Below are 54,282 nucleotides of genomic sequence, written 5' to 3'. Positions count from 1 at the left end.
GCTGGTGCGGACACCGAACCGTTACGGCGCCGGCACGCGCACCTGCAGGGCGCCGGGGTCGGCGCTGAGCGCCACGATGCGCACTCGGCCGAATTCGTCGCCGTCGAGCTCGAACTGCTGCGCATGCTCGACCACGATGCGAATATCGGCCCCGCGCAACGTCGTCATGACGCGTTCGTTCGTGGAGGCCGTGCGTTCGATCAGGCGGCGGCCCACCGCCGAACGCCGCAGCACCCCGTTTTCCCAGGTGACCCGTCGCCAGATCGCGAGCCAGCCCAGCACGCCCTTGGGTTGCAGCACCGCGATGTCGAGCACGCCGTCATCGAGGCGGGCATCGGGCAGGAACTGGATGTTTCCCGGCAGCAGGCCGCAATTGGCCACCAGAATGCCACTCACGTGCGCCGGGCGATCGGTGCGGCCGCCGAGGCTGTAGCGGATGCGAAACGGTTTGCTCTGCGGAATGGCCCGCACGCCCGCGTCCACATAGGCCAACCAGCCCACCTGCTTCTTGAGGTCCGCGCGGGTGTGCGCGATCATCTCCGCGTCAATTCCGAGCCCCGCCATCACGAGGAACACGTGCTCACTCGTGTCTCCGTTTTCGCGTTTGATCGAGGCGACGCCCACGTCAATGGCCCGGTCCACCCCGCCGAACGCGATGGCGGTGGCGTGATCGAGGTTGCCGATCGGCAGCTGCATGTTGCGCGCGAGCAGGTTGCCGGTCCCGAGGGGCACAATCGCGAGGCCCACGCCGGAATCCCTCAGCGCCTCGGCCACGGCCCGCACCGTGCCGTCGCCTCCGGCCACGAGCACGAGCGTGGCGCCGGCGTCCAGGGCGTGCGCCGTGGCCTGCTGGCCGGCATCCGTTTCGCTGGTCTCAAACCACTCCGTGTCGGTCCAGCCGTGCGTGGTGGCGGCCGCATCGACGCTGTGGCGCAGCCTCGTGATGTCGACCTTCGTGGGGTTGTACACCACGGCGGCATGCGGAGAAGTGGGGGGAGGGCCGGAGGCAGTCACGATGCCTAGGGTAGCGGGTCGCGTTGCGAGGCGCTTGTAGACTGAGGCGTGTGATTGATCCGGTGCTGTTACGCGAAAACCCCGACCTCTTCAAGCGTTCGCAGGAGGCTCGTGGCGACTCCGTCGAGGCCGTCGACGCGGCGCTCGTGGCGGATGCCGATCGGCGCGCCTCCATCACGGCGTTCGAAGACCTGCGGGCGACGCAGAACCTCTTCGGAAAAACCGTGGCTCAGGCCCCGTCCGAGCAGAAGAAGGCCCTCGTGGCCGAGGCTCGGGGGCTGGCCGCCGAGGTGAAGGCCGCCGGTGTTGTGGCCGCCGAGGCCGAGGACCGCTTCATGAAGATCGCGAAGAGCATCGCGAACCCCATCATCGACGGCGTTCCAGCCGGCGACGAGGCGAACTTCGCGACGCTGCGCACGCACGGCGACACGCCCGCCTTCGACTTCGAGCCGCGTGATCACCTCGAGCTGGGCGAGCTGCTCGGCGCGATCGACATGGCCCGCGGCGCCAAGGTGTCCGGCACCCGGTTCTACTTCCTCAAGGGCATCGGCGCCCGCCTCGAGATCGCTCTGATGAACATGGCCCTTGACCGTGCCCTCGAGGCCGGCTTCATCCCGCTCATCACCCCCACGCTCGTGCGCCCCGAAATCATGGACGGCACCGGGTTTCTCGGCGAGCACAACGACGAGGTCTACTACCTGCCGGGCGACGACCTGTACCTCACCGGTACGAGCGAGGTCGCGCTGGCCGGGTATCACAAGGACGAGATCCTCGAGCTGAGCGAGGAGCCACTCCGCTACGCCGGCTGGTCGACGTGCTATCGCCGTGAGGCCGGTTCCGGCGGCAAAGACACCCGCGGCATCATCCGCGTGCACCAGTTTCAGAAGCTCGAAATGTTCACTTACGTGCTGCCCGAAAACGCCGAGGCCGAGCACGACCGCCTCGTGGCGCTGCAGGAGAGCATGCTGCAGTCGCTCGGCCTCAGTTACCGCGTCATCGACGTAGCTGCCGGCGACCTCGGCTCGAGTGCCGCCCGCAAGTTCGACATCGAGGCCTGGGTGCCCACCCAGGGCGCGTACCGTGAGCTCACCAGCACCAGCAACTGCACGACCTACCAGGCCAGGCGCCTGGACATCCGCTACCGCACGGAGACCGGCAAGACCAGCCCGGTCGCCACACTCAACGGCACCCTCGCGACCACCCGGTGGATTGTGGCGATCCTCGAAACGCATCAGCAGGCGGATGGTTCGGTGCGCGTTCCCGAGGCGCTGCGCCCCTACCTCGGTGGCCTCGAGCTGCTGGAACCGCTCTCGCCGAAGGGCCAGGCGAAATGAGCCTGACGGTGGAGCCCTGGCTCGTGGCCCTCGACATCGACGGCACAACGATGCACGAAGACGGCACGATCAGCGACGCGATTGTCGAACAGGTCCGACGCCTGGAGGAGGCCGGTCACGCCATCATGCTCGCGACCGGGCGTTCGGCCGCGGCCGCACTGCCGGTGCTGGATCGCCTGTCGATTTCGCCGCGCTACGTGGTGTGCTCCAATGGCGCCATCACCATGCACCGCGATGCAAGCGCGCCGCTGGGCTACCGCCGGGAATGGGTGGAGACCTTCGACCCGAGCGACGTGCTCAACTCGGTCCGCCCGCACCTGATGAATGCCCGATTCGCGGTGGAAGACGAGCACGGTTTCTACCGCTACACCGAACCGATTCCGGATGCCACGATCGGCATGGACAGCGAGCGCGTCGACTTCGACGAGCTGCTGCGGCACCGGGCCACCCGTGTCGTCGTGATCTCGCCGGACCACGACATGGAGGATTTCCTCGCCGTGGTCGAGCGCATGGGGCTCAACCGTGTGAGCTACGCCATCGGCTGGACGGCCTGGCTCGACATCGCACCGGACGGAGTGAACAAGGCCACCGCGATGGAACGGGTGCGCATGGAGCTGGGCATACCGCGCGAGCGCGTGATGGCCGTCGGTGATGGACGCAATGACATCGACATGCTCAGCTGGGCGGCCCTGCACGGACGCGGCGTGGCGATGGGGGAGTCTCCCGACGACGTTCTCGCTGCAGCAAACGAGGTCACGGCCACGGTCGTCGGCGACGGTCTCGCTGTCGTGCTGGCCACACTGTAGGGGCCTTCAGCACCTGCTCAGGTGCTTCTGTCACTCTGGGAACCCTCCCGTCCGTGTAGAATCGGGCGGTGTTCATCTTCGGACGAACCGGGAGGGCTGTCCGAGCGGCCGATGGAGCCAGTCTTGAAAACTGGTGGGCAGAAATGTCTCGTGGGTTCGAATCCCACGCCCTCCGCAGCGTTTTTTCTACATGTGTGACAGTGTCATGGCCGGCACGCCGATGAAAGGACTTGAGTGAGCGACCAACTCCGCCCCCGTTCGGACGGCTCGAAGAACCTCTCGACGGTGGCGCGCCATGGCCGGTTGAAGCGTTCGAGCGCCTTCAAGACGGTGGCCCGGTTCGTCGCGGCGGGTTTGGCCGTGGTTTTGGTCAGCGGAGTTTCGGTTGCCGCGATCGCCACGTTCGACGTGGCGTCGAGCGTGCAGCCCGAAGTGCACCTCGACAACGAGACCAAGGGTCCGGTTCCGCAGATCGGTGCCATCGAGGGCGGTGTCAACCTGCTCGTCGTCGGCAGTGACAGTCGTAAGGGCCAGGATGCGGTTTTCGGCCCGGAGGACTCCACCGGGGACCTCAATGATGTGACCATGTTGCTGCACATTTCCGAGGATCACAGCAACGCATCCGTCATCAGCTTCCCCCGCGACATGTTCGTGCCGATTCCGTCCTGCAACAAGGTGGACGGCGAAGGTTCCTACAGCGCGATGAGTCGTCAGAAGATCAACACCACGCTGACCTACGGCGGGCTTGCCTGTACGGTGGCGACGGTGGAGAAGCTCACCGGCCTCGACATCCCGTTTGCCGCAGAGGTGCAGTTCAGTGGCGTGATGGCCATGTCCACCGCGGTCGGCGGCGTTCCGGTGTGTGTCGCCGAGCCCATCGAAGACGAGTACACGGGCACGTTCCTCGATGCCGGCGAGCACACCCTTCAGGGCTTTGAGGCGCTGCAGTTCCTGCGCACGCGCCACGGTGTGGGCGACGGCAGCGACCTGACCCGCATCAACAACCAGCAGCTGTTCATGTCGTCGCTCGTGCGCACCATCAAGAGCGCCGACACCCTCTCGGACCCCACCAAGGTGTACTCGCTGGCTAAGGCCGTCACCGGCAACATGCAGCTCTCCGCAAGCCTCAATAGTGTGCCGGTCCTTGCCTCGATCGCGGTGGCCCTGAAAGACATCGACCTGAGCAAGGTCGTCTTCGCCCAGGTGCCGACCGGCAACGTCGAGGGTGGCGTGGTTCCGTCGCAGCCGGCCTTCAACGAGATGTTCGAAGCCGTCGCCGCCGACCGGTCGGTGCAGCTGAGCGGAACGACCGGATCGGGGACCGTGGCCGACCCGAACGCTCCGGTCGAGGCCCCGGTGGATCCGGCCGCACCCGTGGACCCGGCAGTGACCCCCGCTCCAGAGGCTGTCGACCCCTCCGTTTCCGTGCTTGACGAGTCCGTGACCGGACAAACGGCTGCCGATTACACCTGCACGGCCGGGCGTACGCTCAAGGATCAGTAGCCACTGCCGCGGAACGCGGGGCGCTCGTCACGAACCCGGCTCATGGTCGGGTAGGATAGGCAGGTATGTTTGTCTACGCAGGCATCAAGGAGACGTCGCATAGTTCGGCTTAGTGCACCACCCTGCTAAGGTGGAGTACCCTTTACGGGGTACCGTGGGTTCAAATCCCACCGTCTCCGCAGTCATACAAACCCCTGAATCCCGTGTGAACACCGGGCCTCAGGGGTTTTCCTGTACCTCCATGAGCCTGTGGGGGGTTGGCTCGCCACCGCCACCGTGGCCGTGTCTGGGGTTGGTGATGATGGTGCAGATGTCGGCCTCGCCGCATTCGGCGGGGTCCTGCACCTGACTGGCTCCGATGAGTGTCTGGAGTTCCGCGGCCAACGCGGCGAGCTCCCGTTGGCGGGGTCGGACGTCTTCCAGCTTACGAGCCGGCAGTAGTGAGGCGTGGGAGCAGGGGGCCTGGCCCGCGTCTCGCAGGGACAGAACACTGGTGATCTCCGTGAGGGTGAGCCCGGCCGCGTGGCCGCTTTGAATGAAGTTCAACCTGCTGATCACGGCGGTGTCATAGTCGCGGTACCCCCCTGATGCAACGCCATGCCGTCGCGCAAGAATTTTCACGCGGGGAGGTGCACTTTGTGCGTCGTTGCACGTAGTGTAATTACGTGACAGCTCAGAGCACCGCCCCCGACCGACGCGCGGGGCTCAAAGCGCGGCACCGGCAAGCGATTCTGGATGCGGCGGATTCTCTCATTCGCGAGCGGGGCAAGCCGCATTTCAGCGTGGACGAGCTCGCCGAGCGTGCCGACGTCTCGCGCCGCACCGTCTTCAACCACTTCTCGTCGCTTGACGACGTGATCATGACGACCTGCACGCGCGTGCTCAGCGCCGTCGTCGACGAATTCCGCGCGGCGACGGCAGCGACGCCGGCCGGAGACGGCAGCCGGGAGACCCTGTTCGCCGACATCACGGCGGCGGTGCGGGACATCGATCTGCCCACCGCCGTGGCCTACCTGGCGGGGGTGCTCAACGCCGACGGAGGCGATGATCGTTCCCAACGCGCTCTCGGCGACGTGTTCACGCGCACCACCGACCAGCTCTCGATCGAGATCGCTGATCGCAGCAGCGAAATCGACAAATTCGAGGTCGCCGTGCTCGTCAGCTCGTTGATGAACGGCGTCGCCGTCGTCTCCGAGTACTGGATTGCGCGCACGGGCGCGAGCCTCGACGCGGACTCCCGAAAAGTGTGGGACGAACTGCTCGACCGCCTCATCGCCACCATCCGCTCCGGATACACCACTCCGAGCACCACGCCGAGCTGACCCGCTCCGCGCCCTTCTTCCGCCTAGCTTCTCCTCACGAAAGAATCAGATCAACATGGCATCCCTCCTCTACCGACTCGGTCGGTTCTCCGCACGCCGAGCCTGGCTGGTTATCGTGGCCTGGCTCGCGATCCTCGCCCTCGCCGGCGGTGCGTTCGCGCTCTTCGGCGGCGCGCTCAGTTCTGCGGTGAGCATTCCGGGCACGCCCACCCAAACGGTGAGCGACGAGCTCGCGGAGAAGTTCCCGGCCGCCAGCGGTGGCCGCGGAACCGTAGTGTTCACCACGACCGACGACTCGGCGTTCAACGACACCCAGAAGACGGCGATCGAGGGCCTGCTCGCCGACACCGTCGACCTCGAGGACGTCAAGGCGACCACGAATCCCTTCGACACCCAGGCGCAGATCGACGGCCAGGCCGCGGCGGTCACCGACGGTCGCCGGCAGATCGCCGATGCGGCCGCGCAACTGGATGCCGGCCAGGCGCAGATTGACGCCGCCACGGCCGAGCTCGCCGCCGGCCAGTCACAGCTCGATGCGGCCAGGGCTCAGGCCGAAGCGGCGGGCCAACTTGCTGCCGCCCAGCCCCAGTTCGACGCCCAGCAGGCGCAGCTCGATGCAGGCACCGCCCACATCGCCGCCCAGCAGGACACCCTCGATCAGGGACAGGCTGAGCTCGCCACGCAGGGCACGACCCTTGAGCAGGGTGCAGATCTACTTGACCTCGCGGCGGAAATCCGGCTGGTTTCGACGGACGAGACCACGGCGGTCGCCAGCATCCAGTTCGACAAATCGCTCAACCTCGTATCCGCCGAGGCAAAAGAAGCACTCGTCGACGCCATGAACAACGCCAAGATCGACGGCGTCGAGGTTCAGGTGTCCAACGATATCGCGTCCAGCATCCCGGAGGTTCTCGGCCCGGGTGAGATCGGCGGTGTGATCTTTGCCGCAATCGTGTTGTTCGTCATGCTGGGCACGCTCATCGGCGCGAGCCTGCCCCTGGTCAACGCCATCATCGGTGTCGGTGTCGGCGTTCTCGCCTCCCTCGCGTTGTCGGGTACCGTCACCATGCTGTCCGTCACGCCGGTGCTCGGCGTCATGCTGGGCCTCGCGGTCGGAATTGACTACTCCCTCTTCATCCTCAACCGGCACCGCGTGCAATTGCGCAGCGGCGTTCCCCTGGAGGAGTCAATCGGCCTCGCCAACGGCACGTCGGGCAACGCCGTCGTGTTCGCCGGTTCCACAGTGCTGATCGCGCTGCTCGCCCTCAATCTCACGGGCGTCCCGTTCCTCGGACTCATGGGCACGGTCGCCGCGGTCTGCGTGCTCATGGCGATCCTCATCGCCGTCACGCTGGCGCCGGCCCTGCTGCACCTCGTTGGCGCCCGGATTCTGACCAAGAAGGCGCGTAGCCGCATCGGACACGCGCACAGCGTGTCTCGCCTGCCGAAGAAGCCGATGAACACCGTGCGCGCCGTCGTCACGGTCATCGCCGGCATTGCCGTGCTGCTGGTCGTCGCGCTCCCGGCGCTGACGATGCGGCTTGGATTGCCGGCAGGGTCCTCTGAACCGGTCAGCTCGAGCGCCTACAAGGCCTACAAGCTCACCGACGACAAGTTCGGCGCGGGTGTCAACGGCCCGCTGATCGTCGTCGCCGACCTGGAGGAGGCCGTCTCTGCCGACGACCTCATCGCCGAACAGGTGCGCATCGGCACCCTGCTGAAGGCCGAGAACAACGTCGCTGCCGTCGCTCCGATCGGCGCGTCCGACGACGACCTGCTCCTCGCCTTCCAGGTGGTGCCCACCGACGGCCCCACGAGCGAGACGACCGAGCAGCTGGTGCTCGATCTGCGCGGGCTCGAGATCACCGGGGTCACGTCTCTGGGCGTCGCCGGAAACGCGTCGGGAAACATCGATGTCAGCGAGAAACTCGCAGCGGCCCTGCCGCTCTACCTGCTTGTCGTCGTAGGGCTGTCCCTGCTCATCCTGATCTTCGTGTTCCGTTCGATTCTCGTGCCCGTCACCGCCACGCTCGGGTTCGTGCTGTCGCTGTTCGCGTCATTCGGCGCCATTACGGCGGTGTTTCAGTGGGGCTGGCTCGGCCCGGTGTTCGGTATCCACGATCCGGGGCCGATCCTGAGCTTCCTGCCCATCCTTGTTGTCGGCATCCTCTTCGGGCTGGCGATGGACTACCAGCTGTTCCTCGTGACCGGGATGCGTGAGGCGTACGTGCATGGAACCCCCGCCCGTCTCGCCGTGCAACGGGGGCTGCATGCGGGCCGTGCGGTCGTCATCGCCGCCGCGCTCATCATGATGTCCGTCTTCACCGGCTTCGTTTTCTCGAACTCGGTGATGATCCAGTCGATCGGATTCGGGCTCGCGGTCGGCGTGCTCCTCGATGCCTTCGTCGTGCGGCTTCTCATCATCCCCTCCGTCATGCACCTGCTGGGTGACGCGGCCTGGTGGATGCCGAAGTGGCTCGACCGCATCCTGCCCGACGTTGACGTGGAGGGCGCCTCGCTCGAACGCTCACACCCCGGTGCCGTTGACGAGCCCCAGCCCGAGCTCGTCCCTGCCGGGGGGGCCTAGCCCGCCCGGCCAACCTGAGCGCAGTGTCAGGTACGGCCGGGGCATGACGCGCTAGCCTGAGAGGAACCACACATGGTCCGTCGCAAGCGATCGTTCCGGCATATTGAAGTGTCCCGGAACGGTGCCAGACGGCAGGAACGGGAGCGAAAATGCAGATCATCGTGAACACCGCCAGCAGTGTTGCCGCAACGGGTGAGGTGCCGGACGGCTTGGAAACCGTCGTCGCGGACGCCCTCTCTCGTTTCAGTGCCCGTCTCACCCGCGTGGAAGTGCACCTGTCAGATGAGAGCTCCGGTCACAGCACCGGGGACCACATCAAATGCCTCCTGGAGGCTCGCCCGGAGGGCGGCAACCCGGTCGTTGTCACGGAACATTCCGGCTCGCCCGAGAGCGCCCTGACCGGGGCTCTGCACAAGATGCAGAGCCTGCTCCACAGCGCCTTCGGCAAACTGGATGACCGCAAGGGCAACACTGCCATGGGCGACATCGTCGCCGAGTAGCGCGGCCGCGGCGAGGCGCTCAGGGCACCTCGCCATCGTCGAAGCCGTGAGTTCTCACCCTCAGCGGGGCTCGGAGAGCGCGCGGTGTGACTGATATTCACGCCAGGTGAGCCAGGCGATGAAAAGATCGAAGACCGTGAGCAGCGCCAGCCAGATCGAGAATGACAGGGCGATTTGATAAAGCTGGTAGGTCACGAAGGCCAGCAGAAACGCAATCATCCAGGGGTAGGCCCACATCGAGTTCCGGAGAACTGCCCACACCAGGACGATTTTCACGACGCCGTGCACGAGAAGGTACAGCGCAGCGAAGAGCGACGCCGACACGGTCAGGCTCTCGGCAAGCCGCACCAGGCTCGTCGCCATCACGTCGTGGGGATCCTCACCCAACTCGTGCAGGGTGAGAAGGCGCGCAGCAGAACTGATCTGACTCGGAGACACGACAAACAGCAGTACGCCGCCGACGAGTTCCAGAACTCCGTCCGCGGCTTTCAGGCCCAGGCCGATTCGAAAGATCCTGTTCAGGGCTGTCACTGACCAACCTTTCGGACGGCAGGGAGCCGACTCGGCCACACCGCCGGGCGTCGACGTTTCCGAGAGTGTGCCGGGCTAGTCGTCGGCGGACTCCGCATGCGAGCTGTATTCCCGGACGGCGGGCTTGTCGGCTCCAGCCCGTGTGCCGTCGGGCGCGTCGGCCGCCGGCTCGTGGTGCAGCTCGTCGTAAAGGTCGGCAGCGGCCTCGCCCTTCAACCGCTCCCACGTTGACTCCGATACATGTTTCATAGAAATGTGCTCCGTTCATCGCCCTGGTGGGACCGCGTGTAGGAGAATTCTAGGGGCAAGGCTGAATCGCGCTGGGCGGATGCGCGCAATTTCTCAGCACGTGACGGCGGCGGGCGGAGCGCATTCCGCCCTGTAAAATCAGACGTACACAGGGAGGTGGTGTGGCCATGCGCCGAGGACGTTCGCGCCGTCGCGCCGTCGCCCCACCCGAGGAACCGACCGCCGAGCCGCCCTCCGTCGATCGGATGGTCGACGAGGGTTTTCTCATCGCCCTCTCGGCCGTGCGCATGGCGGTCAAGAACGACATCATCATCGGTGCCCTGCGGGAGCACGTCGACTACGACCCGGCGCGCTATGCCGCGACCGCGCGCGAAGAGCTGAGCCTGCTCGCCCGCCAGAACGAGGAGTACGCGGAACGCGTCAGTCGCCTGAGGAAAGACGTCGGCAAGCACCGGTGGGGACTCGATCTCACCGAAGATCAACGCGGGGACCTGACCCAGTTCGCGTTGCGCCTGCAGGTGCACAAGAGACTCACCCTGGCCCTGGATGCCGAGGCCGCCGCCGAGGATCACGTTGCCCTGCTCGTGGAACGCGCCCAGCGGGAGGCGAGCGAGGAGATTCGCGACGCCGTGTCAACCCGCCTGATCTCGCTCGCGATCGATCCCACAGCAGCCGAGTATGCCGAGCACCGGGCGGATCGCCTGGACATGTTCCTGCTCGTCAACCTCGCCCTGCTCAAGGCCTCGCACGCCGAGTCCCATCCCGGCGAGGGCGACTACTAGCCCGGGCCCGGTCTGCCCGGAGCCAGCCTGCACACGGGCGGATGCCGCCGGAACCACACCCGGCGGCATCCGCCCGATAACGCGGGCGAGCGTCAGGACAGCATCTCCGTGATGCAGATGAAGTTGCCCTCCGTGTCCCTGAACCAGGCGGATTTCATCTCGTCCGTCTCGGCGACGCCGTTGACGGTCTTCATGCCCGGGACCTCGAAGTCCTCGAACACGACACCGCGTGCGCGCAGCCGGGCCATCTCGCCATCGAGATCGTCGGTGATGAAACTCATCTGGGTGTTCTTGGCGGTACCCGCGTTTTCTGTCTCGTAGATCTCAAAACCGGACCCCGGCCCCGAGTACACGAGCATGCCCTCAAGCACCTCGACGGGATCCAGGTCGAGCGCATCGTGGTAAAACGTGCGGACGCGGCTGAGATCTGCGGCCGGTAGAACTGGATGTAATTCTTTCAGCATTGCAAACGCCTCCTCTGGCGTGTATTCGATTGGTATCGAAAACACCGACCAGCAGACCGCGAGTGCTGAACGCGAACGTGGCCGACATTCCCGTAAGCGAAGCCTCGCCTGACGTGCTTCCGCCGCAGCGCGCAGGCACTGACTATCGCATTTCGCTCCCAATATACAGCGACGGATGCCGATCCGCCATGGCAACATTCGCCGGAAGATCAGCGCGACCTGATGATGGATCCCATCCGTTTCGCCTGAGTCCACGCGTCACAAAACCGCACGTGCGCCCAATATTTCGGGCGCACGTGCGGTTTTGTGACGCGTGAGCGCAAGACTCCCGAGTGCGGTTCGGGAGACGGCATCGGCCTCGTTTTCGTGCGCCGGTGCGGCGAATTCGCGTCGGACAGGCCAGAATTGAGGCAACGAAGGTTGCAGAAAATGAAAAAGCACAAGAGTTGGCTCGTCGCGCTCATCCTCATCCCGCTGACCCTGGCCGGTTGCACCGCCGCCCCCGGCGACACGACGACCGCGGCATCGGCTGATGAGGCCGTCATCGCGATGGTCACGCACGGCACCCCGGGCGACTCCTTCTGGGACGTCGTGAAGAGTGGCGCGGAACAGGCGGGTACCGACCTGGGCGCCACGGTCACGTACCAGGGCGATGGCGACCCGGTGAAGCAGAGTCAGCTCATCGATGCGGCGATCGCGTCGAAGCCCGACGGCCTGATCGTGTCGCTGGCCAATCCCGCCGGTGTCAAAGACGCGGTGGAGCGCGCCGTTGCGGCTGGAATCCCGGTGATCACCATCAACTCCGGCCTCGAGGAATCGAAGGCATTCGGTGCGCAGACCCACGTGGGTCAGAGCGAGTTCATTGCGGGTCAGGGCGCGGGGGAGCAGCTCGCCAAGGCCGGCGTGACAAATGTGATCTGCGTGATCCATGAGGCCGGGAACTCCGGGCTTGAAGATCGCTGCAAGGGAGCCGCCGACACCCTCGGCGGCACCCTGTCCAACGTGCAGGTCGATATTGCCAACATCGCGGATGCCCAGAACACGGTCAAGAGCAAGCTCCTGGCCGACCCGTCGATCGATGGCGTGCTCACGCTCCAACCGGCCGTGGGTGTCGCCGCGGCGCAGGCGATCGCCGAAGCATCAAGCACCGCCACGCTCGCGACCTTCGACGTGTCCGCCGACGTGACCACACTCATCGAAGACGGCAAAATTCTCTTCGCCGTGGACCAGCAGCCCTACTCTCAGGGATACCTGCCGGTCGTGTTCCTCACGCTGCAGAAGCGCAACGGCGACACGGTCGGTGGCGGCCGGCCGGTGTATTCAGGGCCCGGCTTCGTCACGAGCGACAACGTGGCCGAGGTCGCCCGGTTCGCCGCCAACGGTACGCGGTGACGCGCACCGCTTTCGCGCCGGCCCATGAACGGACCACGACCGCACGTCGCACCGTGACGTTGTTGCGTCGGCCCGAAATCGGGGCAGCGGTCGCGGCACTGGCCGTCTTCACGTTCTTCTCGCTGATGGCACCCGTGTTTCTCACCCCTGCGGGCGTCTCGACCTGGCTCTATTCGGCGTCACTGTTCGGGATCATGGCCGTCGCCGTCGCCCTGCTGATGATCGGCGGGGAGTTCGATCTGTCCGCCGGTGCGATGACCGGAACCACGGGCCTCATCGTGGGTGTGATGACGACCCAGTGGGGGCTCGCCATCTGGCTCGCCATGTTGATCGCGCTCGCCGCGGCGCTGCTGATCGGGGCCGGAAACGCGGTCATCGTGATGCGAACCGGCCTGCCGAGCTTCATAGTGACGCTGGCCACCTTCTTCATCCTGCAGGGCATGAACCTGGCCGTGACGAAGCTGATCACCGGGTCCGTGGCCATCCAGGGCATGGGGGCCGTTCCCGGTTTCGACGCGGTCAAGGTGTACTTCGGGTCGTCGTTCCCGTTCCTGGGCGCGAACATCAAAACGGCGGTCGTCTGGTGGATCGCGGTGACCGCCGTGGCCACATGGATCCTGCTGCGCACCCGTGCGGGCAACTGGATCTTCGCGGTGGGCGGGCAGCCTGCGAGCGCCCGGCAGCTCGGCGTGCCGGTCATGAGGGTGAAGGCCGGCCTGTTCATGACCACCGCGGGCGCCGGCTGGCTCGTGGGTATGCTCCAACTCTTCGACGTGTCGACCGTCCAGGCGACGACGGGTATCGGTCAGGAATTCATCTACATCATCTGCGCCGTGGTGGGCGGATGCCTGCTCACCGGCGGCTACGGATCCGCGATAGGCGCCGCCCTCGGTGCCCTGATCTACGGCATGACCCTGCAGGGCATCGTCTTCGCACAGTGGGACAACAACTGGCTGAAGGCGTTTCTGGGCGGCATGCTGCTGATAGCGGTGCTGGTCAACCTGTACGTGCGACGCCAGGCGGGGGAGCGATCGTGAGCGCGGCGGCATCCGGGGTCACGCCCCTGCTCGAGGTTCGCGGCATCGGCAAGACATACGGGTCGATCGTGGCGCTGCGTGGCGTATCGGCGTCCGTCGGGGCGGGGGAGGTGCTCTGCGTGCTCGGCGACAACGGCGCGGGCAAGTCGACGCTGATCAAGATCCTGGCGGGGGCACACGCGGCGTCCGAGGGGGTGCTGCTCTGGAACGGCGAACCCCGCCGCTTCGGGAGCCCGCGCGACGCTCTCGCGCTCGGCATCGCCACGGTGTACCAGGACCTCGCCGTTGTGTCGCTGATGCCCGTGTGGCGCAATTTCTTTCTCGGCTCCGAACTGACACGCGGGCGCGGGCCCTTCCGCCGCCTCGACGTGAAACGGATGAGACGCACCACGCTGACCGAGCTGGCCCGGATGGGCATCGAGCTGCGCGACGTCGACCAGCCGATCGGCACTCTGTCCGGAGGTGAGCGGCAGTCTGTCGCCATCGCCCGTGCGGTGTACTTCGGGGCGAAGGCGATCATCCTTGACGAACCGACCGCCGCGCTCGGCGTGAAACAGGCCGCCGTGGTGCTCAAATACATCGCGCAGGCTCGGGATCTCGGGCTCGGCGTGGTCTTCATCACGCACAATCCGCACCACGCCTACCCCGTTGGCGATCGCTTCCTGCTGCTGCGCCGCGGAACGAGCCTCGGGTTGTTTGCCCGGAGCGAGATTTCGCTCGACGAGATGACCCGGCTGATGGCCGGAGGCGCGGAGCTCGACGCCCTCGCCGAAGAGCTCAGGAGGCCCCCGACGGCCTAGCGGCTACTTCTCGACGAGGGTGACCTCGAAGGAATACAGATCGGGGCGGTAGCAGTGATGGCCGAACTCGACGGCGCGGCCGGAGTCGTCGAAAGCGGTACGGTCCATCGTGAGCAGGGCCGCGTTCTTCTCCACGTCGAGCAGCTCGGATTCTTCGTGCGTCGACTTGCGGGCGCCGATGCGTTGGCGAGCCACGCGCATCGTGACACCGCGCGAGCGCAGCACCTGGTACAGCCCGTAGGTCACGAGGTCCTCGGGCTCCATTGTGAGGAACTCCTCGGGCAGCCAGTTCTCCATCACGGCCACGGGAACGTCGTCGGCGAGGCGCACGCGACGGATATGCAGGATGGGGGTTCCCACGTCGCACGCGAGCTTCTCCGCCACTGGGGCATCCGCCGGCACGCTCTCGAACGTGAGCAGGTGGGTGGACGGGACCTTGTGTGTGTTGGTGAGGTCGTCATAGAGGCTGGTGAGCTCAACCTTGCGCGTGACCTGGCCGTGCACGACCTGGGTGCCGATCCCGCGGCGGCGAACCAGCAGGCCCTTGTCGACGATGTCCTGGATGGCTCGGCGCACGGTCGGGCGGCTCAGCCCGAGGCGCTCAGCCAGACCGACCTCGTTCTCGAGGCGTGCGCCGACGGGCAGCTCGCCGCTCAGGATCGCCTTCTCAATACGCTGCGACACCTGGAAGTACAGGGGGATCGGCCCCGACCGTTCGAGGTCCATGAAGAGGCCCATGGGAAGCACGTTCTCTTCGTTCGTCGCGCTCATGCCGGCCCCTTACATTGTGTTCTGTTTGGCAAGTTGTAATGACATTATCATGACTAGCCTGGCGTGTCACGGACTGCTTGGCCCTTTCCGGGTGGGTTGCACGGCAATGCCGGTGAAGGGGAGTACGGTCAGCTGTACGTCGGTCGATAGCTCGCCCGACAGACCGGAAAGTAACTTGAGAGAGGTACTACAGATGTCTGACACACCGCGCCCCAAGCCCCACGACCCTCGGCCCCACGCGCCCGAGTCGCCAGCTCCCGACGCTCCCGACACGTCCGCGGCTCAGCACTAGGGCCCCGCTCTGGCTTCGCTCCGCGGAGGTGGATGCCGTACCGACCGTGAGGCCGATACGGCTAAACACCTTCGCGACGGCGGAGCCCGCGCCCGGGGCTGGGCTAAACGTCGGGCAGAAACCGTTGCCAGGCCTCCCGACGGTGGCCGCGCGGGTCGGATTCCACCCGATCGATCGCGTCGATGATCAGAGTTCGGCGATCGTTTTCGGTGTACGCCGGCCACGAGTGCTCGACGACACCCGTACATGCGAAGTGCACCCAATGCCGGCGCATCCGCTCGCCCGCGTTGATGAACGCCCGTCGTCCGCCGAGAGACGTCGCCGTACGGGCAAACACCGTGTCGACGTCATTGAACAGGGCGAAGAGTTCGATGCCGTGCGTGGCGCCGAGGCCGATCACGTGCATCAAGCGAGGCGCAAGATCAAAGCGATAAAAGTGCACGGGGGCCACTCGGGAGTGCAGCGATCCCACGGTCACGCTCGGAAACCAGAAGGCGAAGTCGCCGCCGAAATCCGATGACATGCGCCTGGTGTGCAATCCCGGATAGGCCTCGCGCATGGCGTCACGCACGTTCTCCGGCGCCCGCTCGAAGAGCGCCCGGATGCGGGCTCGTGACGTCGGAAGAATACTCACCCGCCCTCTGAAGGCCGACCCTTCCCGATCATTCGTCCCGATGATCAACGGCACGCGGTGCGCCCGACCATGCCGGAACGCGTCGACCGGTCGTTCGGGGAGAAAATCCCCGTCCACCACGGGAGCGAGCGGGAAAGTCCCGGGCTGCGCATCGGGCGTATGCATCTGGAGGGTGAGGGCGGCGGTCAGCAAGTGGCCGACATCCGCGTGTTCCAGCAGCTCGGCGGGCCCGCGCTCGTCGTCGGCCGTCAGCCGCCGCAGCTCGTGCAGGAACTCGTCGGCCCACGCGGCGGCCAATTCGGGGGCGTACGCAGCCCCGGGCGGCGGGCTCTGGGCGATGACCCGAGAGAAGAGACCGCGGGCCGACGGCGTGGCCATGAGAGTGATGGCTGCGTTGCCTCCGGCCGATTCGCCGAACAGGGTGATGTTGTTCGGGTTGCCGCCGAAAGAACGAATATTCTCGTGCACCCATTTCAGGGCGGCCGCCTGGTCACGCAGCCCGAGATTGCTCTCGAACGGCCGTGCCGGCGTCGAATACCGGCTGAAATCCAGATAGCCGAGGGCGCCGAGCCGGTAGTTGAAGTTCACGTACACGACCCGGCCCGTGCGCACGAACGCCTCGCCCTGGTCCGGAAAATCCTGTGATGAGCCGACGCTGTACCCGCCGCCGTGAATGAATACCATCACGGGGAGGCTCAGCCGTGTGCGCCGTCCCACCGCGGGTGCGAGCACGTTGATGGTGAGGCAGTCCTCGCTCGCCTGCGTGCGCGCGGACTTCACGCGCAGCGGGCTTCGGGGAATCTGGCAGGCCACGTCCCCGAAACGACGAGCGTCCCGGATGCCACGCCACGGCACCACCGGCTGGGGAGCGCGAAAGCGCAACCGGCCGATCGGTGGTGCCGCGTAGGGAATTCCGCGCCACGCCACGACGGGACCCTCGCGAACCCCCCGCACAACGCCTCCCGTCACGGACACGTCACATGCGGTGCGCGCCGACGGAGCTGCCGTGTCGGGGACGGCAGGAGCGCCGTGATCGTGCGTGGCTGCGCTGCTCTGCGTGAGGGTGCCGGCAGCGTTTATCAGCGACGCGGGGCGTCGATGAGGCAGGGATGGCGGCGCGCTGCCTGTGCTGCGTACGACGGAGGTGCTGGAGGTGCTGGAGGTGCTGATGACTGGTGATGCGTGCGTGCCCATGTGCCGCGCCCCTTCCTGCCGACGCCCGTTCCCGTTCCCGTGCCTGTTCCGATGCCTGTTCCGATGTCCGATGTCCGATGTCCGGTGCTGAGTGCTGAGTGCTGGTTTCGCGTGGTTTCGACTATCCCGGTTGGGGCGCGAACCCGAATCGCTCGCCGTGGTCCCAACTCTTACGCAGGTTGCCCCATGCGGGAATGCCGCCGTTGGCCTGCAGCATCGCCGCCAGGTGCATGAGGTTCCAACTCATGAATGTGGTGTTTCGATTCGTGAAGTCATTCTCCGGGCCGCCGGACCCCGGATCGAGATACCCGGGGCCGGGGCCGATTTCGCCGATCCACCCCGCATCCGCTCCGGGTGGGATGGCGTAGCCGATGTGCTGCAGGCTGTACAGCAGGTTGGAGCTGCAGTGCTTCACCCCGTCTTCGTTGCCGGTGATGAGGGCTCCGCCGACCTTGCCGTAGTAGATGTATTGGCCCTTGGCGTTGAACTGCCCCGACATGGCGTAGAGGCGTTCGACGATGCGCCTGGTGACGGATCCGTTGTCCCCGAGCCAAATGGGGCCGGCCAGCACGAGGATGTCCGCGCTGAGCACCGTTTCGAACAGGGCGGGCCAGGCATCGTTCGCCCAACCGTGCTCGGTCATGTCGGGGTAGACGCCGGTGGCGATGTCGTGGTCGATCGCTCGGACCACGTCGACGTGTACGCCCTGGCCTCGCATGACGTGCGCGCTCAGATCGATGATCCCCTGCGTGTTGCTGGTTTCGGGACTTCGTTTGAGCGTGCAATTGATGAACAGGGCTCTGAGGGACGAGTAGTCGAATGACGTTTCAACAGCAGTCGGGGAAGCCATGCGGCCAGTAAACCACCGGCCGGTGGCACGGGCTAGGGGGCCGTCGTTGAGGCACTTCTTTCGGCGCGAGAGGGGCGATGGGCAAGACGAGTCGCAAAAGGCTGGTATAGTTTTCAAGTTGCCTCCGAGCGGTTCAGTCGGAAGTAATTAGGCGCCCGTAGCTCAGCGGATAGAGCAATTGACTACGGATCAATAGGTCGGGGGTTCAAATCCCTCCGGGCGCACCAGCAAAAAGCCCCGCAATCCCAGTGGTTGCGGGGCTTTTGTGGTTTAAGCGAGAGACTACGGGACGCCTACTGTGGCCGGCGCCGTTCCTGGCGACGCGACAGGAAGTACGCTCCGCCACCCAGGAACAGCAAGGCAATTCCGGTGAAGAGCGCCCAGCGGAACCACGCTCCGTCGGAGTCCGTCGTCATCACGATCGAGAGCGGGCCGCGCGGGCCATCGTAGGTGAGGGTCAGCTCCACCCCCGCAATGCCTCTCTCTCCCGAGTCCTGAGTGCCACTGCGGTTCGAGTCATCGAACACGATACCGGACAGGCTCGACGTGCCCCGAGCGCGCCGTCCGGGCCCGCCCAGGTGAGCGTCACCGTCGCCTCGGGGATCCCGGCCGCACCGGAGTTCTGACACCGTCGCCGTTCGCATCGAGCCAGACGGTGTTGCCGATGGTGCCCACAGGTTGTAGCCCGGTGTCGCGCCGCTGTTCGACGCGTTCAGGGACACGGCGACGGAATCGCCGTAGAGCGTGTCGGAATCAACGGTTCTGGACAGGGCGAAATCGAGGGTGCCAGCGGCCTGCGCGGCGATGGGCGTTTCTCTTCGTCGCGGTCGCCAAGGAATCAAAAAAAGGTGCCGGGACAACAACGCCCACCGGGGTGCTGTGACCCGGCCTGCTTATCCTAGGCGAGCTCCGTGGCCCTCGAAAGGGGCGGCTTGCCCGAGGGGGCCGTTGGGGTCGTGAACAAAAGGGCCACTATCGCCCAACATCGCCGTCTGCGGTGCCAATGGGGGCCACGCGCCCGCTCAGGCGTGCCCCCCAATGTCGTCGGATCGGTCAAATGGGGGCAGACTCAGCTACCATGTGCGGTAGGTGAGATATTCTTAATTTCCCTACGGCGACAGTGCAGTTGCCCGGGGTCGAAGTGTTCTCGCCGGACCTTGTTCGGATGTCCGGTGAGGAAGGCATTCCTGGGAAGGACTGCCTCGGTGGGGTGCGGGGTAGGGCCCTCGCCCCACCGCCATTGCCGCGTCTGGTCAGCTGGCCCCGCGCGTGCGCAGTCGATTGCACAAATCGGTGAGTTCGAGCAGTTCGTCCGTGTTCAGGGTGTCGCTGATCCGATCGACGATGGTGTCCATGTGGGCCACGGCAACGCGCCTGAACAGGGCCAGCCCCTCCGGCGTGAGCTGCACGATCGCGCCGCGTCCGTCGTCCGGGTCGATGAGTTTGCAGACGTAGCCTCGCGCGACGAGGCGGTCCACGAGGCGACTCACGCTCGGCTGCGTGAGCAGTACGTGGCTGTTCAGATCCCGCAACCGGATGCGGCGATCAGGCTGCCTGGACAGGTTGAACATCACGTCGTACTCGTTGAGGGAGATGTCTCGCGATGGAAAATCAGCGGCGAGGCTGCGCATGATGGCCACCTGGGCCCGGAAGAGCGACTCCCATGCCGTCACGGCCACGTCCCGATCAACCACTCCGGCTCCTCGCCATTGCCATCGCTCCTCACGGACTGAGGCCACGATCCCTCTAAGGATAGGGACTCATGCAGGACGGTCGCGCATCGAGACGGCTCGGAGGGAATTTACAGGAGAATAACGGCCGCACGGGTGGCATTCGTTATTCATTCGTTATATATTCGTAGTGCGTCAACCGTTTGCTGTGGCGGACGACGTGAATGTGATTGCAGGACACTCTTGGTGCAAGGGACGAGGGCCGGCCGTAGCCTCTACGACCGGCCCTCAATCATGTCCCCGTCGCCCATGTCCCTGAGCGCCGTTAGAAGCGGTCGGGGCTCGGCGTGGTCGCCTGCCGGATCGAGACGTCGGCGTGGCGGTCGAAGCGGTAACCGACACCGCGCACCGTGCGAACGATGTCCTCATAGCGTCCGAGCTTGGCGCGGAGGCGGCGCACATGCACGTCGATGGTGCGCTCGTTCGGCGTGTCCTCGTCGTCGTTGGCGTCCCACAGTGAGGAGATGATCTCGGCACGGTCGATCGTCCGGCCCTCGCGCAGTACGAGGTACTGCAGCAGCTCGAATTCCTTGTAGGTGAGGCTGGCCGTCTCATTGTCGAGGATGACGCGCTTGCGGGAAATGTCGACGACGACTCCGCTGCGTGCGCGATCGAGCTCTTCGACCTCGGTGCGGTGGTCGGCGAGGGCGGACGGGTCCTGGAGCGCCAGGCGAACCACGTCGACATCGCGGCCGCCGGAATTCTCCGGGGCGAGGGCGACGGCCGCGTAGGTCTCCGCGGACGGGGCGATATCGCCCGTGAGCGCTTTGAGCGCCTCAACGATACGGTGCAGGCTCGTACCGGCGGCGGCCGCCTTGGCCTCGTCGATTCCGACGTAGAGAACGAAGCCGCGGGCCTCGGTTCCGCTGGGTACGGCACGAATGCGCGGTGCCGGCTGGTCAACGATCTTGAGGGCGGGGCGGCTGGAGTGGATCTGGGCGAGCGACATGAGAGAACTCCTTGCATGAAAAGCGGGGCGAACCCGGCGTACGGCGCTCTGGGTTCGGGTGTGAGGCACGAGTGCCGGGTGTCGAAGGCGTCCGGAGGGAAGCGTTCGGGAGTTCGGCTATCCGGTCACCGCTTTTTTACTGCGCAGGTGAAGATGAATAGGCTGGGAACTCAGCGAGGGGGCCGCGCGTTGGTTAGCGGCACATTCGACAACAGGCGACGGCGGGGGAACCGGCCATCATCATGCCGGCATTCCCGGGGGCCTCGAGGGAGGTCAGGGGGGTTGCGGTTGTTGTCATAACTGCGAGTCAAGCGGAATGTGACGTGGTGTGTCAATTCGGTTACGAGGGGTTACGCCGCGTGACGCGCACCACGTTCATCCGCTCGAACGCGAGTAGGCGAATCCGTCACAAAAGGGCCTTTGACGAAGGAATCTGTGACGGAGCGGTCTTTCATCAAACTTCATTGAACTTGGCGCCCTCCGGCGCGCCGTGGACCGCAGAAGCTGCGGCGACGCGCCGGGGACGGGGGTACCGACCGGGGTTAGACGAGACCGTACAGGCGGTCACCGGCGTCGCCGAGACCCGGCACGATGTAGCCGTTCTCATCGAGACGCTCATCGACCGCACCGAGCACGATCGTGACCTCGCGCCCCTCCAGGGCCTTCTCCACGGCCGCGAGACCTTCGGGTGCGGCGAGGATACAGATGGCGGTGACGTCGGTGGCGCCGCGTGCGAAAAGAAAATTGATGGCCGCGATCAGCGAGCCGCCGGTGGCGAGCATCGGGTCGAGCACGAAACACTGCCGATCGGACAGGTCATCGGGCAGGCGCTCGGCGTACGTGGTCGGCTCAAGCGTCTCTTCGTTGCGCGCCATTCCGAGAAAGCCCACCTCGGCTGTCGGCAGCATCTTCACCATGCCCTCGAGCATTCCGAGGCCGGCGCGCAGAATGGGCACGACGAGGGGCTTCGGGTCGCTGATGCGCACGCCCTGGGCGGCCGATACCGGGGTCTGCACCGTGACCGCTTCGACCCGCACGCCGCGGGTGCCCTCGTACGCGAGGAGTGTCATGAGCTCTTCCACCAGCGAACGAAAGAGGGGGGAGGGAGTGGTCGTGTCACGCAGCACCGTGAGCTTATGGGTGATGAGCGGGTGGTCGGCTACATGGACTCGCATAGGCTCGATTCTACTGCTCCGCTTTGTGAGCATGCCGCGCGACGACAAGGACGGTGTCAACCATGAACGCATACGCAGCGCTCATGCGGCTGGCCCTTGACGAGGCGCGCGCCGCCCTGGCCACCGGAGACGTCCCGGTTGGAGCCGTGGTGGTGAATGCGACCGGCGACGTCATCGGCCGCGGACGCAACGAACGCGAGTTGCACCAGGACCCGACCCTGCACGCCGAGATCGTCGCCATTCGCGCGGCAGCCCTGGCCGCGGGCGACTGGCACCTCACCGGATGCACCCTCGTGGTAACCCTGGAGCCGTGCGTCATGTGCGCCGGGGCGATCCTCGCCGCCCGCCTGCCCGTCGTGGTGTTCGGTGCATGGGACGAGAAGGCGGGAGCCTCAGGCTCGGTCTACGACGTGCTCCGCGATCGGCGGCTCAACCACCGGGTCGAGGTGTTCAGTGCGGTGGCCGAGCAGGAATGCGGCGACCTCCTGCGGGCCTTCTTCGACGACCCGGCCCGCCGGGGTGCCCGGGCCGGTGGTGCTACTCCAGCCCTTTGATCACAAAGGTGTCGGTGGGCGGGCTGGCGTCCGTGGGGTCGATCCAGACATCCGGCTCAATGTAGATTACCCGGGCGACCGGTACGGCGGCACGAACGCGTTGTTCGATGGCGTTGATGTCGGCCGCCACGACGAAGAAGCGCTTGTTCGAGTCGACGGCGACCTTTGCCCCGACGAGCATTTCGTCGGGGCCGAGGTAAAGCGTCTTCAGGTGAACGATGCGGGCCGTCTCTGGGCCCGCAAGGATGGCCGCTTCGATCGCGCTCCGGTCCGTCGTGTTCGCCCCCTCGCCCACCAGCAGGCTCTTGGTCTCGATGCCGAGCACGACAGCGACGATCACCAGGAGCACACCGATACAGATGGTGCCGACGGCGTCCCAGACCGGATCGCCCGTGATGATCGTGATTCCCACGCCGAGGAACGCCAGTATGAGTCCGGTGAGCGCCGCAACGTCCTCAAGCAGCACCACGGGCAGCTCGGGAGCCTTCGCGTGGCGTACGAACTCCACCCAGCTCTGCTCACCGCGCACATGATTCGATTCCCGCACGGCGGTGCGCAGCGAGAAACCTTCGAGAACCATGGCGACCAGGAGCACGACGATGGGGATCCACGCCATCTCGAGCGGATGCGGATCCTGCAGCTTGTTCACGCCTTCATACAGGGAGAAAACGCCACCGATCGAGAACAGGATGATCGACACCACAAAGGCGTACACGTAGCGTTCGCGTCCATAACCGAACGGATGCTCCCGGTCGGCTTGCTGCTTCGCCTTGCGGCCGCCGAGCAGCAGAAGCAGCTGGTTGCCCGAATCCGCGAGGGAGTGCACACCCTCGGCGAGCATGGAGGAGGAGCCGGAGAAACCCCACGCGACGAATTTCGTCACCGCGATTCCGAGATTGGCGCCGAAAGCCGCCACGATTGCCTTGTTGCCGCCGGATGCACTCATTCGCCCATCCTAGAACGCTCCGTGTTTCAGTCCCACCACGCGTCGGCAGGGGACGCGAAAGTAGACTGAACGGATGACTTCTACCGAAACCGTAACCCTGCCCACAATCGCGTTCCTCGGAGCCGGCTCCATGGCCCGGGCCGTCTTGGCTGGACTGCTCAAGCCCGGTGTGGAGGTCGATGGCGGTATTCGCACGACCAACCGCACGGCCGAGAAGGCGGCCGAGCTCGCCGGAACGGCCGGCGTCACGGCCTTCGCCACCGAGAACGACCCCGAGGCCAACCTCAAGGCCATCACCGGAGCCCAGATCGTTGTTGTGGCGGTCAAGCCCTACATGGTGCCCGACCTGCTCACCGAGATCGCCGATCACCTGGAGCCCGGCGCCCTCGTGATCAGCGTCTGCGCCGGCGTCACCGTCGCCACCTTCGAATCGCTGCTGCCCGATTCCGCCCACGTGATCCGGTCGATGCCCAACACCCCCGCCGTCGTCGGCATGGCCGTCACCGGCTTGAGCGCCGGATCGCGCTCCAGCGCCGAAGACCTCGCACTGGCTCAGGCCCTGTTCGCCACCGTCGGCGACGTGCTCGTCGTGCCCGAGGAACAGCTCGATGCCCTCGGCACCGTGTCGGGATCCGGTCCGGCCTACGTCTTCTACCTGATCGAGCAGCTGACCGCCACGGCCGTGGCGAAGGGCTTCACCCCTGAACAGGCCGCCGTCATGGTCAACGGCACCTTCCTCGGCGCGAGTGCGCTGCTCGCCGTCTCCGACAAGTCGGCCACGGAGCTGCGCCGTCAGGTGACGAGCCCCGGCGGCACGACGGAGCGTGCCGTGGCCGAATTGCAAAAGGGCGGACTGCGCGAGCTGTTCGACACCGCGACGGATGCCGCGCTCGCGCGCTCCCGGGAACTCGCCGCGTCCTGATCCGCGCCTGACAAGCCGGCAGGGCCCGCCCTTTCGGTTCCTGGTTCAGGAGATCCCGCTCCCGCGCATCCGCCGGGCCGCACGTTCATGCGGCCGGCGGATGCGCCGGGCCGTCGGATCCTGAAGTAACAACCGGAGGCCATCGCGCGGCGGCCGGGCGTGTGCCGCTAGAGGCCTTCGGCGATCGCGGCCGTGGCCTGCAACCACGCGGCACGCGTGTTCGGCGCGAGCGTGTCCACGTTCAGCGGCCCGCCGCCCACGAGCGACGGGTCGTGCGGCACGTCGAGCACGGTGCGGGTGAGTTGGCCGAAGTGGTCGTGCAGGCGGGCCGAGAGCTGCTGGTCGACGGTTTTGGACGGTGAGGCGAGGATGGTGACCGCCTGGGCCACCTTGTCGGCGTGTCCCTTGCGACGCAGGCCGTCAAGCAGTGACGCCGCGCCGTAGCCGGTGTCTTCCCGAATCGTCGACACGACCACGAGCTGATCGGCCGTGTCGACGGCCGCTTCCCAGTTGCTGGCCCGCATGTTGTTTCCCGTGTCGATCACGAGCACCCGGTAGAACCGGCTGAGCGTGGCGTGGAGCTTGCGAAACGCCACAGCGTCGATGCTCGCCGCTCCGGCCGGGTCCAGGTCAGAGGCCAGCGCGTCGAACTGCGCGTCGCCCTGATTGCGCACATAGTTGTCGAGGTCGCCGACGCGTGCCGAGCGCACATCGGAGAAACGATCAAGGTCACGCAGCAGGTCGACGGCCGTGTTCGTGTGCCGGGCCGCCTGCGCTCGCACCCCGAGGGTGCCCATGGTCTCGTTGTTGTCCCACGCGAGCGTGTAGCCGCCGCGGTAGATGCCGAACGTAGCGGCGATGAGCAGGGTGGCGGTGGTTTTGTGCGCCCCGCCCTTGGGGTTGAGCACCACGATGGTGCGCGGGCCGCTCAGGCTGCGCTGCACGGCGGAGACGGCGTTGCGGTGGGCCAGTTCGCTCGCGCTCGCGCCGACCGAAATCAGCCCCCCGGTGAGTCGACGGATGGCGCCCTGCCAGCCCTGCAACGCAGGTCCGGCCGGCGGCGCCGGCCGGGAACTGAGAAAATCGGCGAGGTTGGGCGGACCGCTCCGGCGTGTTGCCGGGGTGACGATCGAGCGGTCGGAGCGTGCGGTCGGCTGCGCATCCTCGGCCTGGGTTCCGCCGCCCGCGGTGGCGGGCCCCGAGGTGTGCAGCAGCGAGTCGATGAAGGAGACACCGAAGGTGTCGGCCGGCTCCACACCGTCCGCCGGCAGTGCGGCGGAGCGCGGCGTGAATGCCGGTGAATACTCGGATGCCGCGTCGAACTGCGTCACGTTGGACGCGTCAAAGCCCACGGAACGGCCGCTCGTGCGGGTGTCGGTGTCGGCGGGCGCGGAACGATCCACGGGACGCGCGAAGGGGGCAGGGCGAAGCAACTGGGCAAACGACAGGTCGGTGACCGGCTCGAGGTCGACGTCGTCTGACCGCTCCATGTCCGCGGAGCGGTCTGTCTCGACCGCCGAACCGGTGTCGGCCGTATCGGTCTTCGGAGAGGCGAGCTGCGCGTTTTCGACGGTGTGCGTGCCCAGCGGACCGGTCGTGGGGACGACGTCTCCGGAGGATTCGACCCGGCCGCCCGGGTAGATGATGAGCGGCCACACACCCTGCTCGTCTTCGACCTCAAGGCGTACGGGGGAGTCGAGGTCGCGGGCGACTCCGGTGGCGACCGACACGATCTCCTCACGAACGCCGGCGTCGTCGACCGCGACCACGATCTGGCTGGTGCCGTCGATGATCACCTGCCCGGTGGCATCCGCGCGAACCAGCGCACTGATCCGGGGGAGTCCGGCATTATCTTGAGTCATCTTGGCCACCTTTTGAGCAAACGGGTTCTTACCCCCAATGAAAGGCTAACCGCAGACCGCGCTTTCGGCTCATCGAGTTCGATGGTGCCGCTCAGGAACCGAGGGCCGCGAAACGCTCAATGTCACCCTCGGTGCCGGACACGATGATCAAATCGTGGTCGGACACCACGGTGTCGGCGGTCGCGTAGGTGAACGGCTTGCCGGGACTCTTGACGCCCACCACGGTGACCTTGTGCTTGGCTCGCACGCCGGATTCGATCAGGTTCAGTCCGCGAATCGGTTTCGGTGGGTACATTTTGACGAGGGCGAAGTCGTCGTCGAACTCGATGAAGTCGAGCATGCGCCCCGACAGGAGGTGCGCGGCGCGTTCGCCGGCTTCCGCCTCCGGGTAGATCACGTGGTGGGCGCCGATGCGCTCGAGAATCTTGCCGTGGGACTTGGAGATCGCCTTGGCCCAGATCTGCGGCACCTTGAGGTCCACGAGGTTGGCCACGATGAGCACGCTCGCTTCAACGGATGACCCCACCGCGCACACGGCGATGGAAAAATCCTCTGCGCCGATCTGCTTCAGGGCCTCCAGCGAGCGGGAGTCCGCCTGAACGGCGTGTGTGACGCGCTCCGACCACTTCTGCACGAGGGCTTCGCTGATGTCGACGACGAGCACCTCCCGGCCGAGGCGATCGAGCTGGCCTGCTGTGGCCGCGCCGAAGCGACCGAGTCCGATGACGAGCACGGGGGCGTCGTGCTTGAGGCGGTCAACCAACGATGGGCCTTTCTTCGGGGCGCTTGAACAGCTGCCTGCTGTGGCTTGCAGCCAGTGCGGCGGCGAGAGTTACTGTACCAACCCGTCCCATGAACATGGTGGCCGAAAGTACGTACACCCCCGACGGCGGCAGGTCGCCGGTGAGCCCCGTGGACAGGCCGCAGGTGGCGAAAGCGCTGATCACGTCAAAGAGAACATGTTCAAGGGGGGCCTTGGAGATGTGCAGAATCAGGATCGTCGACACGGCCACCGTCGTCGCCCCCCAGAGCACGACGCTGACGGAGAGCCGGAGGATATCGCTCGGGATCCGGCGTCCGAAGGCTTCCATCTGGGCCTTTCCGCGGGCCTCGGCGAATGCCGCGAGAAAGAGGATCGCGAGGGTGGTCACCTTGATGCCGCCGGCGGTAGACGCGGAGCCTCCGCCGATGAACATGAGCATGTCCGTGACGAGCAGGCTCGATCCGTGCAGGTCACTGATCTCGATCGTGGCGAATCCGCCGGAGCGCGACATCACCGACAGGAAAAGCGATTGAAAGATGGTGTGGCCGGCATCCAGCGACCCGAAGGTCTTCGGGTTGTCGAACTCGAGGATGATGTAGATGACCATGCCGGCGAACATGAGCGCAATCGTCGTCACCAGGGTCAGCTTGACGTGCAGCGACCAGACGCGACGTTTGCGCCACCCGCGGGCGAAGGCATAGATCACCGGGAAGCCGAGACTGCCCAGGAAGACGCCGACCATGAGGGCGCCGAGAAACCAGAGATCCTCGTTGAATCGCCCGATTCCGAGCTCGTTGGGGGTGAAGCCCGTGTTCGTGAAGGCCATCGCCGCGTAGTAGAAGCTGTGCCACACGGCCTGGACGGCATCGACGCCGGCCGTGAGCATCCGCGGGAACAGGAGCGCCGCCACACCGATCTCGATCACCAGGGCGCTGACGGCGACCGTGAGCAGCAGGCTTCCGACCTCACCCAGCCGGATGGCCTGGCCCTCATTGACCGGGCCCGCATGGATCCGGGACGGGTTGCTGTCGCTTGCCGCCATGAGCTTGCTGCGCAGGCCGAGGCGGCGCGAGATCACGAGCCCCATGATCGACGCGAGGGTGAGCACGCCGATTCCGCCGACGTTCACCCCGATGAATACGAGGATGTTGCCGAAGGCCGACCAGTGCGTGGCCATGTCCACGGTGGTGAGACCCGTGACGCAAATCACCGACACCGCGGTGAAGAGAGCGTCGTGCAGCGGGGTGATCGTGCGATCGGCCGACGCGATCGGCAACGAGAACAGGACCGTGAACAGCAGGATCAGGGCCGTGAAAATCAGGATGGCGAACCGGCTGGGGGAGGAGCGCACGAGCCCGTCTACGGCGTCACGAATGCCGCCGAACCAGCTGCCCTTGTGATGATTAAACCGCGTGGTCGAGGCCTTCGATAACACCTGCAACCCCCAAAACCTCCGACCCGCGCCAAGTTGACATGGTACTACCTCTGCGGAGTGACTAACCTAAGGTAATGGCAGACATCTTCGACGTTGTGGCGGATTCAACCCGACGGGACATCCTTCGGATCCTTCTCGACCGGCACAACCAGGGCGGCGAGGCTCGGGGCGAGCTCAGCGTCTCCGACATCGTGGGCAACCTGGGTCTGAGCCAGCCCACCGTCTCGAAGCATCTGAAGGTGCTGCGGGAAAGCGGGCTCGTGAGCGTGCGCGAAGAGGGGCAACACCGCTACTACCACCTGGACTATTCGCCGCTCGAAGCGATCGAAGACTGGTTGATTCCCTTTCTGAGCGTCGACTTCGACACGGATGAAGAAGCCCAGGCCGCCGAGGAAGCCGGCCTCCGGCAGGAGCAGCGCGCGTTCGCCTCCGCAATCGGAAAGGCCTTCGCCGACACCTCGTACCAGATGAGCCACGCCGTGAAAGATGCCACCGCGAAGAAATGGCGCAAGAACCTCTAGACGAGGCGGTTGGCGACCTCTAGAGTTGCCCACAACGCAGCCGTTTGGTGTGCGTTGTCCCGAGCGTGAGGGTTCACCGTGGAGCAGAATCTGGCGAATATGCGGTTTCTGACCGTGGCAGAGGTGGCCGACATGATGCGAGTCTCCAAGATGACGGTTTACCGCATGGTGCACTCCGGGGAGCTTCCGGCCATCCGCTTCGGACGGTCATTTCGAGTGCCGGAATCGGCCGTTGAGATGGCCATTCAGAGGCCAATCGCCGACTCTGCGTAGTACCTGACGAATTTCTCAGTTAGAATGGGGTTTTCGTGTCTGTCGCGAGTCCCGCGGCGAATCAACTCTTTGTGAGGTCCTGTGGGTTCTGTAATCAAGAAGCGACGCAAGCGCATGGCAAAGAAGAAGCACCGCAAGCTGCTTCGTAAGACCCGCCACCAGCGTCGCAATAAGAAGTAGCAACTAAGAACTGAATAGCAACAAAACAAGCGTGAGCGCTAGGCCCCTGGGTCTGGCGCTTTTTGCTTGCCCGTTTTCGCGTCAACTAAGGTGGCAGGATGGCGAACATTCACCTCACCCTCATCGGCAAACCCGGCTGTCACCTGTGCGACGACGCACGTGAACTGGTCACGACCGTGATGCAGAAAGTCGTCGACGAGCGCCCGGCGCCCGGCATCACCCTCGAAGAGCGGTCCATCCTCGATGACGCCGAGCTGCACTCCCTGTACGTCGAAGACATCCCCGTGCTCCTCATCAACGGCAAGGTGCACAACTATTGGCGCATCGACCCGATGCGCCTGCGCTCGGCCCTTCTGGAGGTCTCATGACCATTCGTCACATTGTCTGCTGGCAGCTCGCCCCCACCGATCCGGTCGAGAAAGCTGAAGCGGCAACCAGGGTCTCAACGGGCCTGAGCGCTCTCCTGGGCGTCGTTACCGAGATCCGCACGATTGCGGTCGGTGCGGATGTCGTCGGCGGCGCCAACTGGGACCTGGCTCTCGTGGCGGACTTCGACGACCTGGACGCGCTCGCGCGCTACCAGGCGCATCCGGAACACGTGAAGATCGGCGAGTACATCCGCACCGTCGTCTCGGCACGCATCGCCGTCGACCTCGAGGTCTAGAACCCTCCCTCCACCTGCACAAACAAGAAAAGCGGATGCCACCCTGAAGCTCAGGGCGGCATCCGCTTTCTGTCAGTGCGTGCGGTGCGGTTACGGCTCCAGGCGCGTCGGGCCGCGGAACAGGTAGGTGACCTCGCGGATCGAGGCCTGATGCAGCATGAGCATCAGCACCCGGGCGAGGCCCATGCCGAATCCGCCGTGCGAGGGAACGCCGTAGCGGAAGAAGTCGAGGTAGCCGTCGACTTCCTTCGGGTCGAGGCCCTTTTCGATCGCCTGTGCCTCGAGCACGTCGATGCGGTGCTCGCGCTGGGCCCCGGTGGAGATCTCCGTGCCGTTGAAAATCAGGTCGTAGCTCTTCGTGACGCTCGCATCGCCCTCGTGGCGCATGTGGTAGAAGGGGCGGATGCTCGAGGCGTAGTCGGTCAGGAACACGAACTCGTGACCGAACTTCTCGGCCACGTAGGCGGCGATCCGGCGCTCGCCCTCCGGGTCCATGTCGTCGTCGTCGCGGGGAACCTCGTAGCCGCGGCTCTTCACGATCTCCTTCGCCTCGGCGAGGGGGATGCGCGGGAACGGCGTGCTCGGAACGGTCACCTCAACGTCGAACAGGGCCTTCACCTCGTCGCCGTGTTTGGCCTTGACCGCGCTGAAACCGGCGACCATGAGGTCCTCGTGCAGCTGCATGACGTCCTCGTGGCTGTCGATCCAGCTGATCTCCGAGTCGATGCTGGTGAACTCGGTGGAGTGGCGGCTCGTGAAGGAGGGATCGGCGCGGAAAGCCGGGCCGATCTCGAAGATCTTGCCGAAGCCGGCGGACTGCGCCATCTGCTTGAAGAACTGCGGGCTCTGCGCGAGGTACGCCTTCGTGTCGAAGTAGCCCACCTCAAACAGTTCTGCGCGGGACTCGCTCGCGCTCGCCATCAGCTTGGGGGTGTGCAGCTCGATGAAGTCGCGCTCGATCCAGTAGGTGCGCAGGGCGTGCTCGAACGTGGTCTGGATGCGGAAGATGAGGTTCTGCTTGGGGTTGCGCAGGTCGAGGAAGCGCCAGTCCATGCGCTTGTCCAGGCTTGAGTCCGCCGCGATCGGCGTCTCCGGGATGGCCGTGGTGACCACGGTGAGGGTCGCCAGCTTGATCTCGATGCCGCCGAGCTTGACCCGCTCGTCGTGTTTGAGGTGCCCGGTCACGGTCACGAAGGTGCCCTGGGCGAGCCCGGAGATGCTCGTGGCCGGCTCGTCGGCAACGACGACGCCATCGGCATCCGTCGTGCGTGGATTGACGAGTTGAACGGCGCCGGACTCGTCGCGCAGAACGACGAATTGCACCTTCTTCTGGTCTCGGACGGTATCGACCCAGCCCGACACCGAAACGGTGCCGTCGTCGAGAGCGGACAGGTTCTTGATCAATACGCGCGAAGTCACCATTTGAGTTTAGCGGGCCTCCTCACGGCAAATTCGCGGGTGCCCCGCGAATAGACTGAGCGGGTGGTAGCCAGTCAAGTTCATCTCGTGCGTCATGGTGAGGTTTTTAACCCCGAGGGCGTGCTCTACGGCAGGCTGCCGAACTACCGTTTGTCGGACCTGGGCGCGCAGATGGCCGAGGCCGCCGCCGCCGAACTGCGCCAGCGTGGGCGCCCCGTCGTGCGTGTGATCGCCTCACCCCTGGTGCGCGCGCAGGAATCCGCCGCCCCGATCGGCGACGCGTTCTCGCTTCCGGTCGAAACGGACGAGCGCGTCATCGAACCCACCAACCGGTTCGAGGGCAAGCGCATGCGCGGCCCCGGGGGAGCGCTGCGCGACCCACGCAACTGGCCGGCGCTGATCAACCCGCTGCGTCCCAGCTGGGGTGAACCGTTCCGCTCGGTGTCCGACCGCATGCTCGCCGCCATCCACGACGCGTGGACGTCCGTCGACGAGGGCGACGTGGTGCTGGTCAGCCACCAGCTCCCCATCTGGATGGTGCACCGCACCCTGGCCCGTGAGCGCCTCGCGCACGACCCGCGCACCCGCCGGTGCGCGCTCTCCAGCATCACCACGCTGTCCTGGCGCGGGGATCACTTCGAGGAGACCGGCTACTCGAGTCCGGCCGCGCACCTGCAGGGTTCGGCAACGGATGTCGGTGCCGTGTGAGGCGCCCAGGTTCCGGTTCGCCCCGTCGCGCCCGTTTGGTGGCCGTCAGCGCTCTCGTCGCTGCGGCCCTCGCGCTGAGCGGCTGCGCGTCCGACCCGCTCGCCGACCAGTACCGCGAGGGCAGCAATAAGGGTTTCATCGCCGGTGACGGCAGCGTCACGGAGATCGACGCCTCCGCTCGCGGCGAGGCAATCGACTTCGCCGGTTTCGACGAGAACGGCGACCCCGTCTCGAGCGCCGACTACGCCGGCGAGGTTCTCGTGGTGAACTTCTGGTACGCGAGCTGCGCGCCGTGCCGGGCGGAGGCCGCAGACCTGCAGAAGCTCAATGCCCAGTTCACCGATAACGGCGCCTCCTTTCTCGGCGTGAACGTGCGCGACCAGGCGGCCAACGCCCGCGCGTTCAATGACACCTACGGCATCACCTATCCCTCGGTGCTGGACGTCGACGACGGCGCCATGCAGCTCGCCTTCAGCGGCAGCATTCCGCCGAACGCCGTTCCCACCACCCTCGTGCTCGACCAGCAGGGTCGGGTCGCCGCGCGCATCCTCGGCCAGGTCACGTCCCCCTCCATCCTGGAGACCCTGATTCGCGACACTGTTGCCGAGGAATCCTGACCGTGGGGAATCCCTTCGGCGAAATCGTCTTCAGCGGCCAGCTGCTCTTCGCAATTCCCATCGCTGTGCTCGCCGGGCTCGTGTCGTTCGCCTCGCCGTGCATCCTGCCGCTCGTGCCCGGCTACCTCGCCTACATCGGCGGTTTCGCCGACGGCAGCACGAGCGCGGCCAAGCGGGATCGCCGAAGCCGCAGCCGGCTGCTCATCGGGGTGGGACTTTTCGTTCTCGGGTTCACGGTGATCTTCGTGCTCACCGGCGTGGTGTTCGGTGCGGCCGGGTTCTGGCTCAACCAGTACCGTGACCTGATCACCCGCATCGCCGGAGCCGTCGTGATCCTGCTCGGCCTCGTCTTCATCGGCCAATTCGGTGTGATGCAGCGCACCGTGAAGTCCAACTGGCGGCCGAAGATGGGTCTCGCCGGCGCACCGATGCTCGGGGCCGTGTTCGCCATCGGCTGGACGCCATGCACCGGACCGACGCTCACGGCGATCAATTCGCTCAGCCTCGGCACCGGATCCCCGTGGCAAGGCGGCCTGCTCGCGTTCTTCTACGCCCTCGGCCTCGGCATCCCCTTCCTGCTCATCGCGCTCGGCTTCAACTGGGCCACCGGCAGCGTCGCTTTTCTCAAACGCCACATCCGTGCCATCAACCTGTTCGGTGGCGTTCTGCTCATCGTGATCGGTGTGCTCATGGTGAGTGGAATCTGGAGCGCATGGCTCCTCGACCTGCAAGGGGTGATTGGCAGCTTTGTCCCGGCCATCTGACCACTACGACTCGGCTCCGGCCCCCACCGAGTCGGGAATCGTGCAGCCGAAGCTCGGCCTCACCGGCTGGCTCCGCTGGTTCTGGCGCCAGCTCACGAGCATGCGCACCGCCCTCTTCCTGCTGCTCATGCTCGCCATCGCCGCCGTGCCTGGCTCGCTCGTGCCGCAGCGCAGCTCGGACCCGAACGGCGTCACCCAGTACTTCACCGACAACCCCGACCTGGCCCCCGCCCTCGACAAGATCCAGGCCTTCGACGTATACTCGTCCGCCTGGTTCTCCGCGATCTACATCCTGCTGTTCGTGTCGCTCATCGGCTGCGTCATCCCCCGCACCAAGCACCACTTCCTGGCGCTCAAGGCGAAACCGCCGGCGACCCCGGCCCGGCTCGCGCGGTTGGCCGGGTTCACCGTGCGTACCTCTCCCGCAGGAACGGACCCTGCGTCGGCAATCGGCTCCGCCAGGGCACTTCTGAAGTCCAGCGGCTACCGCACGGCACTTTTCGACGGCTCCGGCCGGGCCGGGAAGCCGGGCGATTTCTCCGTCTCCGCGGAACGGGGCTACCTGCGTGAAACGGGCAACCTGGTCTTCCACTCCGCGCTCGTGGGGATTCTCATCACCGTGGGCTTCGGCGGCGGTTTCGGCTTCAGCGGCCAGCGTGTGCTCGTGGAGGGCCAGACCTTCGTCAACGCCCTGCTCGCCTACGACTCCTTCAACCCGGGCCGCTTCTTCAACGACGCCAACCTGGAGCCCTACAAACTCACCCTCGACGATTTCTCCGTGACCTACGAGGAGGCCAACCGCCAGGCCTTCGGCCAGCCAGTGGACTTCACGGCGGACGTGAGTGTGACGCACCCCGGCGGGGAGCCCACGCGCAGCGAGGTCAAGGTCAACGGCCCGCTGCGCACCGGCGGCACGGACATCTTCCTGCTCGGCAACGGCTACGCGCCCACGATCACCGTGTCGGACCCGAGCGGCAAGGCGGTCTTCACCGACTCGGTGCCCTTCCTGCCGCAAGATGCCAACCTCACCTCCCTCGGCGTCGTGAAGGTGCCCGACGGCCTCGCCGAGCAGCTCGGCATGATCGGGTTCTTCTACCCCACCCAGGCCACGACGGAATCGGGCGCCTTCTTCTCCTCGTTCCCCGACCTTGCGTACCCGGTGCTGACGCTACGGGTCTACACGGGTGACCTGGGCCTGGACGCCGGCGTGCCGACATCCGTTTATTCGCTCGACACCGACAAGATGACCGCTCGCACCGGCGGGGTCACCGGGACTGAGTCCCTTGAGCTGATGCCGGGTCAGACCGTTGACCTGCCGGACGGCCTCGGCACGGTCACGTTCGACAGCGCGACTCCCAAAGCGGCCGAGGGAGACTTCTCGAAGTCCGTTCCGCGTTTCGCGTCCTTCGACGTGCACCACGACCCGACCCAGGTGTGGGTGCTCGTGTTCGCCATCCTCGTTCTGCTTGGACTGCTGACGAGTCTCTTCATCCCGCGGCGCCGGGTGTGGGTGAAGGCCGTCGAACAGGATGATGGCACGCTGCGCCTCGAATATGCCGGACTCGCCCGCGGCGACGACCCCGCGCTCGAGGCCGCCGTCACCGCACTCGCCGACAAGCACGCGGCACAGTTCGTTCCTATCCCGGGTGTCGATTCGACACCCAAACCAACCTAGGCTTACATCGTGAATCTCAATGAGCTTTCCATCCTCAGCCTCTACTCGGCGATGGCCGTCTACGCGATCGCTTTCATCGCCTTTGCGATCGACCTGGGCAGACGCAGCGCATCCGTCGACGCGGCACCGACGCTGACGCAGGCGGATGCCGCGCGCGGATCGTCCGCCGCAGCATCCGGTTCGGCCGGCACGACGACCCTCACCCGGTTGAGCGCACGCATGGAGAGCGATGCGGCAAGCCCGTACGGTCGCTCGGCCAGTCTGCGCATCGGCGTGTCGCTGACGGTGCTGGCCTGGGCCCTGCAGGTCGTGGCCGCCCTGACGCGCGGCATCGCCGCGGAGCGGGTGCCGTGGGCCAACATGTACGAGTTCGCCATGACCGGCACGCTGCTCATCGTCACGGTGTTCCTCGTCGTGCTGACCCGAGTCGATCTGCGCTTCCTCGGCACGTTCGTCACGGGCCTCGTGCTTATACTGCTCGGCATCGCCGCGCTCAAGTTCTACGTGGAGGTCGCCCCGCTGCCGCCGGCTTTGCAGTCCGCGTGGCTGGTCATTCACGTGTTCGTGGCATCACTCGGAACCGGGTTCTTTGCCATCGGCTTCGCGCTGTCCACCGTGCAGCTGCTGCAGTTCCAGCGCGAGAGTCTTGTCGCGGACACGAAGACCGTGCGGCTGCGCTTCCTCGCTACCCTGCCGTCGGCGGCCACGCTCGAGAACCTCGCCTACCGGGTGCACATCATCGGGTTCATCCTGTGGACGTTCACGCTGATGGCCGGGTCGATTTGGGCCGAGCAGGCCTGGGGCCGGTACTGGGGCTGGGACACCAAGGAAGTGTGGACGTTCATCATCTGGGTGATTTACGCCGGGTACATCCACGCCAGGGCGACACGCGGATGGCGTGGATCACGCTCCGCGTGGCTGGCGATCATCGGCTTCTCTGCCGTGATGTTCAACTTCGGCATCGTGAACGTGTTCTTCAAGGGCCTGCACTCGTACTCAGGTCTCTAAACCCGAAGCTGCCGGTCGAGGCGCTCTGTGGAGCCGGTTTGAGGGTCGGCGTGCGGGTCGGCGTGCGGGGTCTCGATCGCTCCTTCGTCGCGCCTCGACCAGCGGGCGGGGGTGCCGCGGGCCGGCGGGCGTGTGGGAACCGCCGGACGCGGAAGGCGTCAGTCCGGAAGCAGGGCGTGGGTGCGCTCGAGCCGGGCGATCCACCAGTCGCGACGCTCGGGCGTCGCCGCGTACTTGTCGAGCAGGGCCGGGTCGGGAGTGATGCGCCGCACCGCGATCTCGCCGTCGACGGGCAGCAGCGGGTCGCTCGTCACATCGCCGAGCAGCAGCGAGGCGGTCCCGAGGCCGCAATCGAAGTACAGCCCGGGTACGGCGGCCGCGAGGTGCGCGCCCATCGAGATGCCGATGGATGTGTCCAGGGCGCTGGAGACCACCACGGGTAGGCCGGTCTGGCCGATGATCGACAGGGCCGCGCGGATGCCGCCGAGCGGCTGCGCCTTGATCACCAGGATATCCGCCGCTCCGGCCCGGGCGACCGCCAACGGGTCCCCGGTCTTGCGCACGCTCTCGTCGGCGGCGATGGGAACGCCCAGATACGCGGTGCGCTCGCGGATCTCCGCGAGCTCGGCGACGGTCGCGCACGGCTGCTCCACGTACTCCAGATCGAAGACGTTCAGGGCGTGGATCGCCCTCTCGGCCTCGTCCACCGTCCAGAGTCCGTTCGCGTCGATGCGGATGCGTCCCTCGGCGCCGAGCAGCGAGCGCACCATGCGCACCCGGGCGATATCGTCCTCGAGGGTCTGGTCGGGGCTTGCGACCTTGATCTTGGCGGTGCGGCATCCCGGAAAACGGGCGAGGACGCCGGCGACCTCATCGGGGCCCACGGCCGGCACCGTGGCGTTCACGGGAATGCTCGCGCGCAGGGCGTGCGGAGCTTCGTGCCAGCCGAAATCGATGGCGGCCCGCAGCCAGTCCACGGCCTCGGCGTCATCGTATTCAACGAACGGGGAGAATTCGGTCCACCCCTGCGGACCCTCGAACAAGACGGCTTCCCGGGTGTCGATGCCTCGAAACCGAGCCACCACGGGCAGGGCAACAACGTGCGCGGACTCGAGCAACTCGTGCAGTGAGGGCTTCATGCCTCCAGTGTGTCAGCCGGCGGTGTGCGTTGGGTCACAACCCGTCCGGGACATACGCGTCGGCTGCCTCCGGCTGGGTGGAGACCCCGTTGACGTGCGCGCTCACCAGGGCGATCGGGATGCCCGGCGCAATCAAAATGTAGGCGTCTTCGTAGCGTCCCTCACCGGAATTGACCTGCAGCCAATACGGCACTCCGCTCGCGGTGGCCGTATCGATCTCCAGCTGGATGGATTCGATCGTGCGACCGCCGAGGGAATAGGGCCGATTGTCGTAGACGATATCGATGCGAGTCATGATTCCTCTTTGCCGTGGAAATCTCTGGGCGAGTGGTTGTGCTCGCCCTCCTTCGGTATCAGCGCGATGCCGCGCGGTTCCGCAACCACCTGCAGGCCCCCGGCGGAGTTGGCTGTCACCATGAGTGCCTCAATCCACTCCCGGTTCAGGCTCGGCGAACGACTGCCGAAGTACTTGTATGCCAGAGGAATGCTCGGATGCATCCAGATGGTGCTGCGGCCGTCCCCCGACTTCGGGTCATCCCGCCAGCTGAAATAGAAGGACTCGCCCCGCCGGAGCTTGGCCCCGATCACGACTTGAATGTGCGCCAAAACTCGGTCCTCGAAGTCCGCCGTCAGCGTCGAGTCGTAGGTCAGCTTGCCCATTTCACCATTCCTATGAATCAGTTGCTGTGACCATACGCTGATTCGGACGCTTAGTCGGTCAAATAGTGCTCAAGGCGTGGCACGTGTAAGAGGGCCAAAGCACGCTTCTCAATCTGGCGAACCCGCTCCCGGGTGACGCCCTCGATGTGCGCGATCTGGTCCAGGGTGCGCGGCTCGTCGCCGTCGAGTCCGAACCGGGCCCGCAAAATGGACTGCTCACGAATGGGCAACGTGTCGAGAAAGAAGCGGATGTCCGCGGCGCGCAGAGCAAGAGTCGCGTATTCGTCGGGCTGCGGGAGGTCATCGTCGATGATGAGCTCGGCCATGTCCCCCGCACCGTCACCGACGGGCGTGTGCAGCGAAATGGGTTCGTTGTCGTATTGCAGCAGGCGCAACACGTCGCGCACCGGCACCTGGGCGGCCTCACCGATTTCACGCGGTGTCGGCTCGCGGTCGAGAACGCTCGTGAGGTCACGCCGGATTCGCTTGATCTTGTTGAGCTTCTCGGCGGTGTGCACCGGGATCCGGATCATGCGGGATTTGTCGGCCATTCCACGGTGAATGGCCTGGCGGATCCACCAGGTCGCGTAGGTGGAGAATTTGTAGCCGGTCATGAAGTCGTACTTCTCGACGGCCCGGACCAGGCCCATGTTGCCGTCCTGCACGAGGTCCATGATGGGGACGCCCCTGCCCGAATAGTGCTTGGCGATGCTGACCACGAGGCGGAGATTCGCCTCGATGAACGTGTTCTTGGCGCGGCGTCCGTCGGACATCAACCACGTGAGCTCGCGACGCCCTGCGGCGTCCAGGGTGAGGGCGCCGTCACCGGCGTGGGCCGGGGCGCTGTCGGCGTCCGCGTCTATCCCGGCATGCAGCAGGCGTGCGCCCGCGAAGAGACCGACTTCGATTCTGCGGGCCAGGTCGACTTCCTCCTCCGCCGTGAGCAGGCGGCCCTTGCCGATTCTGCGCAGGTAGTCACCGAAGGCATCCGTCGAGGCGCCGGTGTACGGTGCCGTAGCTGCGCGGGCGGCGGGTGCCGCCGCCGCCGCACGTCGCGGCGCGAGCGTCTCCGGCGTCTCGGTGGCAAGAGTGTGCGTTTCGTCAACGATGACAGTCATGACAGCGCCTTTCGCTTCACGGGTGAACTAGATGAGACGAGGTTGACTCTGGGGACAGGCTGGATGTCGCCCGGTCGAATGAGGAGAAGTAGCTGCGCTCTCGAAGCCGGCAGAGGTTCGTCACCTCGTAGGCGGCGCCGATGCGCTGAATGAACCCCAGCAGGCCGGCCGGGTCGCCTTCGGGACGGGCGGCATTGCTGACGCGCCATTCGGTGGGCGAGAGTTCCGTCACTTCCAGTTCGGCCGGCGTCGGTTCGGACGCCCGCGGCACGGTTCCTCCGACGTCGGGCGGTTTGGGTTCTCGAGGTGCGGCCGTGTTCGGTGCGAGCCGACTCCGCGCGGGTGGGCCTGCGGTGGCCCTGCTCCGCGTCTGGCGGTTCGATGATCCTTGCGAGACCTCGCTCGTGGTCCTTGTGGTGACGAGCTCACGGCGATATCGGTCAATTTCGCCCATTTGGATGATCACTCCCTCCCAGTCGTGTCCAAGGTTCAATTACACCTGTGAAAACCACCGCCCTCAAGGGGGTTGACTTCTAGTTTTGTCCGTCGGTATTTTTTCGTATTTGGGGTAGACGAGGAGCTGCAATCACCGGCCAAGTAGGCTGGCCGAATGATAAAACAGGTGTCCGAAATATTTGATGCCAGCCAATGGGCCGAGGTGGCCGGCTTCGAATCCCTCACCGATGTGACCTATCACCACGATGTGAGCGGCCGGATCGCCCGAATCGCCTTCAACCGTCCGGAGGTGCGCAACGCCTTCCGCCCGCACACGGTCGACGAACTGTACGCGGCGCTCGAAGACGCCCGCCTCAACTCGCGCATCGGCGTCGTGTTGCTCACCGGCAACGGCCCGAGTGCCAAAGACGGCGGGTGGGCCTTCTGCTCCGGCGGCGACCAGCGCATCCGCGGGCGGGACGGGTACAAGTACGCCGAGGGCGAGACCGCTACCGGCATCGACAAGGCCCGGGGCGGGCGGTTGCACATCCTCGAGGTGCAGCGCCTCATCCGTTTCATGCCGAAGGTGGTCATCGCGGTCATCCCCGGCTGGGCGGCCGGTGGCGGTCATTCCCTGCACGTGGTGTGCGACCTCAGCATCGCCAGCGCCGAGCACGGCAAGTTCAAACAGACGGATGCCGACGTCGGCTCCTTCGACGCCGGATACGGCAGCGCCTACTTTGCCCGCCAGGTGGGGCAGAAGGCCGCCCGGGAAGTGTTCTTCCTCGCGCGGGAGTATTCGGCCGAGCGCGCACTCGACATGGGAGCCATCAACGCCGTTGTGCCGCATGCCGAGCTTGAGGCCACCGCCCTCGACTGGGGTCGGGAGATCCTCACGAAGTCGCCCACCGCCATTCGCATGCTCAAGTTTGCCTTCAACGCCGTCGACGACGGGCTTGTGGGCCAGCAGGTGTTCGCCGGGGAAGCGACGCGTCTCGCCTACGGCACGGACGAAGCCGTAGAGGGTCGGGATGCGTTCCTCGAGAAGAGGGAGCCCGACTGGGCTCCCTATCCCTGGCAGTACTGAGCTGCGCATGACCAGGTCCCTGCACGTTGTTCCGGTGAGCGGGGCGGGCGCACCGACCCCGCTCGAGCTGATGGCAATGGTTCGGGAGGCCCTCACCGCGCATGGCCACGCGGTCATGCCCGTCGACGCCGCCACCGCGCCCGCCCCGGGTGGGGACGTGCCCCGTCGGGTGGCGGTGGTCGTTGAAACCTCGGGGTCGACGGATGCGCCCAAGCGGGTGATGCTCAGCACCGATGCGTTGCTCGCGAGCGCAGCGGCCTCGGCCGACGCTCTCGGCGGCCCCGGCCAGTGGTTACTCGCCCTGCCGACGCACTACGTGGCCGGGCTGCAGGTGCTTGTTCGTTCCATCGCCGCGGACACGACCCCCGTCGTGCTGCCGCACGGTCACGTGGCACCGCATGACTTTGCGGCGTACGCCGAGACGATGACCGCGCCGCTGCGCTACGTGTCACTTGTTCCCGTGCAGTTGGCCCGTCTGCTGGAGGCGGCGCCCGGCGACCCGAGGGTGCTCGCCGTGTTGCGACGGTTCACGGCCATTCTCGTGGGCGGTCAGGCGATTCGGCCGGAGCTCATTGCCCAGGCCGGTGACCTGGAACTGCGAGTCGTGCGCACCTACGGTTCCTCCGAAACGAGCGGCGGCTGCGTGTACAACGGGATTCCGATCGGCAACACGCGGGTGCGCGTCGTCGACGGGCAGCTGGAGCTGTCGGGCGCTGTGCTGGCGGACGGTTACCTCGACGACCCGCAACGCACGGCGGAACGATTCGTCGAGGTGCGCGGCGTGCGCTGGTACGCCACCGGGGATCTCGGCGAGGTCGACCCGGAGACCGGGGAGGTGCGGGTACTGGGGCGCGCCGACAACGTGATCATTTCCGGCGGGGTGAAGGTGTCACTAGACGCCGTCGAGGCGATCGTGCGCACCCTGCCCGGCCTGTCGGATGCCGTGGTGTTGAGCGCCGAGGACCCCGAGTGGGGTGAAGTGCCCGTGGTCGTGTCGGCAAGCGCCCCGGCATCCGACCCTCTCCCGGAGATCGCCCGGGTCGTCGCTGCGGCTCTGGGCCGACCGGCAAGGCCGGCGCGTGTCGTGCTCGCCCCGTCCATACCGGTACTCGCCTCAGGCAAACCCGACCGACGTGCGCTCGCCGCGTGGTTGGCCGGGCACGACCCCGCCGCCTGAGCGGTCCCGCCGTCGACGACGCCGAACGATAATATGGGGGCGTGGCAAATGGAGCGCGGCCCGTGCGGCCCAGACAACAACGAATGAACCCCGCTGGTCTCACCGGTGCCGAGCACCCGGCAAAGCCCGCGGCAACGACCGGCAGGGCAGGTCCGACCGGCGCCGCGGCACGGCCGAAGACGACGGGTAAGTCGGGCAATCCCGCCAAACGCAACAACCCCGCGAGCAAGGGCCACGCCACCGTCAAACCGGCCTCGGCCGCCGACTGGATCTCCGGGGCGCGTTTGCGCACACTTCCCCTCGCGATCGCCCCGGTCGCCCTCGGCACCGGCGCAGCCATTGTGGCGAGCGAGCCCGGCGAATACCACCCGGTGCGGGCGCTGCTGGCGCTGCTCGTGGCGCTGAGTCTGCAGATCGGCGTGAACTTCGCGAACGACTATTCCGACGGCATCCGCGGCACCGATGCATTTCGGGTCGGACCCGCCCGGCTCACCGGGGCGGGCGCCGCGAAGCCGCGCACCGTGCTGATAGTGGCGCTCGCCTTCTTCGGGTTGGCTGCGCTCGCCGGCCTCGTGCTGGTGATCCTCACCCAGTACTGGTGGCTGCTGATCGTGGGCGCTGTCGCCATCGGCGCAGCCTGGCTCTACACCGGCGGCAAGAAGCCGTACGGCTACTTCGGCCTCGGCGAACTCTTCGTGTTCGTGTTCTTCGGACTGGTCGCCACCATCGGCACGACCTTCGTGCAAGTAGGACGCGTCACCACGGAGAGCTGGCTCAGCGGCGTGGCGATCGGGCTCATTGCCTGTGCCGTGCTGATGGTCAACAACCTGCGGGACATCGTTCCCGACAAGGCAGCGGGCAAACGCACACTCGCCGTGCTGATCGGTCCCACGTGGGGGCGCGTGGCCTTCTGCGTCTTCCTGCTGGTGCCATTCGTGATCGCCGGGTTCTTCTCCCTGTTCTACCCGCTCGGGTTTTTCACCCTGTTCGTGTTGCTGCTCGCTCTGCCGGCGTGCCTGATCACCGTGACCGCCCGCACGGCGGGTGAACTCATCCTGGTGCTCAGGCTCACGAGCATGGCCGCACTGGCCTACGGTGTACTGCTCGGGCTGGCCTTCGCCCTCTGACCGGAAGCCCCGGCATGTCCGCACGCACCGAGCACACGCCGCAGTCCCTCGCGCGCACGACGGCCGCGCTTCGAGCGGCCGGCTGCGTGTTCGCGGAGGATGAGGCTCGGCTGATTGTGGCCGAGTCCCGCACGGTCGCCGACGCGGAGGCCCTGGTGGCGCAGCGGGTCGCCGGTCTGCCACTCGAACACATCCTCGGCTGGGTTGAGTTCTGCCGGTTGAGACTGATCGTCGATCACGGCGTGTTCATTCCTCGGCAACGCACGGAATTTCTGGTGCAGGAGGCGGCCGCCCTCACCCCACCCGGGTCGCAGGTGCTCGACCTCTGCTGCGGTTCCGGCGCCATCGGCGTCGCTCTCGCACACCTCGTGGGGAGCATTGGATTGGTGGCCGTCGATATCGACCCTGCGGCTGTGCGCTGCGCTGCACGGAATGTGACGGGCGTCGGCGGCCGGGTGCACGAGGGCGACCTCTTCGATCCGGTGCCCGCGGCGTTGCGTGGTCAGGTCACCACGCTCGTGGCCAATGTGCCCTACGTGCCCACGCGCGAGATCGCCCTGCTGCCGAGCGAGGCGCGCGAACACGAGCCGATGATCACCCACGACGGCGGTGAGGACGGCCTCGACGTGTTGCGGCGCGTGGCCGCCGCCGCACCGGGCTGGCTCGCGCCGCGCGGTCACCTGCTGGTGGAGACCGGCGACGACCAGGCCGACCGCGCCGGCGCGATCTTCGCCGCAAGCGGACTCGAACCGCGCATCGCCCGTTCTGCCAGGCTCTACGCCACCGTCGTCATCGGGCGCCGGCCCTGATTGTCGAACAGCGGCACTGACGCGCCGTTCCCGGCGGCCGCAACAGCCGGCCGTGGCGGCTGGCAGCGGCCCGCTACTGCGCGGTGTCCCTCGGCGTCGCCGCGGCGGCGGCGGCCGCCGCATCCGCTTCGGCGTCCGCATGCATGCGTGCGTTCTGCGCTTCCTCCCGGTTCAGGGCAGAATCCTCCAGTGCGGCATCTGCGTGCACCAGGGGCTGGTCCCGGTGACGCGCCGCGTACAGGTCGCGTGCAACGTTTTCGCGGGGCTTGCGCAGAAAGATGAAGGACAGGCTCATGCCGATTATCGCGGCGACAATCGCGGCAACCCACTCCTTCAGTCCGAGGATAAGCAGGATGGCCAACGGAGCGGCAAACAGCAGCACGCGATAGACCGAGTACGACACCCAGGACGGTACAGATTTCATGTCACCAGCTTAGGATGCACAACTGTGCGCACGCTGCGGTTCGTACAGGTTTCGACGGTTTCGAGCGTCAGAGCGGCGGCAGACGGGCACCGGCCCGGTCCGATGCCGGTCTGCGACTGGTCCGGCGCTTCTGGCGTCGCGCCATCTCGGCGACCGGCTTACAATTGGGTTATGCCCAAGCTGCTGATTTTCATCGGACTGGCCGTCCTGATCCTGACCGTCTATGCGATCGTGGACTGCGCCCTGTTCGAGCGCAGCCGAGTGCGGGGTCTTCCGCGCTGGGTGTGGCTGTTCGTCATCGTTCTCGTCCCCCTCATCGGCCCGCTGCTGTGGCTCTTCGTGGGGCGCGGTCGTGGGGGAACCCCCGTGGGTCGTTCCTTCCGCACCGTGGCGCCCGATGACGACCCCGAATTCCTACGCTCGCTGGGCAATGACAGGGCCTCGCGTGAGCGCCTGCGCAAGCTGGAAGAGGAGCTTGCCGACTTGGACAAGCCCGACTCGCAGACCGATCAGGATCTCCCGAAGACCACCGACCCGGGCGAGGGCGACCAGCCCGGCCGCCGGGACGCCTGAAACGGATGCCCGCGCCGCTTCGTAGCGGAAGCCCGGCCACCGATTTCAGCTTCGCCCTGCTGAACGAGTTCGTGCGCCTCGGCCTGCGCCAGGTCGTGCTGAGCCCGGGCGCGCGCTCACAGGCCCTGGCCTTGGCCTGTGCGGAACTCGAGCGGCTCGGCCACATCCGCTTGCACGTGCGCACAGACGAACGCGGAGCAGGCTTTCTCGCACTTGGGCTTGCGGTCGAAACCGGCCTGCCCGCCCTCGTGATCACCACCTCAGGTACGGCCGTCGCGAACCTGCACCCGGCCGTGCTCGAGGCGCATCACTCCGGTGTTCCGCTCATCCTGCTCACCGCCGACCGGCCGAGCGAATTGCGCGGCATCCGCTCGAACCAGACCACGGTCCAGCCGGGCATGTTCGGGGTTGCGGCCCACCTGTGCCTGGATGTTCCCGCGCCCACGGGTGAGCCGGACGAGGCCGGAGTCGCCGTGGGTCTGGCAGGTCGGGCGACGGAGGCCGCCCTCGGCACACAGACGCTCGCCCCCGGCCCGGTGCAACTCAACCTGGCCTTCCGGGAGCCGCTCTCCGCGGCCGTTACGCTGGACGACCTTCCCGAGGGGGCGGACGAGCCGCCCGCGAAAACACGCGCTGACGCGCCTGCCGACGCCCGTCCCGTCGCAGGGGCGGAGGCGATCGTGACGGAACCGTCCGGAGGACCACCGGTAGTCGAGGGCCGCCAGGCCATTGTCGCCACCCCGGCAGAGTCGGGTTGGGTGAGTCTCGCCGACTGCTCCGCACCGGATGCTCTCGACAACGCCGAAGACCGCGCGGCCTGGGGCCCCAACGAGACCGATGACCTCGACGACCCCGCGTCCGAGGCCGCCAGGCAACCCGCACCGCCGCGCGTGCATGAGGTCGTGCGCATGGCACCGGGGCTGCGCACCGTGGTCGTCGCCGGCCATGGCGCCGGACCCGCGGCCGAGCAGCTCGCCCGCGACGGCGGGTGGCCGCTGCTCGCCGAGGTGTCGAGCGGGGCGCGGTTCGGCCCCAACCTCGTGGTCGCCTACCGGGAGCTGTTGCATGCCGACGATCTCGGCGGCCGTATCGAACGCGTGATCGTGTTCGGACACCCCACGCTCAGCCGCGAAGTGCCCGCCCTCATCGGCCGCTTCGGCGTGGAGACCGTCGTCGTGGCCCCTACCGGAACCGAGTGGTACAACCCCGCGCACGCCGCGCATATTCTGGCGCGCAGCGTTGCAGCGGATGCGGCATCCGTTGCCTCGGTGACCACCCCCGCGGCCCGCGAATGGCTGGGTCGCTGGGTGATGACGAGCCGCCAACTGCTCGAAGCGGAATCCGAGCGGGAATCGACCCCGCTCGACAGGCGCGGCATTTCACGGGCCGAGCTCGCCGCGCTGCGCGCGCCGCTCACTCGGCCGCTCCTCGTGGACGCCGTCTGGCGCGCATCGTGGCCGCATGACCGGCTCGTGCTCGGCGCCTCCCGGCTGATTCGTGAGGCCGATCGTCGAGTACCGGGCAAGAAGATTTCGGTGCATTCGAATCGCGGGCTCGCCGGCATCGATGGCACCGTATCGACCGCGATGGGCATCGCCCTGGCGAGCCAGGCCGGCCCCGAACCCCGGTCGGTGGGGGTGACCCGGCTGCTGCTCGGGGACCTCACCCTTCTGCACGACGTGGGTTCGCTCTTGCTCGCACCGGGCGAGATATGGCCGAGACTTCAGGTCATTGTGGGAACAGACGGCGGCGGCACCATCTTCGACGGCCTCGAGGTGGCGTCGACGGCACCGTCCGCCGCCCTGGACAGGGTTTTGTACACGCCGCGCCATGTGGACCTGGCCGCCCTCGCGTCGGCCTATGGCTGGGAATACACCCGGGCCGCCACGCGCACCGACCTGGAGCGCGCCCTCACCGGAGTGCCCGTCGGGCCGAGCATCCTTGAGGTCCCGCTCGCCCGATGACCTCCGAGCGGATCAGGGGCTCACCGGTTCAGGGAACGGAGTCGAAGGTGACAGAGGCACTGATGCCGGACCCGGGTTGCGGCGTCAGGGTCACCGAGGCTCGGCTTGCTCGAGCGAGCTGGGATACGATCGCGAGCCCGAGTCCGCTGCCGGTGTGATCCGAACCGGCTCGCCAGAAGCGGTCGAAGGCGCGAACGCACTCGTCCGGCGACAGCCCGGGTCCCTCGTCAGTCACACTCAGGGAGGTGTGCGCTCCGGTAACCGCGACGCGCACCGCAATCCTGCCGCCCGTCGGGCTCACGGAGAGTGCGTTGTCCACGTAGTTGTCGAGGATCTGCTCCGGGGCCAGCGCCGTCGCCCGAACGGATGCCGCGTCCGGGCCCTCGTAGACAATCGTCACGTCCGACTCCTGAGCGAGCGGCTGCCACTGTTCGACGCGTTCCCGGGCGATTGCAGCGAGATCAAGCACCTCCAGTGGCGCGGAACTGGCTTCGGTGCGACTGAGGAGCAGGAGTCCTTCCACAATGTTGCCCAGGCGGTCCACCTCGCCCTCGGCCGCGCTGAGGCGCTCGGTGGCGGCGGCGGTGTCGGTGCCGAGCAGGTCACGCGCGCGCTCGAGCCGCAGGCGCAGGGCGGTAAGCGGGGTGCGCAGCTGGTGCGAGGCATCCGAGGCGAACGTGCGTTGCTGCTGGATGAGCGTATTGAGCCGTTCGGCCATCAGATTGAACGATATCGACAGGGAGCGGAGCTCCGGCGCGCCGGAGGCCTCGTCGGCACGGGCGCTGAGGTCGCCCTCGGCGAGGCGTTCCGTCGCTCCCTGCAGCAGTTTGAGCTGGCGCGTGACGCGGCCGGAGAAGATGAGGCCCACGAGCCCGGCCACGAGCACGGTCGTGAGGGCTACGAGACTGAGCAGCCGAATCTGGCGATTGACGGCATCCGTCACCACCTGGCTCGGGTAGGTGAGGCGCACGGCTCCCAGCACGCGGTCGCCGCTGAAGACCGGAACCGTCACATACAGGAGTTCGGTTTGCAGGGTGTCGGAGTAGCGCTTGCCCGACGTGATGCGACCCGTCAGCGCCTCGGCGATCTCGGGCCGTGAGGCGTACGAGGAGCCGAGGCTGGACTCGTCGTCATCGCTCGTGACCATCGCCGTGCCGGCGGCATCGACGATGACCACGCGGGCTCCTCCGGCGTCCCGGTAGGTGCGCGCCAAGGTCGCGAGCGCGCCCGCGTACGAGTCTGACGGGCTCTCCAGCGCTTCCTCGCTGCGCCCGGCGAGAACGAAGGCATCGCGCTCCAGAGCCGTGACGATGCGGTCGTTCTCCACCGTGCGCAGATACGAGCTCAGTGGGATGTCCTGTACGAGGAGCATAAGCAGGGTGACGCCGATGAAGGCCGCCATCAGCCGCCATCTCATGCGGGGGCCGCCGGAAGCGCGGGAACCGAGAAACGAAAACCCACGCCCCGAACCGATTCGATCCAGGCGGGGCTGCCGAGTTTCTTACGGATGGCGGCGATGTGTGCGTCGAGGGTCTTGGTGGTGCCGTACCAGTTGGTGTCCCAGACATCATGCAGGATGTCGCCGCGACGGAACACCGCTCCGGGGTCGTCGGAGAGGTACACGAGCAGGTCGAATTCCTTGGGCGTGAGATACACGACGGTGCCGGCCAGTGTCACGCGCTGCGCGCGGATGTCGATCACCAGATCGCCGAGGGTACGTTCCGCGACCTCCGTGTCGGGATCGAGGTCCGTCTCAGATGACCCGAAACGGCGCGAAACGGCACGGATGCGCGCCACGAGCTCACGCATGCCGAACGGCTTGACAACATAGTCGTCGGCACCGATTTCCAGGGAGATCACGCGGTCGATCTCGTCGTCGCGGGCGCTTACCACGATGATCGGCGTTTGGCTGGTCGATCGAATGGCCCGGCACACATCGGTGCCGTCCATGTCGGGCAGGCCGAGGTCGAGCAGAACGAGATCGGGCTGGTAGTCCTTCATGGCGGCGAGGGCCGCGGCGCCGGTGGCCACACGGTGACTGTCGATGTTGGCGTAGGTGAGGCCGTCAATGATTCCGTCCGCGACGGACGTATCGTCTTCGACCAGGAGTACGAGCATGATTCAATCATGCCGCCGACGTGCTGATATCAATGCAGGAAGAGCGCGGCCGGGCCGTGTTCTTGGACAAGTCTTGGATGTTCCCGGGGCCGTTTTAGAGGAACCCCTTTGTATGCTCACAGCATGAAGTCGAAAACAGTCACGATCCTCTCCGTCGTCGGTGTGCTTGCCATCGCCACCGGCGCCATGGCTGTTAACGCCGACACGCTCTCGTCGATCGCCCCCGGCACGATCGGCCGTGCCACCGAGGTGCTGGTGCCGGTCGTCACGGATACCCCGGCAACGGGTGTCCCCGCCCCGACCGAGTCGAGCGCCCCGGTCGACCCGGCCGCCGTCCCCGCCCCGACCGATTCACGTGTTCCGACTCCGACGCACAGTGACGACCACGACTCCGAGTACCAGGAAAACGACGATGATGACTAAGAAGGTGCATCCGGCGCGCGGCGCCCGAATCGTCACCGGCGCCGCCTCGGCGCTGACTCTAGTGGTCATGGTCGCCGGGTTCCAGATCTCGGCCACGATAGCGCGGCCGCAGGCGACTGCACCGGTCGCTGCGGCGGCCGCCCAGGTCGCATCGGCCCCGGCTGCCCCTGCTGCCGCCGCTTCGGCCCCGGCCGCTGCTGTCCCCGCGCCGGTGAACGCGACATCCGCCGGTTCCGGCGGCTGACGCCGCGCGACGATCGCGCAGGCGCTGCCGCCACGGCGGCTGAGGGGGCCCGACGCGCGCCGATCCCGTTGTCGGCGGCTGAGACGGTATCGTCGCCGGCCGATTTTCTTGGACGAGTCTTGGATGTCCCTGGGGTCTCCGTAGATCATCGCCTCCGTAGGCTCAGAATATGAAATCACAACTGATCACGACCCTGTCCATCGTCGGTGTGCTGGGCATCGCTTCGGCCGCGATGGCCGTGAACGCCGACACTCTCTCTTCCGTCGGCACGGGAGCAGTCGGCGCGGCCACCGACGTTCTCGTTCCTGCGTCCACTGACGTTCCGGTGGCCTCGGCTACGCCGACAGCCGAACCGGCAGCGCCACAGACGGCGACACCCGGTCAGGGTGCCCCTCTGCAGCCGTCGGCCGCAGTGGACGCGACGACCGGCAGCCCGTCCTCGTCGTCCTACGCCGACGATGACCACAGTGGCGACGGCTCCTACGACAGCACCGATGACAGCAGCCACGATGCCGGTGAATCCGACGGCGAGGACCACGAGAACGGCGACGATGACTAAGACACTCCACCCGGCGCGCCGGGCCCGCATCGCGACGGGAATCGTCTCGGTTCTCGCCCTCGCGGGCATGGTCTCCGGATTCCAGGTCACGGCTGCGGCCCAGGCGGCCGAAGATGCACGGATCCTCGCCGCGGCCACGCAGGCGGCCCAGGATGCCCAGGCCGCGCAGGATGTCGCAACGGCGAAGGCGGCAGCGGATGCCGCCAGCGCACAGGCCGGCGCCGACGCGGCTGCCGCCCAGGCAGCAGCCCAGGCCGCGGCACAGGCAGCTGCTGCCCAGCAGGCCGCCGCCGCTCCCGCACCGGCTCCCGTGCAGGCCACCTCGGCAGGGTCCGGCGGCTGACCGATGACCGACCCGCAGATCGCGCGCGACGCGCTCCGTGCGGTTTTCTCCGAAACAAAAACCAGACCGGAGTGCGTCTCGCGTGCCCAGACGCTGATGGGCGGTCGGGCATCCGTCATGCTCGTGGGCGGCGGGCCGACCGCGCTCACGCGGGCCTTCGCGCTCGCCGACCGCTGTGAGCGACTCTGGAGCCGGTTCCTGCCCGACAGCGACGTGACCCGACTGAACTGGGCGGAAGGCCGTGCGGTCACGGTCGACCCGCTCACCGTGAGGTTGATCACCGCCATGAAGGATGCCGCCGTACTCACCTCCGGCGACTACGATCCCACCCTCCTGCCCGACCTCGTGGCCGCGGGCTACACCGCATCCGTTCTGGACGCCAGCCGAATCACCTCTCTGCCGCAGTCGGCGCGCGCGCCCGGCCACGTGCGTGGCATCGCCATTGACGGCAACACCGTGCGGATGCCGCTGGGCACGACGATCGACCCGGGCGGCATCGGCAAAGGCCTCACCGCCGACCTCGTCTGCGAGGATGCGCTCGCCGGGGGAGTCTGGGGCGCGCTGGCCGAAATCGGCGGTGACATTGTCGTGGCCGGTCAAGCGCCCGACGACGTGGCCTGGCGGCTCGGGGTCGAGAACCCCCTGCGCACGACGGCGACCGACGCCGAATCTGGCGCATCACCGGAGCATTCCGCAATCGTACGGCTTGCCTCCGGAGCACTCGTCACCTCAAGCCAGCGTAAGCGACGCTGGAGCACGCAGGACGGCGAGCGACACCACCTCATCAGCCCCCGCGCACATGACAGCGTTCTTAGCAGCATTCAAACTGTTTCCGTCATCGCGGCGACGGGATCTCGGGCGGAATCCCTGACCAAGCCCGGTTTTCTGCGGGATGCCACCGAGTATCTCGCCTGGCTGCCCGCCGTGGGCGCCGCAGGTCTCGTGATCGACGACACGGGAACAATGACCGCTTCAGTGAATTGGAGGAATTACTCATGAACGAGCCGCACCTCTGGTGGTATATCTCTCGGGCCAGTGCCATCATCGCGTGGGCGCTGATGACGGCATCCGTCGTCTGGGGCATCCTGCTCTCCACCCGCGTGATGCGCCGCGTCGACAACCCCGCCTGGTTGCAGGACCTGCACCGCTTCCTCGGCGGCACGATGCTCATCATGGTGGGCCTCCACATGGTCTCGCTCATCTTCGACAAGTGGCTCGCCTTCACCCCTGCTGAGGTGCTCGTTCCGTTCGCGACCGACTTCAAGGCATTGCCCGTGGCGCTGGGAATCCTGGCCTTTTACCTGCTCGTAGCCGTTCAGGGGGCATCGCTGCTGATGAACCGCCTGCCCCGCAAATTCTGGAAGGGCATCCACTACTCGAGCTTCGCCGCGCTCATTCTGATCTCCTTCCACGCCGGTTTCACCGGAACGGATGTCGGATCCCTCTGGTACAAAATCGTCTCCGTCAGCCTGATCGCTGTTGTAGCGGTAGCGATCATCATGCGCATTTCCACCGGAACCGCCACCCGGCCCGCTCGCAAGATCGACGCGAAGCGCGCTGCCCCGGGCGGGGCCTCGCCTGTGCCGCAGCCCGAACAGCGCGGCCTCACGGTGGTCAGCGTGACGCCGGTCGCGGACGGCGTGCTCGCCATCCGTTTGGAGGGCCAGGATCGGGCACCGTTGCCGTTCTGGCAGCCCGGGGCACACCTCACCCTGCACCTGCCCAACGGTCTCGACCGCCAGTATTCGCTCTGCGGCGATCCGGCCGACCGGCACCACTACGACATCGCCGTGCTGCGCACCACAGACTCGGAGGGCGGCAGCGAGTGGATCCACGAGCACGTGGCCGCCGGGATGACGATCGAGGTATCGGGTCCGCTCAACCACTTCGAACTGGAACCCGCTCCCGAATACCTCTTCATCGCCGGTGGAATCGGCATCACGCCGATGAAGGCGATGATCGAGTCCCTGCCCGCTCAGCGCGACTGGCACCTCGTGTACGTGGGGCGCAGCCGCCGAACCATGGCCTTCGCCGCGGAGCTCGAAGCGCGCTACCCGGGTCGAGTGCTCATCCGGGCCAGCGACGAGTACGCCGAGAGCCTCAACATCGAAGAGGTGATCGACCACGTGGCCGGGCAGATCTACTGCTGCGGGCCGGAGTCGCTCATGAACGCGGTGGCCGCCCGCGTACCGCCCGAATGCATGCACCTCGAGCGCTTTGTAGCGCTCGAGCGGGCCGCTCGACCGGCCGTGCCCGTGCACGTGGAGTGCCGCAAGAGCCGCAAGGCCTTCGACGTTCCGGCCGGGCAGAGCGTGCTGGAGGCGCTCGAGGAGAACGGCGTACCCGTTCTCGGTTCCTGCCGCAAGGGCGTCTGCGGAACCTGCGAGGTACGGGTGCTCGCCGGCGAAGCGGAACACCTTGACTCCGTGATGGACGACGACGACAAGGAGACACTGCGCATCATGTACCCCTGCGTGTCCCGCGCCACGACCCCCACCCTGGTGCTGAACATCTGAGCGGAAAGCGGGCGACCTCAGCGGCTGCGTGACGTGAGCTCCCTGCCGCTCAAGCCGGGGAAAACCGCGCCGCACCCGCAGGTGGGTTGGGAGCGTCGCCGCGTTCGGCGGTTCCGGGTCAGCCGGTCGCGGTCCGGTCGATGGCGGCCAGGATCGCGGCCCCGAGCTCGGCCGGACGCGTGAACTGCGGCCAGTGCCCGGTCGGCAGGTCCACGACCTCCAGGTCGGTGAGGCGGGCGAGTTCCGCGACGTCGGGCACGTCGGCTGCGATCCAGCCCGCCAGATCGGCAGATGTGAACTCGCAGGCGATGACGGTGGCCGGCACCGAGAATCTGCGTTCGTCGTGGAGGCGCTGTGCGTCGTAGGCCACTCCGCGAGGTTGCGGCACGGCCCGTTCCCGGAACATGGTGCGCAGGGACGGGGTGAGACCCACAACGTCCGCCGCGCTGAAATCGTCCCAGGGAGGCAGCGGAATGTCGTCTCCGTCGGCGGGCAGCGCCGTGTTGATGCTGTCTCCGCCGGGCAGCGGAACACTGTCCACGTAGACGGCTCGGGTGATCCGTTCCGACCGGGCATCGACGACAGCGTGAATGATCGCACCGCCACCGGAATGACCCACGAGCACGATCGGGTCGCGCAGGTCATCGACGACCTCGACCACGGCATCGATGTGGTCCTGCAGCCCGATGCCGCGGCGGTCCGCCTGCACCGACTCCAGCCCGGGCAGGGTCAGCGGAAAGACCCGGTGCCCCGCCGCCACCAGCGGTACCGTGACCTCCGCCCACGATGACGCATCGAGCCAGAATCCGGGAACGAGCACAATCTCCATGCCGGGAGCGTACACCGGGACTAGCCGAAGGCCTCCACGATGGGACGAAACTTCATCTTCGTCTCGGCGAGTTCCCGCTCGGGATCGGAATCCAGCACTATGCCGCAACCGGCATATGCCGTGACAATGCCCGAGGCGCTCACCTGGGCGCAGCGCAGCGCGATCGCCCATTCTCCGTCTCCGTCGGCTCCAACCCAGCCCACCGGGCCGGCGTAGCGGCCGCGGTCGAACGGTTCGAGTTCGCGAATGAGGTCCTGGGCGCTGTCCGTGGGGGTTCCGGCGACGGCCGCGGTCGGGTGCAGTGCGGCGATCAGGTCCAGCGAGGTGGACCCGTCGCTCAGCGTGCCCTCCACGTCGGTGGCCAGATGCCACAGGTTCGGGAGCTTCACGGTGAACGGAATGTCGCTCGACGTGAGGACGGAGGTGTGCGGACGCAGCGACTTGAGAACGCTCTGCACGGCGAACTCGTGCTCGTCGCCGTCCTTGGTGGAGGTGGCGAGAGCGAGGGCC

The 54,282-nt window shown here is 66.6% G+C and carries 61 protein-coding genes and 3 tRNA genes (1 of these 64 cut by a window edge); 37 read left to right on the top strand and 27 right to left on the bottom strand.

What is annotated here, in order from left to right:
• Positions 1-21: 21 nt before the first annotated feature.
• Positions 22-1,014, bottom strand: coding sequence for a diacylglycerol/lipid kinase family protein (locus tag AC1MB9_RS14050; RefSeq protein ID WP_479962550.1), 993 nt, complete (start codon positions 1,012-1,014; stop codon positions 22-24).
• Between the two features lie 50 nt (positions 1,015-1,064).
• Between AC1MB9_RS14050 and serS the strand changes: the two genes are divergently transcribed.
• From serS to AC1MB9_RS14025, 5 genes are all read left to right on the top strand, one after another.
• Positions 1,065-2,348 carry a serine--tRNA ligase gene (serS, locus tag AC1MB9_RS14045; RefSeq protein ID WP_479962549.1) on the top strand — a complete coding sequence of 428 codons (1,284 nt, stop codon included), beginning with the start codon at positions 1,065-1,067 and terminating at the stop codon, positions 2,346-2,348.
• On the top strand, positions 2,345-3,154 hold the full coding sequence (locus AC1MB9_RS14040; protein ID WP_479962548.1) for an HAD family hydrolase: 810 nt from the start codon (positions 2,345-2,347) through the stop codon (positions 3,152-3,154). The genes serS and AC1MB9_RS14040 overlap by 4 nt, the downstream gene beginning before the upstream one ends.
• Before the next feature lie 90 nt (positions 3,155-3,244).
• Positions 3,245-3,329: transfer RNA gene (locus tag AC1MB9_RS14035), tRNA-Ser, on the top strand.
• A gap of 59 nt (positions 3,330-3,388) precedes the next feature.
• The gene (locus AC1MB9_RS14030; RefSeq protein ID WP_479962547.1) at positions 3,389-4,657 is read left to right on the top strand and encodes an LCP family protein; all 1,269 of its coding nucleotides are present in this window, start codon (positions 3,389-3,391) and stop codon (positions 4,655-4,657) included.
• 88 nt (positions 4,658-4,745) lie between these two features.
• Positions 4,746-4,836: transfer RNA gene (locus AC1MB9_RS14025), tRNA-Ser, on the top strand.
• A 40-nt stretch (positions 4,837-4,876) separates the two neighbouring features.
• Here the strand turns inward: AC1MB9_RS14025 and AC1MB9_RS14020 are convergent.
• The gene (locus AC1MB9_RS14020; protein ID WP_479962546.1) at positions 4,877-5,215 is read right to left on the bottom strand and encodes a MerR family DNA-binding protein; all 339 of its coding nucleotides are present in this window, start codon (positions 5,213-5,215) and stop codon (positions 4,877-4,879) included.
• Between the two features lie 107 nt (positions 5,216-5,322).
• On the opposite strand from AC1MB9_RS14020, the gene AC1MB9_RS14015 reads away from it, so the two are divergent.
• The 3 genes from AC1MB9_RS14015 (at position 5,323) to AC1MB9_RS14005 (ending at position 9,066) form a co-directional block, all read left to right on the top strand.
• Complete coding sequence (locus tag AC1MB9_RS14015; protein ID WP_479962545.1) at positions 5,323-5,979, top strand: TetR/AcrR family transcriptional regulator; 657 nt, start codon at positions 5,323-5,325, stop codon at positions 5,977-5,979.
• A gap of 55 nt (positions 5,980-6,034) precedes the next feature.
• On the top strand, positions 6,035-8,566 hold the full coding sequence (locus tag AC1MB9_RS14010) for an MMPL family transporter (protein ID WP_479962544.1): 2,532 nt from the start codon (positions 6,035-6,037) through the stop codon (positions 8,564-8,566).
• Positions 8,567-8,715: 149 nt separating this feature from the next.
• A complete protein-coding gene (locus tag AC1MB9_RS14005) occupies positions 8,716-9,066 on the top strand; it encodes an HPF/RaiA family ribosome-associated protein (protein WP_479962543.1) in 351 nt (116 codons plus the stop codon).
• A gap of 60 nt (positions 9,067-9,126) precedes the next feature.
• Here AC1MB9_RS14005 and AC1MB9_RS14000 read toward each other — a convergent pair whose 3' ends face one another.
• Positions 9,127-9,597: a DUF2127 domain-containing protein gene (locus tag AC1MB9_RS14000; RefSeq protein ID WP_479962542.1), complete on the bottom strand. Its 471-nt coding sequence runs from the start codon at positions 9,595-9,597 to the stop codon at positions 9,127-9,129.
• A gap of 75 nt (positions 9,598-9,672) precedes the next feature.
• Complete coding sequence (locus AC1MB9_RS13995) at positions 9,673-9,846, bottom strand: hypothetical protein (RefSeq protein ID WP_479962541.1); 174 nt, start codon at positions 9,844-9,846, stop codon at positions 9,673-9,675.
• A 167-nt stretch (positions 9,847-10,013) separates the two neighbouring features.
• On the opposite strand from AC1MB9_RS13995, the gene AC1MB9_RS13990 reads away from it, so the two are divergent.
• Positions 10,014-10,628 (top strand): hypothetical protein, encoded by a 615-nt coding sequence (locus tag AC1MB9_RS13990; RefSeq protein ID WP_479962540.1) that lies wholly within the window; start codon positions 10,014-10,016, stop codon positions 10,626-10,628.
• Between the two features lie 92 nt (positions 10,629-10,720).
• Here AC1MB9_RS13990 and AC1MB9_RS13985 read toward each other — a convergent pair whose 3' ends face one another.
• A complete protein-coding gene (locus tag AC1MB9_RS13985; protein ID WP_479962539.1) occupies positions 10,721-11,092 on the bottom strand; it encodes a VOC family protein in 372 nt (123 codons plus the stop codon).
• 429 nt (positions 11,093-11,521) lie between these two features.
• On the opposite strand from AC1MB9_RS13985, the gene AC1MB9_RS13980 reads away from it, so the two are divergent.
• From AC1MB9_RS13980 to AC1MB9_RS13970, 3 genes are read left to right on the top strand one after another with little or no spacing between them, the layout of a single operon-like run.
• Complete coding sequence (locus tag AC1MB9_RS13980) at positions 11,522-12,484, top strand: sugar ABC transporter substrate-binding protein (RefSeq protein ID WP_479962538.1); 963 nt, start codon at positions 11,522-11,524, stop codon at positions 12,482-12,484.
• Positions 12,481-13,521, top strand: coding sequence for an ABC transporter permease (locus tag AC1MB9_RS13975; RefSeq protein ID WP_479962537.1), 1,041 nt, complete (start codon positions 12,481-12,483; stop codon positions 13,519-13,521). Before AC1MB9_RS13980 ends, AC1MB9_RS13975 begins: the two co-directional genes overlap by 4 nt.
• On the top strand, positions 13,518-14,321 hold the full coding sequence (locus tag AC1MB9_RS13970; protein WP_479962536.1) for an ATP-binding cassette domain-containing protein: 804 nt from the start codon (positions 13,518-13,520) through the stop codon (positions 14,319-14,321). Before AC1MB9_RS13975 ends, AC1MB9_RS13970 begins: the two co-directional genes overlap by 4 nt.
• Positions 14,322-14,324: 3 nt before the next feature.
• Here the strand turns inward: AC1MB9_RS13970 and AC1MB9_RS13965 are convergent, their stop codons facing one another.
• From AC1MB9_RS13965 to AC1MB9_RS13955, 3 genes are all read right to left on the bottom strand, one after another.
• Entirely contained in the window at positions 14,325-15,092 is a 768-nt protein-coding gene (locus AC1MB9_RS13965; protein WP_479962535.1) for a GntR family transcriptional regulator, read from the bottom strand.
• 395 nt (positions 15,093-15,487) lie between these two features.
• Entirely contained in the window at positions 15,488-17,212 is a 1,725-nt protein-coding gene (locus AC1MB9_RS13960; protein WP_479962534.1) for a carboxylesterase/lipase family protein, read from the bottom strand.
• Between the two features lie 121 nt (positions 17,213-17,333).
• A complete protein-coding gene (locus tag AC1MB9_RS13955) occupies positions 17,334-18,062 on the bottom strand; it encodes a flavodoxin family protein (RefSeq protein ID WP_479962533.1) in 729 nt (242 codons plus the stop codon).
• Between the two features lie 151 nt (positions 18,063-18,213).
• Between AC1MB9_RS13955 and AC1MB9_RS13950 the strand changes: the two genes are divergently transcribed.
• Positions 18,214-18,289: transfer RNA gene (locus tag AC1MB9_RS13950), tRNA-Arg, on the top strand.
• Between the two features lie 66 nt (positions 18,290-18,355).
• On the opposite strand, the gene AC1MB9_RS13945 is transcribed toward AC1MB9_RS13950, so the two are convergent.
• The 4 genes from AC1MB9_RS13945 to upp form a co-directional block, all read right to left on the bottom strand.
• Entirely contained in the window at positions 18,356-18,904 is a 549-nt protein-coding gene (locus AC1MB9_RS13945) for an SdrD B-like domain-containing protein (RefSeq protein ID WP_479962532.1), read from the bottom strand.
• Positions 18,905-19,315: 411 nt separating this feature from the next.
• Complete coding sequence (locus AC1MB9_RS13940) at positions 19,316-19,756, bottom strand: MarR family winged helix-turn-helix transcriptional regulator (RefSeq protein WP_479962531.1); 441 nt, start codon at positions 19,754-19,756, stop codon at positions 19,316-19,318.
• A gap of 301 nt (positions 19,757-20,057) precedes the next feature.
• Complete coding sequence (locus AC1MB9_RS13935) at positions 20,058-20,741, bottom strand: winged helix-turn-helix domain-containing protein (protein ID WP_479962530.1); 684 nt, start codon at positions 20,739-20,741, stop codon at positions 20,058-20,060.
• Positions 20,742-21,283: 542 nt separating this feature from the next.
• A complete protein-coding gene (gene upp / locus AC1MB9_RS13930; RefSeq protein WP_479962529.1) occupies positions 21,284-21,916 on the bottom strand; it encodes a uracil phosphoribosyltransferase in 633 nt (210 codons plus the stop codon).
• A 62-nt stretch (positions 21,917-21,978) separates the two neighbouring features.
• Between upp and AC1MB9_RS13925 the strand changes: the two genes are divergently transcribed.
• Entirely contained in the window at positions 21,979-22,470 is a 492-nt protein-coding gene (locus AC1MB9_RS13925; protein ID WP_479962528.1) for a nucleoside deaminase, read from the top strand.
• Here AC1MB9_RS13925 and AC1MB9_RS13920 read toward each other — a convergent pair.
• Positions 22,454-23,416 (bottom strand): cation diffusion facilitator family transporter, encoded by a 963-nt coding sequence (locus tag AC1MB9_RS13920; RefSeq protein ID WP_479962527.1) that lies wholly within the window; start codon positions 23,414-23,416, stop codon positions 22,454-22,456. The two genes, AC1MB9_RS13925 and AC1MB9_RS13920, sit on opposite strands and share 17 nt — an antisense overlap.
• 73 nt (positions 23,417-23,489) lie before the next feature.
• Here AC1MB9_RS13920 and proC point away from each other — a divergent pair, with 73 nt between their 5' ends.
• A complete protein-coding gene (gene proC / locus AC1MB9_RS13915; protein WP_479962526.1) occupies positions 23,490-24,338 on the top strand; it encodes a pyrroline-5-carboxylate reductase in 849 nt (282 codons plus the stop codon).
• A gap of 167 nt (positions 24,339-24,505) precedes the next feature.
• Here the strand turns inward: proC and AC1MB9_RS13910 are convergent, their stop codons facing one another.
• The 3 genes from AC1MB9_RS13910 to AC1MB9_RS13900 form a co-directional block, all read right to left on the bottom strand.
• A complete protein-coding gene (locus AC1MB9_RS13910; protein ID WP_479962525.1) occupies positions 24,506-26,200 on the bottom strand; it encodes a MinD/ParA family ATP-binding protein in 1,695 nt (564 codons plus the stop codon).
• A 91-nt stretch (positions 26,201-26,291) separates the two neighbouring features.
• Positions 26,292-26,963 (bottom strand): potassium channel family protein, encoded by a 672-nt coding sequence (locus AC1MB9_RS13905; RefSeq protein WP_479962524.1) that lies wholly within the window; start codon positions 26,961-26,963, stop codon positions 26,292-26,294.
• Positions 26,956-28,404, bottom strand: coding sequence for a TrkH family potassium uptake protein (locus AC1MB9_RS13900; RefSeq protein WP_479962523.1), 1,449 nt, complete (start codon positions 28,402-28,404; stop codon positions 26,956-26,958). The genes AC1MB9_RS13905 and AC1MB9_RS13900 overlap by 8 nt, the downstream gene beginning before the upstream one ends.
• Before the next feature lie 68 nt (positions 28,405-28,472).
• Between AC1MB9_RS13900 and AC1MB9_RS13895 the strand changes: the two genes are divergently transcribed.
• From AC1MB9_RS13895 to AC1MB9_RS13875, 5 genes are all read left to right on the top strand, one after another.
• Complete coding sequence (locus tag AC1MB9_RS13895; RefSeq protein ID WP_479962522.1) at positions 28,473-28,919, top strand: ArsR/SmtB family transcription factor; 447 nt, start codon at positions 28,473-28,475, stop codon at positions 28,917-28,919.
• Between the two features lie 99 nt (positions 28,920-29,018).
• On the top strand, positions 29,019-29,192 hold the full coding sequence (locus AC1MB9_RS13890; protein WP_479964656.1) for a helix-turn-helix domain-containing protein: 174 nt from the start codon (positions 29,019-29,021) through the stop codon (positions 29,190-29,192).
• Positions 29,193-29,273: 81 nt separating this feature from the next.
• Positions 29,274-29,372 (top strand): 30S ribosomal protein bS22, encoded by a 99-nt coding sequence (locus AC1MB9_RS13885; protein WP_003792170.1) that lies wholly within the window; start codon positions 29,274-29,276, stop codon positions 29,370-29,372.
• Positions 29,373-29,470: 98 nt separating this feature from the next.
• A complete protein-coding gene (locus AC1MB9_RS13880) occupies positions 29,471-29,740 on the top strand; it encodes a glutaredoxin family protein (protein WP_479962521.1) in 270 nt (89 codons plus the stop codon).
• Entirely contained in the window at positions 29,737-30,036 is a 300-nt protein-coding gene (locus tag AC1MB9_RS13875) for a Dabb family protein (protein WP_479962520.1), read from the top strand. The genes AC1MB9_RS13880 and AC1MB9_RS13875 overlap by 4 nt, the downstream gene beginning before the upstream one ends.
• A 90-nt stretch (positions 30,037-30,126) precedes the next feature.
• Here the strand turns inward: AC1MB9_RS13875 and aspS are convergent, their stop codons facing one another.
• Complete coding sequence (aspS, locus tag AC1MB9_RS13870; protein WP_479962519.1) at positions 30,127-31,458, bottom strand: aspartate--tRNA(Asn) ligase; 1,332 nt, start codon at positions 31,456-31,458, stop codon at positions 30,127-30,129.
• Between the two features lie 60 nt (positions 31,459-31,518).
• Between aspS and AC1MB9_RS13865 the strand changes: the two genes are divergently transcribed.
• The 5 genes from AC1MB9_RS13865 to ccsB are packed head-to-tail and all read left to right on the top strand — an operon-like array spanning position 31,519 to position 36,227.
• Entirely contained in the window at positions 31,519-32,163 is a 645-nt protein-coding gene (locus AC1MB9_RS13865; protein WP_479962518.1) for a histidine phosphatase family protein, read from the top strand.
• A complete protein-coding gene (locus tag AC1MB9_RS13860) occupies positions 32,160-32,780 on the top strand; it encodes a TlpA family protein disulfide reductase (protein ID WP_479962517.1) in 621 nt (206 codons plus the stop codon). The genes AC1MB9_RS13865 and AC1MB9_RS13860 overlap by 4 nt, the downstream gene beginning before the upstream one ends.
• Positions 32,777-33,544 (top strand): cytochrome c biogenesis CcdA family protein, encoded by a 768-nt coding sequence (locus AC1MB9_RS13855; protein ID WP_479964655.1) that lies wholly within the window; start codon positions 32,777-32,779, stop codon positions 33,542-33,544. Before AC1MB9_RS13860 ends, AC1MB9_RS13855 begins: the two co-directional genes overlap by 4 nt.
• Positions 33,528-35,219 carry a cytochrome c biogenesis protein ResB gene (resB, locus tag AC1MB9_RS13850; protein WP_479964654.1) on the top strand — a complete coding sequence of 564 codons (1,692 nt, stop codon included), beginning with the start codon at positions 33,528-33,530 and terminating at the stop codon, positions 35,217-35,219. Before AC1MB9_RS13855 ends, resB begins: the two co-directional genes overlap by 17 nt.
• 51 nt (positions 35,220-35,270) lie before the next feature.
• Positions 35,271-36,227, top strand: coding sequence for a c-type cytochrome biogenesis protein CcsB (ccsB, locus tag AC1MB9_RS13845; RefSeq protein ID WP_479964653.1), 957 nt, complete (start codon positions 35,271-35,273; stop codon positions 36,225-36,227).
• Positions 36,228-36,385: 158 nt separating this feature from the next.
• Here ccsB and AC1MB9_RS13840 read toward each other — a convergent pair whose 3' ends face one another.
• The 5 genes from AC1MB9_RS13840 to AC1MB9_RS13820 are packed head-to-tail and all read right to left on the bottom strand — an operon-like array spanning position 36,386 to position 39,415.
• On the bottom strand, positions 36,386-37,366 hold the full coding sequence (locus AC1MB9_RS13840; RefSeq protein ID WP_479962516.1) for an o-succinylbenzoate synthase: 981 nt from the start codon (positions 37,364-37,366) through the stop codon (positions 36,386-36,388).
• A 34-nt stretch (positions 37,367-37,400) separates the two neighbouring features.
• On the bottom strand, positions 37,401-37,661 hold the full coding sequence (locus AC1MB9_RS13835; protein WP_479962515.1) for a hypothetical protein: 261 nt from the start codon (positions 37,659-37,661) through the stop codon (positions 37,401-37,403).
• Positions 37,658-38,026, bottom strand: coding sequence for a DUF7882 family protein (locus AC1MB9_RS13830; RefSeq protein ID WP_479962514.1), 369 nt, complete (start codon positions 38,024-38,026; stop codon positions 37,658-37,660). The genes AC1MB9_RS13835 and AC1MB9_RS13830 overlap by 4 nt, the downstream gene beginning before the upstream one ends.
• Before the next feature lie 50 nt (positions 38,027-38,076).
• Entirely contained in the window at positions 38,077-39,144 is a 1,068-nt protein-coding gene (locus AC1MB9_RS13825; protein WP_479962513.1) for a sigma-70 family RNA polymerase sigma factor, read from the bottom strand.
• 16 nt (positions 39,145-39,160) lie between these two features.
• Entirely contained in the window at positions 39,161-39,415 is a 255-nt protein-coding gene (locus tag AC1MB9_RS13820) for a hypothetical protein (protein WP_479962512.1), read from the bottom strand.
• Between the two features lie 339 nt (positions 39,416-39,754).
• On the opposite strand from AC1MB9_RS13820, the gene AC1MB9_RS13815 reads away from it, so the two are divergent.
• The 4 genes from AC1MB9_RS13815 to AC1MB9_RS13800 all read left to right on the top strand — a co-directional run bounded on the left by AC1MB9_RS13815 (position 39,755) and on the right by AC1MB9_RS13800 (position 43,779).
• On the top strand, positions 39,755-40,666 hold the full coding sequence (locus AC1MB9_RS13815) for a 1,4-dihydroxy-2-naphthoyl-CoA synthase (RefSeq protein WP_479962511.1): 912 nt from the start codon (positions 39,755-39,757) through the stop codon (positions 40,664-40,666).
• A gap of 7 nt (positions 40,667-40,673) precedes the next feature.
• Positions 40,674-41,843, top strand: coding sequence for an AMP-binding protein (locus tag AC1MB9_RS13810; RefSeq protein WP_479962510.1), 1,170 nt, complete (start codon positions 40,674-40,676; stop codon positions 41,841-41,843).
• A gap of 83 nt (positions 41,844-41,926) precedes the next feature.
• Complete coding sequence (locus AC1MB9_RS13805) at positions 41,927-42,970, top strand: 1,4-dihydroxy-2-naphthoate polyprenyltransferase (protein ID WP_479962509.1); 1,044 nt, start codon at positions 41,927-41,929, stop codon at positions 42,968-42,970.
• Positions 42,971-42,984: 14 nt separating this feature from the next.
• Positions 42,985-43,779 carry a putative protein N(5)-glutamine methyltransferase gene (locus AC1MB9_RS13800; protein ID WP_479962508.1) on the top strand — a complete coding sequence of 265 codons (795 nt, stop codon included), beginning with the start codon at positions 42,985-42,987 and terminating at the stop codon, positions 43,777-43,779.
• A 73-nt stretch (positions 43,780-43,852) separates the two neighbouring features.
• Here the strand turns inward: AC1MB9_RS13800 and AC1MB9_RS13795 are convergent, their stop codons facing one another.
• A complete protein-coding gene (locus AC1MB9_RS13795) occupies positions 43,853-44,203 on the bottom strand; it encodes a DUF4229 domain-containing protein (protein ID WP_479962507.1) in 351 nt (116 codons plus the stop codon).
• 171 nt (positions 44,204-44,374) lie between these two features.
• On the opposite strand from AC1MB9_RS13795, the gene AC1MB9_RS13790 reads away from it, so the two are divergent.
• Positions 44,375-44,776: a PLDc N-terminal domain-containing protein gene (locus AC1MB9_RS13790; RefSeq protein WP_479962506.1), complete on the top strand. Its 402-nt coding sequence runs from the start codon at positions 44,375-44,377 to the stop codon at positions 44,774-44,776.
• A 5-nt stretch (positions 44,777-44,781) separates the two neighbouring features.
• The gene (locus tag AC1MB9_RS13785; RefSeq protein ID WP_479962505.1) at positions 44,782-46,740 is read left to right on the top strand and encodes a thiamine pyrophosphate-binding protein; all 1,959 of its coding nucleotides are present in this window, start codon (positions 44,782-44,784) and stop codon (positions 46,738-46,740) included.
• A 28-nt stretch (positions 46,741-46,768) separates the two neighbouring features.
• Here the strand turns inward: AC1MB9_RS13785 and AC1MB9_RS13780 are convergent, their stop codons facing one another.
• Complete coding sequence (locus AC1MB9_RS13780) at positions 46,769-48,142, bottom strand: sensor histidine kinase (RefSeq protein ID WP_479962504.1); 1,374 nt, start codon at positions 48,140-48,142, stop codon at positions 46,769-46,771.
• A gap of 11 nt (positions 48,143-48,153) precedes the next feature.
• Positions 48,154-48,858 (bottom strand): response regulator transcription factor, encoded by a 705-nt coding sequence (locus AC1MB9_RS13775; RefSeq protein WP_479962503.1) that lies wholly within the window; start codon positions 48,856-48,858, stop codon positions 48,154-48,156.
• Positions 48,859-48,981: 123 nt separating this feature from the next.
• Between AC1MB9_RS13775 and AC1MB9_RS13770 the strand changes: the two genes are divergently transcribed.
• The 6 genes from AC1MB9_RS13770 (at position 48,982) to AC1MB9_RS13745 (ending at position 52,943) form a co-directional block, all read left to right on the top strand.
• Positions 48,982-49,281 (top strand): hypothetical protein, encoded by a 300-nt coding sequence (locus AC1MB9_RS13770; RefSeq protein ID WP_479962502.1) that lies wholly within the window; start codon positions 48,982-48,984, stop codon positions 49,279-49,281.
• The gene (locus tag AC1MB9_RS13765) at positions 49,271-49,525 is read left to right on the top strand and encodes a hypothetical protein (RefSeq protein ID WP_479962501.1); all 255 of its coding nucleotides are present in this window, start codon (positions 49,271-49,273) and stop codon (positions 49,523-49,525) included. Before AC1MB9_RS13770 ends, AC1MB9_RS13765 begins: the two co-directional genes overlap by 11 nt.
• A gap of 169 nt (positions 49,526-49,694) precedes the next feature.
• Complete coding sequence (locus AC1MB9_RS13760) at positions 49,695-50,084, top strand: hypothetical protein (RefSeq protein WP_479962500.1); 390 nt, start codon at positions 49,695-49,697, stop codon at positions 50,082-50,084.
• Complete coding sequence (locus AC1MB9_RS13755; RefSeq protein ID WP_479962499.1) at positions 50,077-50,427, top strand: hypothetical protein; 351 nt, start codon at positions 50,077-50,079, stop codon at positions 50,425-50,427. The genes AC1MB9_RS13760 and AC1MB9_RS13755 overlap by 8 nt, the downstream gene beginning before the upstream one ends.
• Positions 50,428-50,430: 3 nt before the next feature.
• Positions 50,431-51,426 carry an FAD:protein FMN transferase gene (locus AC1MB9_RS13750; protein WP_479962498.1) on the top strand — a complete coding sequence of 332 codons (996 nt, stop codon included), beginning with the start codon at positions 50,431-50,433 and terminating at the stop codon, positions 51,424-51,426.
• The gene (locus AC1MB9_RS13745; RefSeq protein WP_479962497.1) at positions 51,423-52,943 is read left to right on the top strand and encodes a 2Fe-2S iron-sulfur cluster-binding protein; all 1,521 of its coding nucleotides are present in this window, start codon (positions 51,423-51,425) and stop codon (positions 52,941-52,943) included. The genes AC1MB9_RS13750 and AC1MB9_RS13745 overlap by 4 nt, the downstream gene beginning before the upstream one ends.
• Before the next feature lie 118 nt (positions 52,944-53,061).
• Here the strand turns inward: AC1MB9_RS13745 and AC1MB9_RS13740 are convergent, their stop codons facing one another.
• Together AC1MB9_RS13740 and AC1MB9_RS13735 are read right to left on the bottom strand one after the other, a co-directional pair.
• On the bottom strand, positions 53,062-53,772 hold the full coding sequence (locus tag AC1MB9_RS13740) for an alpha/beta fold hydrolase (protein WP_479962496.1): 711 nt from the start codon (positions 53,770-53,772) through the stop codon (positions 53,062-53,064).
• A gap of 20 nt (positions 53,773-53,792) precedes the next feature.
• On the bottom strand, positions 53,793-54,282 hold the final stretch of the coding sequence (locus AC1MB9_RS13735) for an isochorismate synthase (RefSeq protein ID WP_479964652.1). The gene runs 737 nt beyond the window's last position; only the last 490 of its 1,227 coding nucleotides appear in the window; the start codon falls outside the window, past its right edge; its stop codon occupies positions 53,793-53,795.

The organism is Cryobacterium sp. AP27, from assembly GCF_056680495.1.
This window is presented reverse-complemented; position numbering and strand designations above follow the sequence as displayed.

Excerpts from the sequence above, each read along its gene's own strand:
- AC1MB9_RS13810 (WP_479962510.1), top strand. The coding sequence starts at position 40,674 with ATGACCAGGTCCCTGCACGTTGTTCCGGTGAGCGGGGCGGGCGCACCG.
- AC1MB9_RS13985 (WP_479962539.1), bottom strand. The coding sequence starts at position 11,092 with ATGCTGAAAGAATTACATCCAGTTCTACCGGCCGCAGATCTCAGCCGC.
- AC1MB9_RS13795 (WP_479962507.1), bottom strand. The coding sequence starts at position 44,203 with ATGAAATCTGTACCGTCCTGGGTGTCGTACTCGGTCTATCGCGTGCTG.
- AC1MB9_RS13770 (WP_479962502.1), top strand. The coding sequence starts at position 48,982 with ATGAAGTCGAAAACAGTCACGATCCTCTCCGTCGTCGGTGTGCTTGCC.
- AC1MB9_RS13990 (WP_479962540.1), top strand. The coding sequence starts at position 10,014 with ATGCGCCGAGGACGTTCGCGCCGTCGCGCCGTCGCCCCACCCGAGGAA.
- AC1MB9_RS13895 (WP_479962522.1), top strand. The coding sequence starts at position 28,473 with ATGGCAGACATCTTCGACGTTGTGGCGGATTCAACCCGACGGGACATC.
- AC1MB9_RS13890 (WP_479964656.1), top strand. The coding sequence starts at position 29,019 with ATGCGGTTTCTGACCGTGGCAGAGGTGGCCGACATGATGCGAGTCTCC.
- AC1MB9_RS13780 (WP_479962504.1), bottom strand. The coding sequence starts at position 48,142 with ATGGCGGCCTTCATCGGCGTCACCCTGCTTATGCTCCTCGTACAGGAC.
- AC1MB9_RS13740 (WP_479962496.1), bottom strand. The coding sequence starts at position 53,772 with ATGGAGATTGTGCTCGTTCCCGGATTCTGGCTCGATGCGTCATCGTGG.
- AC1MB9_RS13910 (WP_479962525.1), bottom strand. The coding sequence starts at position 26,200 with ATGACTCAAGATAATGCCGGACTCCCCCGGATCAGTGCGCTGGTTCGC.
- AC1MB9_RS13800 (WP_479962508.1), top strand. The coding sequence starts at position 42,985 with ATGTCCGCACGCACCGAGCACACGCCGCAGTCCCTCGCGCGCACGACG.
- AC1MB9_RS13935 (WP_479962530.1), bottom strand. The coding sequence starts at position 20,741 with ATGTCGCTCGCCCAGATCCACTCCAGCCGCCCCGCCCTCAAGATCGTT.
- AC1MB9_RS13960 (WP_479962534.1), bottom strand. The coding sequence starts at position 17,212 with ATGGGCACGCACGCATCACCAGTCATCAGCACCTCCAGCACCTCCAGC.
- AC1MB9_RS13760 (WP_479962500.1), top strand. The coding sequence starts at position 49,695 with ATGAAATCACAACTGATCACGACCCTGTCCATCGTCGGTGTGCTGGGC.
- AC1MB9_RS14005 (WP_479962543.1), top strand. The coding sequence starts at position 8,716 with ATGCAGATCATCGTGAACACCGCCAGCAGTGTTGCCGCAACGGGTGAG.
- AC1MB9_RS13880 (WP_479962521.1), top strand. The coding sequence starts at position 29,471 with ATGGCGAACATTCACCTCACCCTCATCGGCAAACCCGGCTGTCACCTG.
- AC1MB9_RS13835 (WP_479962515.1), bottom strand. The coding sequence starts at position 37,661 with ATGACTCGCATCGATATCGTCTACGACAATCGGCCCTATTCCCTCGGC.
- AC1MB9_RS13980 (WP_479962538.1), top strand. The coding sequence starts at position 11,522 with ATGAAAAAGCACAAGAGTTGGCTCGTCGCGCTCATCCTCATCCCGCTG.
- AC1MB9_RS13920 (WP_479962527.1), bottom strand. The coding sequence starts at position 23,416 with ATGAGTGCATCCGGCGGCAACAAGGCAATCGTGGCGGCTTTCGGCGCC.
- AC1MB9_RS13755 (WP_479962499.1), top strand. The coding sequence starts at position 50,077 with ATGACTAAGACACTCCACCCGGCGCGCCGGGCCCGCATCGCGACGGGA.
- AC1MB9_RS14010 (WP_479962544.1), top strand. The coding sequence starts at position 6,035 with ATGGCATCCCTCCTCTACCGACTCGGTCGGTTCTCCGCACGCCGAGCC.
- aspS (WP_479962519.1), bottom strand. The coding sequence starts at position 31,458 with ATGGTGACTTCGCGCGTATTGATCAAGAACCTGTCCGCTCTCGACGAC.
- AC1MB9_RS13775 (WP_479962503.1), bottom strand. The coding sequence starts at position 48,858 with ATGCTCGTACTCCTGGTCGAAGACGATACGTCCGTCGCGGACGGAATC.
- AC1MB9_RS13785 (WP_479962505.1), top strand. The coding sequence starts at position 44,782 with ATGCCCGCGCCGCTTCGTAGCGGAAGCCCGGCCACCGATTTCAGCTTC.
- AC1MB9_RS13825 (WP_479962513.1), bottom strand. The coding sequence starts at position 39,144 with ATGACTGTCATCGTTGACGAAACGCACACTCTTGCCACCGAGACGCCG.
- AC1MB9_RS13925 (WP_479962528.1), top strand. The coding sequence starts at position 21,979 with ATGAACGCATACGCAGCGCTCATGCGGCTGGCCCTTGACGAGGCGCGC.
- AC1MB9_RS13750 (WP_479962498.1), top strand. The coding sequence starts at position 50,431 with ATGACCGACCCGCAGATCGCGCGCGACGCGCTCCGTGCGGTTTTCTCC.
- AC1MB9_RS13840 (WP_479962516.1), bottom strand. The coding sequence starts at position 37,366 with ATGAAGCCCTCACTGCACGAGTTGCTCGAGTCCGCGCACGTTGTTGCC.
- AC1MB9_RS13805 (WP_479962509.1), top strand. The coding sequence starts at position 41,927 with ATGAACCCCGCTGGTCTCACCGGTGCCGAGCACCCGGCAAAGCCCGCG.
- AC1MB9_RS13815 (WP_479962511.1), top strand. The coding sequence starts at position 39,755 with ATGATAAAACAGGTGTCCGAAATATTTGATGCCAGCCAATGGGCCGAG.
- AC1MB9_RS13995 (WP_479962541.1), bottom strand. The coding sequence starts at position 9,846 with ATGAAACATGTATCGGAGTCAACGTGGGAGCGGTTGAAGGGCGAGGCC.
- AC1MB9_RS13765 (WP_479962501.1), top strand. The coding sequence starts at position 49,271 with ATGATGACTAAGAAGGTGCATCCGGCGCGCGGCGCCCGAATCGTCACC.
- AC1MB9_RS13830 (WP_479962514.1), bottom strand. The coding sequence starts at position 38,026 with ATGGGCAAGCTGACCTACGACTCGACGCTGACGGCGGACTTCGAGGAC.
- AC1MB9_RS13875 (WP_479962520.1), top strand. The coding sequence starts at position 29,737 with ATGACCATTCGTCACATTGTCTGCTGGCAGCTCGCCCCCACCGATCCG.
- AC1MB9_RS13745 (WP_479962497.1), top strand. The coding sequence starts at position 51,423 with ATGAACGAGCCGCACCTCTGGTGGTATATCTCTCGGGCCAGTGCCATC.
- AC1MB9_RS13965 (WP_479962535.1), bottom strand. The coding sequence starts at position 15,092 with ATGAGCGCGACGAACGAAGAGAACGTGCTTCCCATGGGCCTCTTCATG.
- upp (WP_479962529.1), bottom strand. The coding sequence starts at position 21,916 with ATGCGAGTCCATGTAGCCGACCACCCGCTCATCACCCATAAGCTCACG.
- ccsB (WP_479964653.1), top strand. The coding sequence starts at position 35,271 with ATGGCCGTCTACGCGATCGCTTTCATCGCCTTTGCGATCGACCTGGGC.
- AC1MB9_RS13790 (WP_479962506.1), top strand. The coding sequence starts at position 44,375 with ATGCCCAAGCTGCTGATTTTCATCGGACTGGCCGTCCTGATCCTGACC.
- AC1MB9_RS14040 (WP_479962548.1), top strand. The coding sequence starts at position 2,345 with ATGAGCCTGACGGTGGAGCCCTGGCTCGTGGCCCTCGACATCGACGGC.
- AC1MB9_RS13955 (WP_479962533.1), bottom strand. The coding sequence starts at position 18,062 with ATGGCTTCCCCGACTGCTGTTGAAACGTCATTCGACTACTCGTCCCTC.
- proC (WP_479962526.1), top strand. The coding sequence starts at position 23,490 with ATGACTTCTACCGAAACCGTAACCCTGCCCACAATCGCGTTCCTCGGA.